At 71.8% G+C, this 55,695-nt stretch carries 56 protein-coding genes (1 of these 56 only partly in view); 10 read left to right on the forward strand and 46 right to left on the reverse strand.

What is annotated here, in order from left to right; translation table 11 throughout:
* Positions 1-243: 243 nt before the first annotated feature.
* Positions 244-924 carry a peptide-methionine (S)-S-oxide reductase MsrA gene (gene msrA, locus IEZ07_RS21485; protein ID WP_191896389.1) on the reverse strand — a complete coding sequence of 227 codons (681 nt, stop codon included), beginning with the start codon at positions 922-924 and terminating at the stop codon, positions 244-246.
* 135 nt (positions 925-1,059) lie between these two features.
* Here msrA and rarD point away from each other — a divergent pair, with 135 nt between their 5' ends.
* Positions 1,060-1,980: an EamA family transporter RarD gene (gene rarD / locus IEZ07_RS21490; protein ID WP_191896390.1), complete on the forward strand. Its 921-nt coding sequence runs from the start codon at positions 1,060-1,062 to the stop codon at positions 1,978-1,980.
* Positions 1,981-2,056: 76 nt separating this feature from the next.
* Here the strand turns inward: rarD and IEZ07_RS21495 are convergent, their stop codons facing one another.
* The 18 genes from IEZ07_RS21495 to IEZ07_RS21580 form a co-directional block, all read right to left on the reverse strand.
* A complete protein-coding gene (locus IEZ07_RS21495; RefSeq protein ID WP_191896391.1) occupies positions 2,057-2,476 on the reverse strand; it encodes a MarR family winged helix-turn-helix transcriptional regulator in 420 nt (139 codons plus the stop codon).
* A 110-nt stretch (positions 2,477-2,586) separates the two neighbouring features.
* A complete protein-coding gene (locus tag IEZ07_RS21500; protein ID WP_191896392.1) occupies positions 2,587-3,582 on the reverse strand; it encodes a polyprenyl synthetase family protein in 996 nt (331 codons plus the stop codon).
* Between the two features lie 15 nt (positions 3,583-3,597).
* Positions 3,598-5,154, reverse strand: a complete 1,557-nt coding sequence (gene nuoN, locus IEZ07_RS21505) for an NADH-quinone oxidoreductase subunit NuoN (RefSeq protein WP_068898220.1) — start codon at positions 5,152-5,154, stop codon at positions 3,598-3,600.
* Positions 5,151-6,704, reverse strand: coding sequence for an NADH-quinone oxidoreductase subunit M (locus IEZ07_RS21510; protein WP_191896393.1), 1,554 nt, complete (start codon positions 6,702-6,704; stop codon positions 5,151-5,153). The genes nuoN and IEZ07_RS21510 overlap by 4 nt, the downstream gene beginning before the upstream one ends.
* On the reverse strand, positions 6,704-8,554 hold the full coding sequence (nuoL, locus tag IEZ07_RS21515) for an NADH-quinone oxidoreductase subunit L (protein WP_191896536.1): 1,851 nt from the start codon (positions 8,552-8,554) through the stop codon (positions 6,704-6,706). Before nuoL ends, IEZ07_RS21510 begins: the two co-directional genes overlap by 1 nt.
* A 70-nt stretch (positions 8,555-8,624) precedes the next feature.
* On the reverse strand, positions 8,625-8,921 hold the full coding sequence (gene nuoK / locus IEZ07_RS21520) for an NADH-quinone oxidoreductase subunit NuoK (RefSeq protein ID WP_068898216.1): 297 nt from the start codon (positions 8,919-8,921) through the stop codon (positions 8,625-8,627).
* Positions 8,918-9,754, reverse strand: a complete 837-nt coding sequence (locus IEZ07_RS21525; protein WP_191896394.1) for an NADH-quinone oxidoreductase subunit J — start codon at positions 9,752-9,754, stop codon at positions 8,918-8,920. The genes nuoK and IEZ07_RS21525 overlap by 4 nt, the downstream gene beginning before the upstream one ends.
* On the reverse strand, positions 9,747-10,262 hold the full coding sequence (nuoI, locus tag IEZ07_RS21530) for an NADH-quinone oxidoreductase subunit NuoI (protein WP_084008490.1): 516 nt from the start codon (positions 10,260-10,262) through the stop codon (positions 9,747-9,749). The genes IEZ07_RS21525 and nuoI overlap by 8 nt, the downstream gene beginning before the upstream one ends.
* Positions 10,249-11,646 (reverse strand): NADH-quinone oxidoreductase subunit NuoH, encoded by a 1,398-nt coding sequence (gene nuoH, locus IEZ07_RS21535; protein WP_191896395.1) that lies wholly within the window; start codon positions 11,644-11,646, stop codon positions 10,249-10,251. The genes nuoI and nuoH overlap by 14 nt, the downstream gene beginning before the upstream one ends.
* 84 nt (positions 11,647-11,730) lie before the next feature.
* The gene (locus IEZ07_RS21540) at positions 11,731-14,166 is read right to left on the reverse strand and encodes an NADH-quinone oxidoreductase subunit G (protein ID WP_191896396.1); all 2,436 of its coding nucleotides are present in this window, start codon (positions 14,164-14,166) and stop codon (positions 11,731-11,733) included.
* A 52-nt stretch (positions 14,167-14,218) separates the two neighbouring features.
* Positions 14,219-15,508 (reverse strand): NADH-quinone oxidoreductase subunit NuoF, encoded by a 1,290-nt coding sequence (nuoF, locus tag IEZ07_RS21545; RefSeq protein ID WP_068898209.1) that lies wholly within the window; start codon positions 15,506-15,508, stop codon positions 14,219-14,221.
* Positions 15,505-16,161, reverse strand: a complete 657-nt coding sequence (nuoE, locus tag IEZ07_RS21550) for an NADH-quinone oxidoreductase subunit NuoE (RefSeq protein WP_068898207.1) — start codon at positions 16,159-16,161, stop codon at positions 15,505-15,507. Before nuoE ends, nuoF begins: the two co-directional genes overlap by 4 nt.
* Positions 16,158-17,483, reverse strand: a complete 1,326-nt coding sequence (locus IEZ07_RS21555) for an NADH-quinone oxidoreductase subunit D (RefSeq protein ID WP_191896397.1) — start codon at positions 17,481-17,483, stop codon at positions 16,158-16,160. The genes nuoE and IEZ07_RS21555 overlap by 4 nt, the downstream gene beginning before the upstream one ends.
* Positions 17,484-17,538: 55 nt before the next feature.
* A complete protein-coding gene (locus IEZ07_RS21560; RefSeq protein WP_068898205.1) occupies positions 17,539-18,216 on the reverse strand; it encodes an NADH-quinone oxidoreductase subunit C in 678 nt (225 codons plus the stop codon).
* An 83-nt stretch (positions 18,217-18,299) separates the two neighbouring features.
* Positions 18,300-18,851 (reverse strand): NuoB/complex I 20 kDa subunit family protein, encoded by a 552-nt coding sequence (locus IEZ07_RS21565; RefSeq protein WP_191896398.1) that lies wholly within the window; start codon positions 18,849-18,851, stop codon positions 18,300-18,302.
* Between the two features lie 4 nt (positions 18,852-18,855).
* The gene (locus IEZ07_RS21570) at positions 18,856-19,215 is read right to left on the reverse strand and encodes an NADH-quinone oxidoreductase subunit A (RefSeq protein WP_068898202.1); all 360 of its coding nucleotides are present in this window, start codon (positions 19,213-19,215) and stop codon (positions 18,856-18,858) included.
* A 118-nt stretch (positions 19,216-19,333) separates the two neighbouring features.
* On the reverse strand, positions 19,334-20,611 hold the full coding sequence (locus IEZ07_RS21575) for a geranylgeranyl reductase family protein (protein ID WP_191896399.1): 1,278 nt from the start codon (positions 20,609-20,611) through the stop codon (positions 19,334-19,336).
* A 117-nt stretch (positions 20,612-20,728) separates the two neighbouring features.
* Positions 20,729-21,487, reverse strand: a complete 759-nt coding sequence (locus tag IEZ07_RS21580; RefSeq protein ID WP_191896400.1) for a demethylmenaquinone methyltransferase — start codon at positions 21,485-21,487, stop codon at positions 20,729-20,731.
* A 78-nt stretch (positions 21,488-21,565) separates the two neighbouring features.
* Between IEZ07_RS21580 and IEZ07_RS21585 the strand changes: the two genes are divergently transcribed.
* Positions 21,566-22,858 (forward strand): delta-60 repeat domain-containing protein, encoded by a 1,293-nt coding sequence (locus IEZ07_RS21585; protein ID WP_191896401.1) that lies wholly within the window; start codon positions 21,566-21,568, stop codon positions 22,856-22,858.
* A 12-nt stretch (positions 22,859-22,870) separates the two neighbouring features.
* Here IEZ07_RS21585 and IEZ07_RS21590 read toward each other — a convergent pair whose 3' ends face one another.
* Positions 22,871-23,065, reverse strand: a complete 195-nt coding sequence (locus tag IEZ07_RS21590; RefSeq protein WP_068898196.1) for a DUF4229 domain-containing protein — start codon at positions 23,063-23,065, stop codon at positions 22,871-22,873.
* Between the two features lie 303 nt (positions 23,066-23,368).
* Between IEZ07_RS21590 and IEZ07_RS21595 the strand changes: the two genes are divergently transcribed.
* A complete protein-coding gene (locus IEZ07_RS21595; RefSeq protein ID WP_012887349.1) occupies positions 23,369-23,608 on the forward strand; it encodes a BldC family transcriptional regulator in 240 nt (79 codons plus the stop codon).
* A gap of 105 nt (positions 23,609-23,713) precedes the next feature.
* On the opposite strand, the gene IEZ07_RS21600 is transcribed toward IEZ07_RS21595, so the two are convergent.
* Positions 23,714-23,953 carry a hypothetical protein gene (locus IEZ07_RS21600; protein WP_068898194.1) on the reverse strand — a complete coding sequence of 80 codons (240 nt, stop codon included), beginning with the start codon at positions 23,951-23,953 and terminating at the stop codon, positions 23,714-23,716.
* 10 nt (positions 23,954-23,963) lie between these two features.
* Positions 23,964-24,791: a hypothetical protein gene (locus IEZ07_RS21605; protein ID WP_191896402.1), complete on the reverse strand. Its 828-nt coding sequence runs from the start codon at positions 24,789-24,791 to the stop codon at positions 23,964-23,966.
* 185 nt (positions 24,792-24,976) lie between these two features.
* Here IEZ07_RS21605 and IEZ07_RS21610 point away from each other — a divergent pair, with 185 nt between their 5' ends.
* Positions 24,977-25,285, forward strand: a complete 309-nt coding sequence (locus IEZ07_RS21610; RefSeq protein WP_230880753.1) for a PLDc N-terminal domain-containing protein — start codon at positions 24,977-24,979, stop codon at positions 25,283-25,285.
* A gap of 68 nt (positions 25,286-25,353) precedes the next feature.
* Here IEZ07_RS21610 and ccsA read toward each other — a convergent pair whose 3' ends face one another.
* The 6 genes from ccsA to IEZ07_RS21640 all read right to left on the reverse strand — a co-directional run bounded on the left by ccsA (position 25,354) and on the right by IEZ07_RS21640 (position 31,212).
* Positions 25,354-26,460, reverse strand: a complete 1,107-nt coding sequence (gene ccsA, locus IEZ07_RS21615) for a cytochrome c biogenesis protein CcsA (RefSeq protein ID WP_191896403.1) — start codon at positions 26,458-26,460, stop codon at positions 25,354-25,356.
* Positions 26,450-28,015 carry a cytochrome c biogenesis protein ResB gene (gene resB / locus IEZ07_RS21620; RefSeq protein ID WP_191896404.1) on the reverse strand — a complete coding sequence of 522 codons (1,566 nt, stop codon included), beginning with the start codon at positions 28,013-28,015 and terminating at the stop codon, positions 26,450-26,452. The genes ccsA and resB overlap by 11 nt, the downstream gene beginning before the upstream one ends.
* Entirely contained in the window at positions 28,015-28,749 is a 735-nt protein-coding gene (locus IEZ07_RS21625) for a cytochrome c biogenesis CcdA family protein (RefSeq protein WP_068898184.1), read from the reverse strand. Before IEZ07_RS21625 ends, resB begins: the two co-directional genes overlap by 1 nt.
* A 15-nt stretch (positions 28,750-28,764) precedes the next feature.
* Positions 28,765-29,337, reverse strand: a complete 573-nt coding sequence (locus IEZ07_RS21630) for a TlpA family protein disulfide reductase (RefSeq protein ID WP_191896405.1) — start codon at positions 29,335-29,337, stop codon at positions 28,765-28,767.
* A 58-nt stretch (positions 29,338-29,395) separates the two neighbouring features.
* Complete coding sequence (locus IEZ07_RS21635) at positions 29,396-30,034, reverse strand: histidine phosphatase family protein (protein WP_068898180.1); 639 nt, start codon at positions 30,032-30,034, stop codon at positions 29,396-29,398.
* A gap of 266 nt (positions 30,035-30,300) precedes the next feature.
* Positions 30,301-31,212 (reverse strand): LysR family transcriptional regulator, encoded by a 912-nt coding sequence (locus IEZ07_RS21640; RefSeq protein ID WP_191896406.1) that lies wholly within the window; start codon positions 31,210-31,212, stop codon positions 30,301-30,303.
* A gap of 318 nt (positions 31,213-31,530) precedes the next feature.
* Here IEZ07_RS21640 and IEZ07_RS21645 point away from each other — a divergent pair, with 318 nt between their 5' ends.
* Both IEZ07_RS21645 and IEZ07_RS21650 read left to right on the forward strand, forming a co-directional pair.
* Positions 31,531-33,453 (forward strand): S8 family serine peptidase, encoded by a 1,923-nt coding sequence (locus IEZ07_RS21645; RefSeq protein ID WP_191896407.1) that lies wholly within the window; start codon positions 31,531-31,533, stop codon positions 33,451-33,453.
* A 105-nt stretch (positions 33,454-33,558) separates the two neighbouring features.
* A complete protein-coding gene (locus IEZ07_RS21650; protein ID WP_239320581.1) occupies positions 33,559-34,164 on the forward strand; it encodes a Uma2 family endonuclease in 606 nt (201 codons plus the stop codon).
* A gap of 22 nt (positions 34,165-34,186) precedes the next feature.
* Here the strand turns inward: IEZ07_RS21650 and hemL are convergent, their stop codons facing one another.
* The 8 genes from hemL to IEZ07_RS21690 all read right to left on the reverse strand — a co-directional run bounded on the left by hemL (position 34,187) and on the right by IEZ07_RS21690 (position 42,560).
* Positions 34,187-35,482, reverse strand: a complete 1,296-nt coding sequence (hemL, locus tag IEZ07_RS21655) for a glutamate-1-semialdehyde 2,1-aminomutase (RefSeq protein WP_191896409.1) — start codon at positions 35,480-35,482, stop codon at positions 34,187-34,189.
* A 112-nt stretch (positions 35,483-35,594) separates the two neighbouring features.
* Positions 35,595-36,239, reverse strand: coding sequence for a bifunctional DNA primase/polymerase (locus IEZ07_RS21660; RefSeq protein WP_068898175.1), 645 nt, complete (start codon positions 36,237-36,239; stop codon positions 35,595-35,597).
* A gap of 215 nt (positions 36,240-36,454) precedes the next feature.
* Positions 36,455-37,441 carry a porphobilinogen synthase gene (hemB, locus tag IEZ07_RS21665; protein WP_068898173.1) on the reverse strand — a complete coding sequence of 329 codons (987 nt, stop codon included), beginning with the start codon at positions 37,439-37,441 and terminating at the stop codon, positions 36,455-36,457.
* A gap of 179 nt (positions 37,442-37,620) precedes the next feature.
* A complete protein-coding gene (locus IEZ07_RS21670) occupies positions 37,621-39,198 on the reverse strand; it encodes a bifunctional uroporphyrinogen-III C-methyltransferase/uroporphyrinogen-III synthase (protein ID WP_191896410.1) in 1,578 nt (525 codons plus the stop codon).
* Entirely contained in the window at positions 39,195-40,106 is a 912-nt protein-coding gene (hemC, locus tag IEZ07_RS21675) for a hydroxymethylbilane synthase (protein ID WP_068898169.1), read from the reverse strand. Before hemC ends, IEZ07_RS21670 begins: the two co-directional genes overlap by 4 nt.
* Complete coding sequence (locus IEZ07_RS21680) at positions 40,103-41,407, reverse strand: glutamyl-tRNA reductase (protein ID WP_191896411.1); 1,305 nt, start codon at positions 41,405-41,407, stop codon at positions 40,103-40,105. Before IEZ07_RS21680 ends, hemC begins: the two co-directional genes overlap by 4 nt.
* A gap of 100 nt (positions 41,408-41,507) precedes the next feature.
* Complete coding sequence (locus IEZ07_RS21685; RefSeq protein ID WP_068898165.1) at positions 41,508-42,215, reverse strand: redox-sensing transcriptional repressor Rex; 708 nt, start codon at positions 42,213-42,215, stop codon at positions 41,508-41,510.
* A 78-nt stretch (positions 42,216-42,293) separates the two neighbouring features.
* A complete protein-coding gene (locus IEZ07_RS21690; protein ID WP_191896412.1) occupies positions 42,294-42,560 on the reverse strand; it encodes a hypothetical protein in 267 nt (88 codons plus the stop codon).
* On the opposite strand from IEZ07_RS21690, the gene IEZ07_RS21695 reads away from it, so the two are divergent.
* Complete coding sequence (locus IEZ07_RS21695) at positions 42,543-42,791, forward strand: glutaredoxin family protein (protein ID WP_191896413.1); 249 nt, start codon at positions 42,543-42,545, stop codon at positions 42,789-42,791. The genes IEZ07_RS21690 and IEZ07_RS21695 overlap by 18 nt on opposite strands.
* Here the strand turns inward: IEZ07_RS21695 and IEZ07_RS21700 are convergent.
* Positions 42,781-44,451, reverse strand: coding sequence for a putative quinol monooxygenase (locus tag IEZ07_RS21700; protein ID WP_191896414.1), 1,671 nt, complete (start codon positions 44,449-44,451; stop codon positions 42,781-42,783). The genes IEZ07_RS21695 and IEZ07_RS21700 overlap by 11 nt on opposite strands.
* A 254-nt stretch (positions 44,452-44,705) precedes the next feature.
* Between IEZ07_RS21700 and IEZ07_RS21705 the strand changes: the two genes are divergently transcribed.
* The 3 genes from IEZ07_RS21705 to IEZ07_RS21715 all read left to right on the forward strand — a co-directional run bounded on the left by IEZ07_RS21705 (position 44,706) and on the right by IEZ07_RS21715 (position 47,048).
* Entirely contained in the window at positions 44,706-45,302 is a 597-nt protein-coding gene (locus IEZ07_RS21705) for a sigma-70 family RNA polymerase sigma factor (protein ID WP_229798462.1), read from the forward strand.
* Positions 45,303-45,422: 120 nt separating this feature from the next.
* Positions 45,423-46,106, forward strand: coding sequence for a DUF5667 domain-containing protein (locus IEZ07_RS21710; protein WP_191896416.1), 684 nt, complete (start codon positions 45,423-45,425; stop codon positions 46,104-46,106).
* A 75-nt stretch (positions 46,107-46,181) separates the two neighbouring features.
* On the forward strand, positions 46,182-47,048 hold the full coding sequence (locus IEZ07_RS21715) for an HAD family hydrolase (protein ID WP_191896417.1): 867 nt from the start codon (positions 46,182-46,184) through the stop codon (positions 47,046-47,048).
* A 115-nt stretch (positions 47,049-47,163) separates the two neighbouring features.
* On the opposite strand, the gene IEZ07_RS21720 is transcribed toward IEZ07_RS21715, so the two are convergent.
* The 9 genes from IEZ07_RS21720 to IEZ07_RS21760 all read right to left on the reverse strand — a co-directional run.
* Positions 47,164-48,216 (reverse strand): alpha/beta fold hydrolase, encoded by a 1,053-nt coding sequence (locus tag IEZ07_RS21720; protein ID WP_191896419.1) that lies wholly within the window; start codon positions 48,214-48,216, stop codon positions 47,164-47,166.
* Positions 48,217-48,376: 160 nt separating this feature from the next.
* On the reverse strand, positions 48,377-49,447 hold the full coding sequence (locus IEZ07_RS21725; protein WP_239320583.1) for a lysophospholipid acyltransferase family protein: 1,071 nt from the start codon (positions 49,445-49,447) through the stop codon (positions 48,377-48,379).
* Positions 49,444-50,469, reverse strand: a complete 1,026-nt coding sequence (locus IEZ07_RS21730) for an NAD-dependent epimerase/dehydratase family protein (protein ID WP_191896420.1) — start codon at positions 50,467-50,469, stop codon at positions 49,444-49,446. Before IEZ07_RS21730 ends, IEZ07_RS21725 begins: the two co-directional genes overlap by 4 nt.
* 23 nt (positions 50,470-50,492) lie before the next feature.
* The gene (locus IEZ07_RS21735; RefSeq protein WP_018654693.1) at positions 50,493-50,591 is read right to left on the reverse strand and encodes a 30S ribosomal protein bS22; all 99 of its coding nucleotides are present in this window, start codon (positions 50,589-50,591) and stop codon (positions 50,493-50,495) included.
* A gap of 287 nt (positions 50,592-50,878) precedes the next feature.
* On the reverse strand, positions 50,879-51,082 hold the full coding sequence (locus tag IEZ07_RS21740) for a helix-turn-helix domain-containing protein (protein WP_012887307.1): 204 nt from the start codon (positions 51,080-51,082) through the stop codon (positions 50,879-50,881).
* Between the two features lie 323 nt (positions 51,083-51,405).
* Entirely contained in the window at positions 51,406-52,218 is an 813-nt protein-coding gene (locus IEZ07_RS21745) for a phosphatase (protein ID WP_191896421.1), read from the reverse strand.
* Entirely contained in the window at positions 52,215-53,378 is a 1,164-nt protein-coding gene (locus IEZ07_RS21750; protein WP_191896422.1) for an acetoin utilization protein AcuC, read from the reverse strand. Before IEZ07_RS21750 ends, IEZ07_RS21745 begins: the two co-directional genes overlap by 4 nt.
* 133 nt (positions 53,379-53,511) lie before the next feature.
* Complete coding sequence (gene proC / locus IEZ07_RS21755; protein WP_068898144.1) at positions 53,512-54,306, reverse strand: pyrroline-5-carboxylate reductase; 795 nt, start codon at positions 54,304-54,306, stop codon at positions 53,512-53,514.
* A gap of 248 nt (positions 54,307-54,554) precedes the next feature.
* On the reverse strand, positions 54,555-55,695 hold the 3' portion of the coding sequence (locus IEZ07_RS21760) for a neutral/alkaline ceramidase (RefSeq protein WP_191896423.1). It continues 932 nt past the right edge of the window; only the last 1,141 of its 2,073 coding nucleotides appear in the window; its start codon lies beyond the right edge, outside the window — the gene reads right to left on this strand; its stop codon occupies positions 54,555-54,557.

Below are 55,695 nucleotides of genomic sequence, written 5' to 3' on the forward strand. Positions count from 1 at the left end.
TGATCCACTCTGCCACCCCGCGGACGCTACCAGCACAAACCCCTACCTAAACGGCATTGGGTTCAGAGGCGCGGGCGGCGCGGGCCGGGACCGGCTCCCAGGCTGCACGCCCGGCCCGCTGGCCACCCGGCGCGCCGCGAGTCGCCACAGGGGGCTCGCCTCGCCCCTGTAGTGAAGGTTCTCGCCGAAAACGGCTCTGGCCCTCGATCGGCACCGGGCTAGCCGGGCGACCAAGGGCCAGGATCAGTCAGCTACCGCAGGTCGGACCTCACCGGAGGTCAGGCCCACCGGGCACGCGACCCCGGTGCCGCCGATGCCGCAGTAGCCGCCGGGATTCTTGAAAAGGTACTGCTGGTGATATTCCTCCGCGAAGTAGTACTCACCGGCCGGGGCGATCTCCGTGGTGATCGGGCCGTGGCCGGCCTCGGTGAGGACCTTCTGGTAGGCGTCGCGGGAGGCGAGGGCGGACTTCTCCTGCTCCGGGGAGTGGAAGTAGACCGCCGAGCGGTACTGCGTGCCGACGTCGTTGCCCTGGCGCATGCCCTGGGTGGGGTCGTGGTTCTCCCAGAAGACCCGCAGCAGCTCCTCGTACGACACCTCGGCCGGGTCGAAGACGACCCGGACCACCTCGGTGTGGCCGGTGAGCCCGCTGCAGACCTCCTCGTAGGTCGGGTTGGGGGTGTGGCCGCCCGCGTAGCCGACCGAGGTGGACACGACGCCGGGCGTCTGCCAGAACTTGCGCTCGGCCCCCCAGAAGCAGCCGAGGCCGAAGTCGGCGATCTCGACGTCGCCGGGGTACGGCGGGGCCAGCGGGGCGTCGAGGACCATGTGCCGCGCGGGCACCGGCATGCGCTCGTCCCGTCCGGGAAGCGCGTTCTCCGGGGACACCATGGAAGTCTTCTCCCTGCCGAAGAGCCAGCCCATCGGAACCTCCTCCTGTCGCCTTACTCGCTCTGCTCAACCCCGCCCGGCCATCCGGTGTTCCCATAAGTGATGCTTAACGATCGGATCAGAATCACTAATTTGTGTTAAATAAGGTAAGCAGCCAAAATGAGTGACATGCCTGAATCACGCCGCGGAGTCCTGTACGGCATCGCCGCCTACAGCATGTGGGGCCTGTTCCCGCTCTACTGGCCGCTGCTCAAGCCCTCCAGCGCCCTGGAGATCCTGGCCCACCGCATGGCGTGGTCGCTCGTCGCGGTCGTCGCCATCCTCGCGGTGCGGCGGCACTGGTCATGGATCCGGGAGATCGCCCGCACCCCCCGCAAGATCGGCCTCCTGGCCCTCGCCGCACTGATCATCACGGTCAACTGGGGCGTCTACATCTACGCGGTAAACACCGGGCACGTCGTCGAGAGCGCCCTGGGCTACTTCATCAACCCGCTGGTCAGCGTGCTCTTCGGCGTATTCCTGCTCAAGGAGCGGCTGCGCCCGCTGCAGTGGGCCGCGGTCGGGCTCGGCGCCGCGGCCGTCGTCGTGCTCACCCTGGACTACGGCCGACTGCCGTGGATCGCGATGGTCCTGGCCGCCAGCTTCGGCACCTATGGCCTGGTCAAGAAGACCGCCCAGGTCGGCGCGGCGGAGAGCATGGCGGTCGAGACGCTCGTCCTGCTGCTGCCCGCCCTGGGCTACCTGGGCTATCTCACGCAGCAGGGCACCGGCACCTTCGGGAGCGCGGGCGCGGGGCACGCGCTGCTGCTCGCCGGGGCGGGCGTGATCACCGCCGTCCCGCTCATCTGCTTCTCCGCGGCCGCGATCCGCGTCCCGCTCACCACGATCGGCCTGCTGCAGTACATCGCGCCGGTCCTGCAGTTCCTCTGCGGCGTGTTCGTCGCCCACGAGGTGATGCCGCCGAGCCGCTGGGCCGGGTTCGCCATCGTCTGGCTGGCCCTGTCTGTCTTCACCTACGACAGCCTCCGCACCGCCCGCGCCGCCCAGGCGGCCCGCCGCGCCGAGCGGCTGGAACCCGCCGCCGCCTGATCCGGCCGCCCCGGCCCCGCGCAGCCGCCATCTGATCCGGCCGCCCCGGCCTCGCACGCCCGCCGTACGGCCCGCCCTAACGCCCCGGTACGGCCTTGATGCCCCGGACGGCGGCCACCAGCGGCTGCAGTTCCGGGTCGGTGCCGGCGCGGTCCAGGGCGGTCTCCAGGGAGCGCTCGTAGGTGGGCGAGGCCTCGCCCAGCCGGGCCCGCCCCTCACCGGTGATCACCGAGTAGACGCCGCGGCGGTCGGCCGCGCACAGGTCGCGGCGGGTCAGCCCCGCCTCCTCCAGCCGGGCGATGAGGCGGGTCACCGAGCTCTGGTTCAGCCCGACCGCCTCGGCCAGCTCCTGCATCCGCAGCTCGCCGTCCGGAGCGGCGGCGAGCCGCTTGAGCGCGCGGTACTCCGACAGGCCCAGGCCGTGGCCGCGCTGGAGCGCCTTGGCCAGTTCGGTCTCCACGCGCGCGTACAGCAGGGCGAAACGGTCCCACGTCATTGTGAGCCCTCCTTACCTCTGAGCACCTGGCAGCGAGCCTACCTGCTCATGCAACAGATGCACACGCAAGGAAATGCCGCCGAACAGAGCCGGACGGGGCCGGCCGGATATCAGCCGGAGCGCTCGACGACGTAGTCGCAGAGGGCGAGGTAGGCGGCGCGGGCCGGGATGTCGGGCAGGCCCGCCAGGTCCGCGCGGGCGCGGTCGGCCCAGGCGACCAGCTCGGCGCGGGCCCGGTCCATGGCCGGGTTGGCCCGCAGCAGCGCCAGGGTCTCCTCGACGTCGTCCTCGGCCACCGGTCCGGACAGCAGCTCCCGCAGCCGGGCGTCGGCGGGGTCGCCGCCGGACAGGACGTAGAGCACCGGGAGCGTCCGGATGCCCTCGCGCAGGTCGGTGCCGGGCGTCTTGCCGGACTCGGTGGACTCGGAGGCGACGTCCAGCAGGTCGTCGCTGAGCTGCCAGGCGACGCCGATGGCCTCGCAGGCGCTCGCCAGGCGCTCGACCACGTCGGGCGAGGCGCCGCTCAGCAGGGCGCCGAAGCGGCCGGAGGTGGCGATCAGCGAGCCGGTCTTGTCGGCCAGCACCTCGATGTAGTGCCGGACCGGGTCGTCCCCGTCGCGGGGGCCGATGGTCTCGCGGATCTGGCCGCGGACCAGCCGGGAGAAGGTCTGGGCCTGGATGCGGATGATGTCCGGGCCGAGGTCGGCGAGGATCTCCGAGGCCTGGGCGAACAGGTAGTCGCCGGTCAGGATGGCCACGGTGTTGTTCCACCGGGCGTTGGCCGACTCCGAGCCCCGGCGGACCGGGGCCTCGTCCATGACGTCGTCGTGGTAGAGCGTGGCCAGGTGGGTCAGCTCGATGACCACGGCCCCGGAGATCACCTCGGGGGCGGCCGGTGTGCCGAACTGCGCGGCGAGGAGCACGAGCATGGCCCGGAACCGCTTGCCGCCGGCCTCGATGAGGTGCCTGGACGCCTCCGTGACGAAGGCGTCCTCGCTCTCCACCGAGGACCGCAGCAGCTTCTCCACCTCGGCCAGGCCCGCGGCCAGGTCCTGCGCCAGCCGCTCGTCGGCGAGCGGGAGATCGACAACCGGTGGCGCAGCCATGGGTTCCTACACTTCCTAGCGAATGAACAGGGCCGAAGCCGCCTCGCCGGCCAGGTCCAGGACCGGCTGCGGGAAGACTCCGAGGACTACGGTAGCCGCTGCCGCGAGGGCGACCACAGCCGAGGTGCCGATGGTGGGCGTCGCGATGGTCGGCCCGTCGGCCGCCGGCTCGCTGAAGAACATCAGCACGATCACGCGGACGTAGAAGAACGCCGCGATGGCCGAGGTCACCACGCCCACGACGACCAGGGGCAGCGCGTCACCCGCGACCGCGGCGGAGAACACCGCGTACTTCCCGAAGAACCCGCTGGTCAGCGGGATGCCGGCGAAGGCCAGCAGGAAGAACGCGAAGATGCCCGCCAGGATCGGGGCCCGCTTGCCGAGGCCGGCCCACCGGGACAGGTGCCCGGCCTCGCCGCCCGCGTCGCGGACCATCGTCACCACGGCGAAGGCGCCGACCGTGGTGAAGCCGTACGCCGCCAGGTAGAACAGGATCGCCGAGAGCGCGCCCTGGTTCTGCTCGAAGGCGCCCGTCGCGATCACGCCGGTCAGGATGAAGCCCGAGTGCGCGATCGACGAGTAGGCCAGCATGCGCTTGATGTCGGTCTGGGTGATGGCCAGGATCGCACCGACGACCATGGTCAGGATCGCGACGCCCCACATCACCGGGCGCCAGTCCCAGTCCAGGTTGCCCAGGGCGACCCAGAAGACCCGCAGCAGCGCGCCGAAGGCCGACACCAGGACGGTGGAGGCCATCAGGGCGGTGACCGCGGTGGGCGCGCCCTGGTAGACGTCGGGCTTCCAGGCCTGGAACGGCGCCGCGCCGAGCTTGAAGAGCAGGCCGACGCCGAGCATCGCGGTGCCGGCCAGCAGCAGCGTGTTCTGGCCGCTGACCGTGCCCAGCGCGGCGCTGATGGCCTTCAGGTCGAGCGAACCGGCGTAGCCGTACATCAGGGCCATGCCGTACAGGAAGAAGGCCGAGGAGAACGCGCCGAGCAGGAAGTACTTGACCGAGGCCTCCTGCGAGAGCAGGCGGCGCCGGCGGGCCAGGCCGCAGAGCAGGTACAGCGGCAGGGAGAGCACTTCCAGGGCGACGAACATGATCAGCAGATCGTTGGAGGCCGGGAAGAGCATCATGCCGCCGACGGAGAACAGCAGCAGCGGGTAGACCTCGGTCTGGGCGTACCCGCTGCGGACCGCCTCCTCCTCGTCGGCGCTGCCCGGTACGGCCGCGGCCTGCGCGACGAACTGGTCCTCGTCGTTGATGAGGAGCGTGCTGACGATCGCCAGGACCAGGATGAGGCCCCAGATGAACAGGGCGGGCCCGTCCACCGCGACCGCGCCCATGGCGGACGGCGTGGTCGGCACGCCCTCCCTGACCACCTGGAGGACCGTCATCAGGAAGGCCCCCGCCAGCGCCAGCAGCGTCAGCGGCACGTGGACCGACTTGCGCAGGTAGCGCGGGAAGAACGCCTCGACCAGCACGCCGACGATCGCCGCGCCGAAGACGATCAGCATCGGCGCGAGCAGGGCGTATTCGATCGTCGGCGCCGGAATGGTGGTGCCGTTCACTGGCCGGCCCCCTTCTTCTCAGCGGCGGTGGAGGCCGGCTGCTTGTCCAGCACCTGGGCGCTGTCCAGCGTCTTGTCCACCGCGGGGTTGATCACGTCGAGCACCGGCTTGGGGAAGAAGCCGAGCGCGATGATCGCCGCGATCAGCGGGGCCACCACCCACTTCTCCCGGCCGTTGAGGTCGGTGAAGCCCTTGACCGAGTCGGCCGTGGGCCCGTTCATCATGCGCTGGTACATCCACAGGATGTAGATGGCCGCCAGGATCACGCCGAGCGCGCCGATGATCGCCGGGACCGCGTAGCGCTCGTAGGTGCCGATGAGGACCATGAACTCGCTGACGAACGAGGACAGGCCCGGCAGGGCGAGACCGGACAGGCCGGCGATCAGGAAGGCGCCCGCGAGCAGCGGGGCGACCTTCTGCACGCCGCCGTAGTCGGCGATCTGGGCAGAGCCGCGGCGGTGGATCAGGAACCCGGCGATCAGGAACAGCGCGCCGGTGGAGAAGCCGTGGTTGACCATGTAGAGCGTGGCGCCGGCCTGCGCGTTCTGCGTCATCGCGAAGACGCCCAGCGCGATGAAGCCGAAGTGCGAGATCGAGGTGTAGGCGATCAGGCGCTTCATGTCGGTCTGGCCGATGGCCACGATGGCGCCGTAGATGATGCCGACCACCGAGAGCACGATCACCAGCGGGGTGAAGAACTTCGACGCGTCGGGGAACAGCTCCAGGCAGAAGCGGAGCATGCCGTACGTGCCGACCTTGTCCAGCACGCCGACCAGCAGCACGGCCGCGCCGGCCGGGGCCTGCGCGGCGGCGTCGGGCAGCCAGGTGTGGAACGGCCAGAGCGGCGCCTTGACCGCGAACGCGATGAAGAAGCCGGCGAACAGCCACTTCTGCGTGGTCGGGTCCTGGACGACGCCGATCAGCTCGGGGAACATGAAGGTGTTCTTCTCGGCGACCACGTACAGCGCGATCACCGCGACCAGCATGAGCAGGCCGCCGAAGAGCGAGTAGAGCAGGAACTTCACGGCCGCGTAGGACCGCTGCACCCCGCCGTACGACCCGATCATGAAGTACATCGGGATCAGCATGGCCTCGAAGAACACGTAGAACAGGAAGATGTCGGTCGCCGCGAAGACGCCGATCATCATCGCCTCCAGCACCAGCAGCAGCGCGAAGTAGGTCTTCGCGGAGCGCTTGGGCGCCGGGGCGTCGTCCCTGCCGTCGGGCGCGGGCCCGTCGGTGTCGTGCCAGGAGGCCAGGATCACGATCGGCACGAGGACCGCCGACAGCGCGATCAGCACCAGGGCGATGCCGTCCACGCCGAGGCCGTAGTTCACCCCGAAGGCCGGGATCCAGCTGTGGGTCTCGGTGAACTGGAAGCGCTGCCCGTTCGGGCTGAACTGGACCGCCATCGCGACGGTCAGGCCGAGCACCACCAGCGAGACCAGCAGCGCGAGCTGCTTGGCGGGCTTGTGGCTGCCCTTGGGGAGGCACGCCACCCCGACCGCGCCCAGTACGGGCACGGCCATCAGTATCGAGAGCCAGGGCATCACATGTTCCCTACGTAGAGCAGCGCTCCGACGACCACTGCGGCACCGAAGAAGATGGACAACGCGTACGAGCGGACGTAACCGGTCTGCACGCGGCGCAGCCGCCCGGAGGTCCCGCCGATGCCCGCGGCCAGGCCGTTGACCAGGCCGTCGATGCCCCGGTTGTCGAAGAACACCGACAGGCGGGTCAGCCACTGGCCGGGCCGCATGAACAGCGACTCGTTGAGGGCGTCGCCGTACAGGTCGCGGCGGGCGAAGGTGGTGAGGAAGGAGCCGCGCGGGGCGGTGACGGGCACCTCGGCGGCGCCGTACCGCATCCACGCGAAGGCGGCGCCGGCCGCGACCAGCGCGAGCGTGGCCAGGGCCGCGGGGCCGACCCCGAAGACGTGCGGCTCGGGCATCTCCGCCGGCGTGCCGACGGCCGGGGCGAGGAAGGTCGCGAACCGGTTGCCCAGGACCAGGAAGGCGCCCAGGCCGATCGAGCCGATCGACAGGATGATCAGCGGCACGGTCATCACCGCGGGCGACTCGTGCGGGTGCGCGTCGTCGGCCCAGCGCTTCTTGCCGAAGAAGGTCATGAAGACCATCCGCGACATGTAGAAGCCGGTCAGTCCGGCGCCCAGCACGGCGAGCCAGCCGAGGACCGGGTTGTGGTGCATCGCCGTCTCGATGATGCCCTCCTTGGTGTAGTAACCGGAGAGCAGCGGGAAGCCGATGATGGCCAGGTAGCCGATGACGAACGTGACCGCGGTGACCTTCATGACCGGGAACAGCGCGCCGTAGCGGCGCATGTCGACCTCGTCGTTCATGGCGTGCATCACGGAGCCGGCGCCGAGGAACATGTTGGCCTTGAAGAAGCCGTGCGTGATCAGGTGGCCGATCGCGAAGGCGTAGCCGGCCGGGCCGAGGCCCGCGCCGAGCATCATGTAGCCGATCTGCGACATCGTCGAACCGGCCAGGCCCTTCTTGATGTCGTCCTTCGCGCAACCGATGATCGCACCGGCGAGCAGCGTGGCGACGCCGACGATGGTGACGACCAGCTGCGCGGTCGGGGCGGCCTCGAAGAAGGCGCCGGAGCGCACGACGAGGTAGACGCCGGCGGTGACCATGGTCGCGGCGTGGATGAGGGCCGAGACCGGGGTCGGGCCCTCCATCGCGTCCAGCAGCCAGGCCTGCAGCGGCAGCTGGGCCGACTTTCCGCAGGCGCCGACGAGCAGCAGCAGGCCGATCGCGGTCAGCGTGCCCTCGGAGGCCTGGGTGGCCACGTCGGCGCCGAGGTCGCGGAAGGCCAGCGAGCCGAAGGTCGTCCAGATCGTGAAGATGCCGATCAGCAGGCCGAAGTCGCCGACGCGGTTGATGACGAAGGCCTTCTTGGCCGCGGTGGCCGCGCTGGGCTTGAACTGCCAGAAGCCGATCAGCAGGTAGGAGGCCAGGCCCACGCCCTCCCAGCCGACGAACAGGCCGAGGTAGTTGTCCGACAGCACCAGCAGGAGCATGGCGGCGACGAACAGGTTCAGGTAGGCGAAGAAGCGGCGGCGGTCGTGGTCGTGCGACATGTAGCCGATCGAGTAGATGTGGATCAGCGATCCCACACCGGTGATCAGCAGCGCGAAGCTGATCGACAGCGGGTCGATCAGCACGCCCAGGTCCGCCATGCCGGGGATGAACTCGAACAGCTCGATGCCGCGGCGGCGCTCGCCCGGGTTCAGGGCGAGCAGCTGGACGAAGGAGGCGACGGCCACCGCGAAGGCGCCCAGCGACATCGCGACGCCGAGGAGGTGGCCCCACCGGTCGGTACGGCGTCCGCCCAGCAGGAGGATCGCGGCGCCGAGCAGCGGCAGCGCGATCATCAGCCAGGAGTAGCCGATCGCCCCACCGGTGTGCTGGACGATCTCAACAGGAGATTCCACCGGCCACCTCTTAGTACTTCAGCAGGTTGGCGTCGTCCACGGACGCCGACCTGCGGGTTCGGAAGATCATCACAATGATGGCGAGGCCGATCACGACCTCCGCCGCGGCCACCACCATCACGAAGAACGCGATGAGCTGGCCGTCCAGGTTGCCGTGCTGCCGGGCGAAGGTGACGAACGCCAGGTTGCAGGCGTTGAGCATGAGCTCCACGCACATGAACACCACGATCGCGTTGCGCCGCAGCAGCACGCCGACGGCCCCGATCGCGAACAGCAGCGCGGAGAGCACCAGGTAGTGGGTGGTCACTGGCCGTCCTCCTTGATGACCGCGTCCTTGGCCTGGATCGGCTGCTCGGCCTCGACGCCGTGCTCCCGCTCCTCGGCCTCGCCCTTGGCCAGGGCCTCCCTGATCATGGCGGCCTTCTCCGGGTCGGTCGGCGTGAAGTCGTCTTCCAGCTCGTGCCGGGCGAGGACCCGGTTGATCGACTTGGCCGAGACCGAGCCGTCCGGCAGCAGGGCCGGCATGTCGATGGCGTTGTGCAGGGCGTAGGTGCCCGGGCCGGGCAGCGGCGAGGGCTGCGGGCCGGAGAAGCGGGCGCGGGCCAGGTCGCGCTGGGTGGCCTTGGGCCGGACCCGCTCGCGGTGGGCCAGCACCATCGCGCCGAGCGCCGCGGTGATCAGCAGCGCCGAGGTGACCTCGAAGGCGAAGACGTGCCTGGTGAAGATCATCTCTGCCAGGGCGGGGATGTTGCCGCCCTTGGCCTGCGTCACCTGGCCGACGCCCACCGCCGGGGTGAACACCACGTTGCCGATCGCGAGGGCCAGCAGCGCGGCGAAGCCCAGGCCCGCGACGATCGCCCAGAAGCGCTGGCCCCTGATCGTCTCCACCAGGGAGTCGGAGGAGTCCACGCCGACGAGCATCAGCACGAACAGGAAGAGCATCATGACCGCGCCGGTGTAGACGATGATCTGCACCGCGGCGAGGAAGGGCGCGTCCTGGACGGCGTAGAGCACGGCCAGCGAGAGCATGACCACGCCCAGCATGAGCGCCGAGTAGACCGCCTTGCGGCTGAAGACGAGCCCGAGCGCGGCGGCCACGGAAACGACCGCCAGCACCCAGAACGTGATGGTCTCACCCATTGGTACGTCCCAGCCGGTAGTAGTCCTCTTCGGTCTCGCCGAGGCGCATGGCGTGGGGCGGGGCCTCCATGCCGGGGCCGAGCGGCGCCAGGAGCATCTCCTTGGTGTAGATGAGCCCCTCGCGCGTCGAGTCGGCGAGCTCGTACTCGTTGGTCATCGTCAGGGCGCGCGTCGGGCACGCCTCGATGCACAGACCGCAGAGGATGCACCGCAGGTAGTTGATCTGGTAAGTGCGCCCGTAGCGCTCCCCCGGGGAGAAGCGCTCGGACTCGGTGTTGTCGGCACCCTCCACGAAGATCGCGTCGGCCGGGCACGCCCAGGCGCACAGCTCGCAGCCGACGCACTTCTCCAGGCCGTCGGGCCAGCGGTTGAGCTGGTGCCGGCCGTGGAAGCGCGGAGCCGTGGGCCGCTTCTCCTCGGGGTAGTTGACCGTCTCAACCTTCTTGAACATCGTGTGGAAGGTCACGCCGAACCCCTTGATGGGGTTCAGCCAATCAGTTGCTCCCACTGGGAACCTCCGCAGTCTTGTCAGCGCGTGTCTCCAGCGCGGCCGCTGCCCCGTGGTAGTGCGGCAGGTCGAGCGGCGGTACGGGGAACCCGCCGGCGTGCGGGTCCTCCTGGAGCTGCCGGTACTCCGCCTCGACCTGGGCCGCCCTGGCCTCCTTGCGCTTCTGCAGGACGTTGTCGAAGCGCAGCCAGATGGCGAAGCCGCCGACGACCACGACCGAGGCGATGATCATGACGACGGTCCGGTCGGTGCCCTGCAGCTGCATGGCGCGGACGGTGGCGACCAGCATGATCCAGCCGAGGTTGATCGGGATGAGGACCTTCCAGCCCAGCGCCATCAGCTGGTCGTAGCGGACCCGCGGCAGCGAGGCGCGGCACCAGATGAAGAAGGCGAACAGCAGCACCATCTTCAGGAAGAACCAGAGCAGCGGCCACCAGCCGGTGTTGGCCTCCGGCCAGAACGTGCTGATCGGGAACGGGGCCCGCCAGCCGCCCATGAACAGGGTGATCGACACGGCCGAGACCACGAAGACGTTGACGTACTCGGCGAGCATGATGACGGCGAACTTCAGCGAGTTGGAGTACTCGGTCTGGAAGCCGCCGACCAGCTCGCCCTCGCCCTCGGGCAGGTCGAAGGGGACCCGGTTGGTCTCGCCCAGCATGGTGACGATGTAGATCAGGAAGGACGGGATGAGCAGGATCATGTACCACGAGGGCATCGGGATCGACAGCCCGCCCAGCGTGACCGTGTTGCCCTCCGCCTGCGCGGCGACGATCTCCGAGGTGGAGAGCGTGCCCGCGTAGAGGAAGACGCCGACGAACGACAGGCCCATCGCGATCTCGTAGGAGACCACCTGGGCGCTGGCCCGCAGGCCGCCCAGCATCGCGTACGGCGAGCGGGAGCCCCACCCGGCGAGCACGATGCCGTAGACGCCGATGGAGGCCATGGCCAGCACCAGCAGCACCGCGACCGGCAGGTCGGTCAGCTGCAGCGGGGTGACCGTGCCGAAGATCGAGACCTTCGGGCCCATCGGGATGACCGAGAAGGCGATGAAGGCCGGGGTGGCCAGCACGACCGGGGCGATGAAGTAGATCACCTTGTCCACGGTGCGCGGCATCAGGTCTTCCTTCAGACCCATCTTCAGGCCGTCGGCCACCGACTGGAGCAGGCCGAACTTGCCCGCCCGGTTGGGGCCGTACCGGTTCTGCATGCGGGAGATGAGCTTGCGCTCGAACCACACGCCGAACAGCACGCCCAGCATCAGGACGACGAAGATGACCGCGCCCTTGAGGATCATGATCCCGACCGGGTCCTTGCCGAAGTCGGCGAGGCCCGGCATGTTCGGGTCGGCAGCCGGTGCCGCGAGAAGAAGAGATGTGTTCACAGGTAGCTCACCGCTCCTCGTTCGCTACGCGGACCGCTCGCACCTCGCGGACCGCTTCGCTCACTGCGTCGGGCCGTATCCCGCTCATGAGGCACTTCCGATCTTGACGATGTCGCCGGCCGCGGCGCGCAGGTCGCGGATCACCGAGCGGCCGCCCGAGTTGGCCGGCAGCCACACCACCCGGTCGGGCAGGCCGGCGATCCGCACCGGCAGGCTCAGCGAGCCCTTCCCGGTGGTGACGGTGATCTTGTCACCGTCGGCGACGCCCGCCTCGGCCGCGGTGGCCGCCGACAGCAGCGCCTCGGCCACCGGAGCGGTACCCGCCAGGAACGGCTCCCCAACCTGGAGGCGGCCGTCGTCGAGCAGCTGGTGCCAGGTGGCCAGGACGGCCTCGCCGGCCTGCGGGACGGCGGCGGCCGTGCCCGCGGACACGGCCGGGGCCGCGGCCCGCGCGCCCCGCCACGCGCCGAGCGAGGCGAGCTCGCGCCGGGCGGCGGCCGGGTCCGGCAGGCCCAGGTGCACGTCCATGTGGTCGGCGATCGCGGAGATGATCCGCAGGTCGCTCATCACCCCGGGTACCGGCAGGGCCTCGGCGAAGGTACGGCCGCGGCCCTCCCAGTTGACGAACGTGCCCGACTTCTCGACCACCGCGGCGACCGGCAGCACCACGTCGGCGCGGTCGGTGACCGCGCTGGCGCGCTGCTCCAGGCTCACGATGAACGGGGTGTTCTCCAGGGCCGCCAGGGCGGTCTCCGGGTCGGGCAGGTCGTAGGGGTCGACACCGGCGACGACGAGGGCGTCGAGCTCCTCGCCGAGCGCCGCCGCCAGCATGGCGGAGGTGTCGCGGCCCGGGGTGTCGGGCAGCGAGGCGACGTCCCAGGCCCTGGCCACCTCGGCGCGGGCCTCGGCGTCGTCGGCCGGGCGGCCGATCGGGAGCAGGCCGGGCAGCGCCCCGGCCTCCAGCGCGCCGCGCTCGCCGGCGCGGCGCGGGACCCAGGCCAGCCGGGCGCCGCTCGCCTCGGTGAGCTTCAGCAGGGCCGTCAGCGCGCCGGGGACGGTCGCCAGACGCTCACCGGCCAGGATGACCGCGCCGGGCTTCCGGACCGCCTCGGCGGCCTCGGCGAGCGCCGGGGCGGACGAGGCCAGGTCCGCGAGGACCTTCGCCTCGGTGCCGGGGACGGCCTCCACGAGCGTGCCGCTCATCTTGGCCAGGCCGGGGGTGGCGAACGGCGCGACGGAGAAGACCTTCAGGCCCTTCTTCCGCCAGGCCTTGCGCAGCCGCAGGAAGACGATCGGCGACTCCTCGTCGGGCTCGAAGCCCACCAGGAACACCGCCGGGGCGTTCTCCAGGTCGCGGTAGCGGATCTCGATGCCCTTGCCCGCGACGGCGTGCGCCAGGAAGCGCGCCTCCTCCTCGGAGTGCGGCCGGGCCCGGAAGTCGACGTCGTTGGTGCCGAGGGCGATCCGGGCGAACTTCGCGTAGCCGTACGCCTCCTCGACGGTGGCGCGGCCGCCGACCAGCACGCCCGCGCGCCCGCGGGCGGCGGCCAGGCCCTTGGCCGCGGCGGCGAACGCCTCGGGCCAGGAGGCCGGGACCAGGTGGCCCTCCTCGTCACGGACGAGGGGGGTCTTCAGCCGGTCGGGCTGGTTGGCGTAGGCGAAGGCGAAGCGGCCCTTGTCGCAGTTCCACTCCTCGTTGACCTCCGGGTCGTTGCCGGCCAGGCGCCGGGTGACCTTGCCGCGGCGGTGGTCGGTCCGCAGCGAGCAGCCGCTGGCGCAGTGCTCGCACGCGGTGGGGGTGGAGACCAGGTCGAAGGGGCGGGCCTGGAAGCGGTAGGCGGCGCTGGTCAGCGCGCCCACCGGGCAGATCTGGATGGTGTTGCCGGAGAAGGAGGACTGGAACGGCCTGCCGTCGGCCGTGCCGACCTGCTCCTTGGCCCCGCGCTCGAAGAACTCGATGAGCGGGTCGCCGGCGATCTCGTCGGAGAAGCGCAGGCAGCGCGCGCACTGCACACAGCGCTCGCGGTCCAGCAGCACCTGGGTGGAGAGCGGGACGGGCTTCTCGAACACGCGCTTGTGCTCGTGGAAGCGGGACTCGCCCTGGCCGTTGGACATGGCCTGGTTCTGCAGCGGGCACTCGCCGCCCTTGTCGCAGACCGGGCAGTCCAGCGGGTGGTTCATGAGCAGCAGCTCCATGACACCGCGCTGCGCCTTCTCCGCGACCGGGGAGGTGAGCTGGGTCTGCACGACCATGTTCGGCGCGACCTCGATGGCGCAGGAGGGCTGCGGCTTGGGGAAGCCGCGGCCGTTGCCCGCGTCCGTGATCTCCACCAGGCACTGGCGGCAGTTGGCCGCCGGGTCCAGCAGCGGGTGGTCGCAGAAGCGCGGGATCTGGATGCCGATCAACTCGGCCGCCCGGATGATCATCGTCCCCTTCGGGACGCTCACCTGGAACCCGTCGATCGTCAGGGTCACCAGCTCCGCCGGCTGCTGCGCCGGGGTGGTGGGTTCGACGCTCATGGTGCCTCCTCCGTCGGCCCCATGACCGAAACGGTGCCGCGGCTGCAGTCGCTCACTTGGCCCCCCACACCGTGGACGGGGCGTGGTCGAACGGGCAGCCGCCGATCTCGAAGTGCTTGAGGTACTCGTCGCGGAAGTGCTTCACCGACGAGTGGATGGGGCTGGTCGCGCCGTCCCCCAGGGCGCAGAAGGAGCGGCCCAGGATGTTGTCGGCGATGTCCGTGATCGTGGTCAGGTCCTCCTCGGTGCCCTGACCCTTCTCCAGCCGCTTGAGCACCTGCTTGAGCCAGTAGGTGCCCTCCCGGCAGGGGGTGCACTTGCCGCAGGACTCGTGCGCGTAGAACTCGGTCCACCGCATGACGGCGCGGACCACGCAGGTCGTCTCGTCGAAGATCTGCAGGGCCCGGGTGCCGAGCATGGAGCCCTTGGCGCCGACCGACTCGAAGTCGAGCGGCACGTCCAGGTGCTCGTCGGTGAAGATCGGGGTGCTCGACCCGCCGGGCGTCCAGAACTTCAGCCGGTGCCCCGCGCGGATGCCGCCCGCCATGTCGAGGAGCTCGCGCAGCGTGATGCCGAGCGGCGCCTCGTACTGGCCGGGCCGGGTGACGTGGCCGGACAGCGAGAAGATGCCGAAGCCGGCCGACTTCTCGGTGCCCATGCCGGCGAACCACTCGGCGCCGTTGGCGATGATCGAGGGAACACTCGCGATGGACTCGACGTTGTTGATCACAGTGGGGCAGGCGTACAGGCCCGCCACCGCCGGGAACGGAGGCTTGAGACGGGGTTGGCCGCGATATCCCTCGAGCGAGTCGAGCAGCGCCGTCTCCTCGCCGCAGATGTAGGCGCCCGCGCCGGAGTGCACGACCAGCTCCAGGTCGTAGCCGGAGCCGAGGATGTCCTTGCCGAGGAAGCCGGCCTCGTAGGCCTCGCGCACGGCCGCGTGCAGGCGGCGGATGACGTGCAGGACCTCGCCGCGCACGTAGATGAAGGCCTGGTTGGCGCGGATGGCGTAGGACGCGATGATCACGCCTTCCACCAGCGCGTGCGGGTTGGCCATCATCGTCGGGATGTCCTTGCACGTGCCCGGCTCGGACTCGTCGGCGTTGACCACCAGGTAGTGCGGCTTGCCGTCGCCCTGCGGGATGAAGCCCCACTTCATGCCGGTGGGGAAGCCCGCGCCGCCGCGGCCGCGCAGACCGGAGTCCTTGACCGCCTGGATGACGGCGTCGGGCTCCATGCCCAGCGCCTTCCTGGCCGCCTTGTAGTCCCCGCCGTAGCCGGGCAGGGTGAAGGAGTCGGGCCGGTCCCAGTTCGCGGTGAGGACCGGGGTGAGAGTCGTCATGCCTCGGGGGCCTTCCATCCGTTGGCCTTGGCGACCTTCAGGCCCTCCAGGGAGGGGCCCGCCGCCGAGGGGCCGTCGCCGGCCAGGTCGTCGGGGAGTCCCGACAGGACCCGCGACGCCTCCTTGAAGGTGCAGAGCTTCTTCGGGCCGCGGGTCGGGGAGACGTCCTTGCCGTCCCGCAGGTCGTCGACGAGCTGCTTGGCCGAACCGGGCGTCTGGTTGTCGAAGAACTCCCAGTTGACCATCATCACCGGGGCGAAGTCGCAGGCGGCGTTGCACTCCAGCCGCTCCAGCGAGATCTTCCCGTCCGGGGTCGCCTCGTCGTGCCCGACGCCGACGTGCTCGGAGAGCTCGTCCCAGATCTGGTCGCCGCCCATGACGGCGCAGAGCGTGTTGACGCACACGCCGACGTGGTAGTCGCCCATCGGCTTGCGCTTGTACATCGTGTAGAACGTGGACACGCCCACGACCTCGGCCTTGCTCAGGCCGAGCATCTCGGCGCAGAACTCGTGGCCGTCGTCGGAGACGTAGCCGTCCACCGACTGCACCAGGTGCAGCAGCGGCAGCAGGGCCGACCGCGTCCTGGGATAGCGGCCGATGATCTCCTTGGCGTCCCGTTCCAGACGCTCGCGGACTTCCGGCGAATACGTCACCGGTCCACACCCCCCATAACCGGGTCGATCGAGGCCACCGCCGAGATGACGTCGGCGACCATGCCGCCCTCGCACGTCGCCGGTACGGCCTGCAGGTTCGTGAACGACGGGTCGCGGAAGTGCACCCGGTAGGGCCGGGTCCCGCCGTCGCTGACCACGTGGGCGCCGAGCTCCCCGCGGGGGCCCTCCACGCTCGCGTAGGCCTGGCCCGCGGGGACCCGGAAGCCCTCGGTCACCAGCTTGAAGTGGTGGATCAGGGCCTCCATCGAGCCGCCCATGATGTGCGCGATGTGGTCGGGCGAGTTGCCGTAGCCGTCGGGGCCCAGCGCGAGCTGCGAGGGCCAGCCGATCTTCTTGTCGTCCACCATCACGCGCTGGCCCTTGAGCGGGCCGCCCAGCCGGTCGAGGGCCTGCTCGACGAGCTTGAGCGACTCCTCCATCTCGGCCACCCGGACGAGGTAGCGCCCGTAGACGTCGGCGCTCCTCTCCACCGGGACCTCGAAGTCGTAGGTCTCGTAGCCGCAGTAGGGCTGCGACTTGCGCAGGTCCCACGGCAGGCCCGCGGCCTTGAGCATCGGGCCGGTGATGCCCAGCGCCATGCAGCCGGTGAGGTCGAGGTAGGCGACGTCCTTGGTCCGCGCGAGGTAGACCGGGTTGGCGTCCAGCAGCTTGCGCAGGTCCTTGATGCGCTTCGGCATGATCTTGAGGAACTCGCCGATCTTGTCCACCGCGCCGGCCGGCAGGTCGACGGAGACGCCGCCCGGCCGGACGTAGGCCATGTTCATCCGCAGGCCCGTGATGTACTCCATCAGGTCGAGCACCATCTCGCGCTCGCGGGTCCCGAAGAGGAACGGCGTGGTCGCGCCCAGCTCCATGCCGAAGGTGCCGATGGCCACCATGTGCGAGGAGATGCGGGTGAGCTCCATCGTCAGCACCCGGAGGGCCTGGGCCCGCTCCGGGATCTGCTCGGTGATGCCCAGCAGCTTCTCGACGGCCATGCAGTACGCCGTCTCGTTGAAGATCGGCGACAGGTAGTCCATCCGGGTGACGAGCGTGACCCCCTGGGTCCACGTCCGGTACTCGGCGGTCTTCTCGATGCCGGTGTGCAGGTAGCCGATGGCCGTGCGGGCCTCGGTGACCGTCTCGCCGTCGAGGTTGAGGATGAGGCGGAGCACGCCGTGCGTGGACGGGTGCTGGGGGCCCATGTTGATGACGAGCTGCTCGTCCTGCTGGCCGCTGAGCGTGCTGACCAGCTCGGTCCAGTCGTTGCCCGAGACCGTGTAGACCTTGCCCTCGGTCGCCTCTTCGTAGGAAGCGCTCACGAGTCCTCCTCCGTCGCGCTCGTCCGCGAACTGCTGCGCTCCATGGCTCGCTCGCTCACTTGTAGGACCTCCTCTGGTCCGGCGGCGGGATCTGCGCACCGCGGTAGTCGACCGGGATGCCGCCGAGCGGGTAGTCCTTCCGCTGGGGGTGGCCGTCCCAGTCGTCGGGCATCATGATGCGGGTCAGCGCCGGGTGCCCGTCGAAGACGATCCCGAAGAAGTCCCAGGTCTCCCGCTCGTGCCAGTCGTGCGTCGGGTAGATCGACACGCTGGACGGGATGTGCGGGTCGGCGTCGGGGCAGGACACCTCGACGCGCAGGCGCCGGTTGTGCGTGATCGAGCACAGGTGGATGACCGCGTGCAGCTCCTCACCCTCCAGGTGGGGGTAGTGCACGCCGGAGACGCCCAGCGAGAGCTCGAAGCGGAGCGCGGGGTCGTCGCGCAGGTGCCGCAGGACGTCCAGCAGCCGCTCGCGCCTGACGTGGAAGGTCAGCTCGCCCCGGTCCACGACCACGCGCTCGACCGCGTCGGCCAGGTCTCCGCCGAGCGCGCGCTCCAGCTCGTCGGCGACCGCGTCGAAGTATCCGCCGTAGGGGCGGGGGGTCGACAGCCGGGGCGCCCGGCGCACGACGAGACCGCCGAAGCCGGAGGTGTCACCGGCGTCCCGGGCCCCGAACATGCCCAGGTGGGCGACCGGCTCCTCCGGCACGCCGGGGAGGTTGTCAGTGCTCATGGTCGTTCACCGCTCCTCGTTCGCGGCACGGGCCGCTCGTACCTCGCGGACCACGCCGCGGACTCCGGGGCGCTCGCTCCGAGTCATTTGCCCGTCCCCTGATCGATCAGCGGCAGCGTCCGGAGTGCCCGCAGCTCGAGCTCGTCGATCTGCTTGGCGCGGTGGGCACCGAACTTCATGTTCTGGATCTTGTCGTGCAGCTTCACGATCGAGTCGATGAGCATCTCCGGCCGCGGCGGGCAGCCGGGCAGGTAGATGTCGACGGGGACGACGTGGTCCACGCCCTGCACGATGGCGTAGTTGTTGAACATGCCCCCGCTGGAGGCGCAGACACCCATGGCGATGACCCACTTGGGCTCGGCCATCTGGTCGTAGATCTGGCGCAGGACCGGGGCCATCTTCTGGGACAGCCGGCCCGCGACGATCATCAGGTCGGCCTGGCGGGGAGACGCCGAGGCGCGCTCCATGCCGAAGCGCGCCAGGTCGTGCTTGGGACCGCCGGTCGACATCAGCTCGATCGCGCAGCAGGCCAGGCCGAAGGTGGCCGGCCAGACGGAGTTCTTGCGCGCCCAGCCGGCCACCTGCTCGACCGTGCTCAGCAGGAAGCCGCTGGGGAGTTTCTCTTCAAGTCCCATAGTCCTAATCCCAGTCCAGACCCTTGCGGCGCCACACGTACGCGTAGGCGACGAGCACGGTGACGATGAACAGCAGCATCTCGACCAGTCCGAACAGCCCGAGCTGGTCGAACGCGACCGCCCACGGGTAGAGGAAGATGATCTCGATGTCGAAGACGATGAAGAGCATCGCCGTGATCATGTACTTCAGCGGGAAGCGGCCGCCGCCGACCGGCTGGGGGGTGGGCTCGATGCCGCACTCGTAAGCGTCGAGCTTCGCGCGGTTCCAGCGTTTGGGACCGGTGAAGGGCGCGATCGTCACCGAAAAGATCGCGAAGCCCGCTCCCAGAACGGCGAGCACCAGGATGGGTGCGTACAGCTCCATCGCTACGCCTCCTCTCCCATCTCCACGCGCGCCGGCGCGTAGCTCACGTTGTCATGACGCATAAGTCTAGGCGGGGGCATGATTACCATTCGTCCCGGCTTCCGGATGTTTTGTGAGGTCATGCCGGTGGTGCGACCTTCGACAGGGCATTGATGATCCGGTCTGACGCGTCGCCTCGCCGGTCGGTGAGATTAGCAAGGAGTTTGAGCGCGAAGCGCATCAGGCGGGGGTGCGGGAGCGCGTGCCGGGTCGCGAAGTTCATCACGCCGCGCCGGCTGATCAGCTCGACGAAGCCCCTGCCGAGCGTGAAGTAGCCGCCGTAGGCGTCCTTCAGCACCTGCGGGTAGGCCCGCAGGACCCGCTCGCGCTGGGCTGCGGTGCCGCGGCCCAGCGCCTGGACGACGGTCTCGGCCGCGATCCGGCCGGTCTCCATCGCGTAGGCGATGCCCTCGCCGTTGAACGGGTTGATCATCCCGCCCGCGTCGCCCACCAGCACCAGGCCCCGCGTGTAGTGCGGCTGGCGGTTGAACGCCATCGGCAGCGCGGCGCCCCTGATCGGGGTGGTCATGTTCTCTTCGGTGAAGCCCCACTCACCGGGCATGTTCTGGGTCCAACGCCGCAGCAGGTCGCGGTAATCCGCGCCCTTGAAGGCCGCGCTGGTGTTCAGCAGCCCCAGGCCCACGTTGGCGGTGCCGTCCCCCACCCCGAAGATCCAGCCGTAGCCGGGCAGCAGCTGGTCGCCGGCCCACAGCTCCAGCCACGTCTCCAGGTAGTCGTCGTCGTGGCGGGGGCTGGTGAAGTACGTCCGCACCGCGACGCCCATCGGGCGGTCCTCGCGCTTGTGCAGCCCCATCGCCAGGGAGATGCGGGTCGAGTTGCCGTCGGCCGCGACCACGAGCCGGGAGCGGTACGCGACCTCCTCGCCGTCCTTCTTCGCGGTCACGCCCACGATGTGGCCGCTGCGGTCGTCGAGGATCGGGCCGGTGACGTTGACGCCCTGGAGCAGGCGCGCCCCGCCGCGCACCGCGTTGGCGGCCAGGATCTCGTCGAAGTCCTGCCGAGTGCGGACCAGGCCGAAGTCGGGGTAGCTGGACAGCTCGGGCCAGTCGAGCTCGAAGCGCAAACCGCCGCCGACGACGCGCAGCCCCTTGTTCCTGACCCAGCCGGGGGCGTCGATGTCGATCCCCATGGCGATGAGCTGCTTCACGGCGCGGGGTGTCAGCCCGTCGCCGCAGACCTTCTCGCGGGGGAACGCGGTCTTCTCCAGCAGCAGGACGTCCAGTCCGGCCTGGGCGAGATGGAATGCGGTTGTCGAACCGGCGGGCCCGGCGCCGACGACGATGACGTCGGCGTCGGCCTCAGCGACACTCCGATGTGGGGCGGCTGGCACGGTCACGGGACCTGTCCTGTCCTACACGCTTAGACGGCCTCGGGGTGAGGGGCCTTTCGTTCCTTTGTGAAGGTCTTCACAAACTTGTCGGGCGGCAGTCTAACGCTTTCCCGGGTAGAAGTGTCAGGCGGGTACGGCGGGCGATTCACCATTTTCCGGACCCGGCTTGTAACCCCGGTGCAGAGCGACGATGCCGAGCGAGAGGTTGCGCCAGGCGACCCGCTCCCAGCCGGCCCGCCGGATGGTCCGCGCGAACTCCGCCTGGTCCGGCCAGGCCCTGATCGACTCGGCGAGGTACTCGTAGGAATCGGGGTTGGAGCTGACCGCCCTGGCCACGATCGGCAGCATCCGGATGAGGTACTGCGTGTAGACCAGGTCGAAGGACCTGGCCGTCGGCCGGGAGAACTCGCAGACCACCAGGCGGGCGCCGGGCCTGGCCACCCGGAGCATCTCGCGCAGCGCCTGCTCGGTGTCCGCGACGTTGCGGATGGCGAAGGAGATCGTCACCGCGTCGAAGCTGTCGTCGGCGAACGGCAGGCTGAGCGCGTCGCCGGCCACGAACGTCACCCCGCGCACCCCGCCGCCGGAGATGCCGGACCCGCCGCGCCGAGCGACGCCGGTGCGGAGCATGCCGAAGGAGAAGTCGGAGGCGATGGCCCGAGCCCCGAGGGAGGTGAAGGCGTCGGTCGAGGTGCCGGTCCCGGCGCCCAGGTCGAGCACGAGCTCACCGGGGCCCGCGTCCACCGCGGCCGCGGTGGCCCTGCGCCACAGCCGGTCCTGCCCGAGGGAGAGGACGTCGTTCATCAGGTCGTAGCGCCGGGCCGTGCGATCGAACATCGAGGCGACCTCGTGCGGTTGCTTGTCCAGCGAAGCGCGCGTCATGACAGCAAGCCTAGGGCCGCGCGCGCAATCCACGGAAAGTAGCGACATCATGACCAAGGGTCTGTTAGAACTTGGCGAATGCTTGCCAGAACCGCCAGAACCACCAGAACCGCCTCTGTCCTGACGGCCGCCCTGGCCCTGACCACCGCGGGGGTCAACGGGGGGATCACCGGGGGGACCGCCTCCGCCGGCACCGTGGAGCACCGCGGGATCGTCTCCGCCGACCCCGTGGACACCACCCCGCACGTGCTCGACGGGATCGTCAACGCCATCGCCCTGGTGGGCGGCACGGTGGTGGTCGGCGGCTCGTTCAGCGAGGTGCGCGACGCGGGGAGCACGCGGATCCTGGAGCGCGCCAACATCTTCGCCTACGACCTGGCCAGCGGGCGGATCCTGCCGGACTTCGCGCCCGACCTCGACGGCCCGGTCAACGCCCTGGCCGCCGGGACCTCCGGCACCGTCTACGCCGGAGGCGCGTTCGCCGAGACCGGCGATGTCGCCACCCCCAGGCTGGCCCGGCTCCGGCTCTCGGACGGCGCCCCGGTGACGTCCTTCCGCGCCCGGGCCTCCGGCGGCAAGGTCACCAGCCTCCTGCGGCACGGCTCCCGGCTCTACGTCGGCGGGGACTTCACCCACGTCACCGGCGTCCGCCGTACGGCCCTGGCCCGGGTGCACGCCGCCACCGGCGCCGTCGACCCCGCCTTCACGATCACGCCGGGCGCGCCCCGGGGGCCGCGGGTCAAGGTGTACGCCATGGCCCTGGCCAAGGACCGGCTCGCGGTCGACGGCAGCTTCGGCACCCTCGACGGGCTCTCCCGTCCCCAGCTCGGCCTCATCGACGTCGGGGCCTCCCCGGCGAAGGTCGCCCCCTGGCGGACGGACGCCTACGCCGCCGAGTGCAAGCCGACCTTCCCCAGCTACGTCAGGGGGCTGGACTTCGCCCCCGACGGCAGCTACTTCGTGGTCGTCACGAGCGGCGGTTCGGGCGGGCCCCGGAAGCTGTGCGACAGCGCCGCCCGCTTCGAGACCCGCGCGCGCGGCGAGACGGACCCGACCTGGGTGAACCACACCGGCGGCGACACGCTCTACTCGGTGGCGGTGACCGGGGCCGCGGTCTACGTGGGCGGCCACCAGCGCTGGCTCGACAACCCGCACGGCCGGGATTCGGCGGGCCCGGGGGCCGTCGCCCGGCCGGGGATCGGGGCGATCCATCCGGTCACGGGCAAGGCGCTGCGCTGGAATCCCACCCGGACCCTCGGAATCGGCGTCAAGGCGTTTCTCGCCCACCGGGGAGGGCTACTCGTCGGTAGTGACACGACCCGACTCGGCCGCGAGTACCATGCCCGGATCGGCATGTTCCCGCTGCCGTGACATTCCCCGTTTTCAGCGATTCTTGGTGATTCGCGCGCTGAGCGCGTCGCGCTGCTTGGACAGCAGGACGTAGCTGGCCACGCCGCTGACGAGGAATGACGCGACCAGCAGCAGGAAAGGATCGCGAAGCCCGAGAAGGTAGAGCACGCCGGCGGTCACGGCCAGCACTCCGATCCGGGACGCGGTGTAGGCGAAAGCGGGATGCACGGCATCGAGGCTACGTCACTCCTGACATGCCGGTGCGAGCGGGCGCGCGGACGGCGCGGCAAAGGCCTTCCCGGCCATGTCGCAGGCACGAAGCGAACGCTCTTCGCATCTGACGCGACCACTGCTAGTGTTCCCAACAGATCAGTTACGTAAAGAAACACCCACGAGAGTCCCAAAGAGGCTCTATCATATAACAATCGGGCAGTCAGTCGATAACAACCCGTGATCTTTGTCCGAAAGCACGGATAAATCAGGCTTCGCTCGGCACACTGGTTACCTGTCCGCCCGCTGGCAGGAAGCGGGATGCGAGGGGGAGAGATTGTGGAGAGTAGCAGCGAGCGTCTGCTGACGCCCGGAGAGGTTGCCGCCCTCTTCCGGGTCGACCCAAAGACGGTTACGCGCTGGGCCGCGGCAGGCCGCATCAGCAGCATCCGTACCCCCGGAGGGCACCGGCGGTTCCGCGAGTCGGAAGTGCACGCCCTTCTGCGCGGTGAGGACGTCCTGACGGCCGAACGGCCGGCGGGTGAGTCCCCCCGCGTCTGACGCCGTATGACGTCGCACCATCGGTGATCCTGCGCGCCTTACCCGGAAGCCGCAGGGTCACCGTGGAGTCACTCCGCGGTCACCGGATCGTTCCCCCGCCGGACCTCACCCGTCCTGCTCGGCCTTGAAGGCCAGGAACTCCTTCTCCAGCTCGTCGTTCTCCGCGAGCCACCGTCTCCGCCGCTCCGCCACCTCCTCCTCGGTGAGCGACTCGGGCAGCCAGCGGTCGTACTCCGGATCCCCCGGTGAGAGCTCCACGTACGCGTTGCCGATCAGACGCCCGTCATCGCTGGACAGGCTCTGCGGCACGCGCAGGGTCCCGTCAGCGAGCCGGATGACGTACATCCCAGACCACCTAGATTCCGTAGCGCCGGTTGAAGAACAACATGACATTGAGCGCCATCCGCGTGTCCCCGCCCAGCATGTCCACCAGGGCGGGGCGCTGCCGGGACGCGATGGCGGCGAAGGCGTCGGCGAAGAACTCCCTGCGGCCCAGGGTCCCCGGCTGCAGGTGGAACCCCGAGGCCAGGACCGGGACGCACTGCTCGTAGAGGGCGGCGAACTCGGGGGAGTCCGACACCCAGTCTCCATGGGGCGCGTCCACGTCGTCCAGGGCGTGCCCGATCTCGTGCATCATCACGTCGGGGGTGGGCGAGGGCCTGTCCCCCACCACCACCTTGCGGTCGCCGTACGCGCCGGCGCAGATGTCCCACGTGGCCCTGCCCGACGGCAGCGGCGCGCCCCGCAGGTAGCCCATGTCGTCCAGGTCGGGCACGCCGCCCGCGCCGACGTAGATGCCCTCCAGCCCTTCGGCCAGCTTGGCCTTGAGGCCGTCGGGCAGCCGCGCGAGGCTCTCCACCGCGCCCACGACCTCCGGGGGCGGCGGCCCCTCGCGGATGTCCCACTGCCGGTGCAGCACGCGCTCCAGGGCCCCGCAGTGCCGCAGGCCGTCGCCCAGGCCGGGGGCGTCGGGGGTGTTGGGCCGGGCCCGGGGACGCTCGTCCTCCAGCTCGAAGTCCCGCCAGGTGTACTGCGGGCGGTCGGCGGGGGCCGGCTGCGCGATCCGCGCCTCCGGCTCGCGTGGGACCTCCCTGGGCGCCTCGCGGACGGCGGCCTCACCGCCCCGGCGGGACGTCTCACGCTGCCACCACCGCCGCCGATGACGGCCCCTGTCCGTGTTCACCCTGCCCGCCCGCTTGAATGCGCCACCACGCGCTCCCGTCGGAGAACGGCAACAGGTCCCACCGTACGGCGTGGATCTTCCCTCGTCACCCCGAACCGGAACCCCGTCCCGCCCGGTTCCCGGTCCGTCCCCGTTCCGTTCCCGGCCTGGCCCCACCCGCCTGCGGGATGGCTTACAGTTCGGGCATGTCCGTGCTTCTCGGTCTGGCGCTGCTCGCCTTCTGGCTCTACTGCCTGTTCGACGTCATCACCACGCCGGACGAGGAGGTCAGGAACCTCCCCAAGATCCTGTGGGTGCTCATCGTGGTGCTGCTGGCCCTGGTCGGCGGCCTGTTCTGGCTGCTGCTCGGCCGCCCTCTCGGCCCCCGCCCCCCGCGGATCCTCCTGCCCCCCGAGGGCACGCCCCGCGAGCCCCGCCCGCAGGCCCCCCGCGGCCCGGACGACGACCCCGACTTCCTGCGCGACCTCGACCGGCGCCTGCGCGACGAGGACTGACCGTACGGCCGACGCCCGCACGGCGGACGCCGGCCGCCCGGTCCGCCCCCGTACGGCGGACGCCGGCGTCAGGGCACTTCGGCGTAGGAGTGCAGGCCGTCGATGAAGATGTTCACCCCGATGAGGTTGAAGAGCAGGCAGGCGAAGGCGACCAGCTGCACGATCATCGCCGCCCTGCCCTTCCAGCCGGCGGTCGCCCGGGCGTGCAGGTAGCCGGCGTAGACGATCCAGGTGATGAACGCCCAGATCTCCTTGGGGTCCCAGCCCCAGTAGCGGCCCCAGGCCTTGTCCGCCCAGAGCGCGCCGGCGACGACGGCGAAGGTCCAGATCGGGAAGCCGATCACGATGGCCCGGTGCGCGACCCGCTCCAGCTCCTGCCGGGACGGCAGGTGGTCGGCGGCCTCGTGCCGGATCAGGAAGATGACGCCGCAGGCCCCGGCCACGATGAACAGGCCGCTGGCGATGATCGCGGCCGAGACGTGGATGGCGATCCAGTAGGAGTTCAGCGCGACCATCGCGGGAGCGGCGTCCACGTGCAGGGAGTGCACGGCGAAGCCCAGCCCGAGGGCCGAGGCCGCGGTGACGAAGGCGCCCAGGAAGCGGACCGGGTAGCGCAGCTGCATCAGCAGGAACGCGCCCATGGCCGCCAGGCACATGGCGACCACGAACTCGTACATGTTGCCCCAGGGCCACCGGTCCGCGGCCAGTCCCCGGGTGAGCAGCGACCCGAGGTTCAGGGCGAAGCCGAGCCAGCTCAGCACGACCGCGGCCGGACCGGCCCGCAGCACCCAGCCGGACGGGGCCCCGTCCGCGCCGCTCGCCGCCTCGAAGCCCGCAGCGGCGTCCCCCGTCGCCGTCTCGGAGCCCGCGGTGCCCTCCCCCGTCGCCGTCGCGGCCGCGATGCCGTCCCGCACGTCCTCCGGGGCGGCCCCTGAGGCGGCCGCAGCCGCCTTCCCGGTGTCCGCGGGACCGCCGACCGCGGCGAGCGCGGGTTCCGTCTCAGCCCTCGTCTCAGCCCTCGTCTCCGCCCCCGCCTCCGCCGGGGAGGCCTCCGCGGTGCGGGCGAAGGCGAGATCCAGCGCGTAGCCGATCATCGCGACCGCGTAGCACAGCACCGCCACCAGGACGAGCTGATCGCTCAGCGCGGCGAGACCGGGGTGGACCTCAGCGGGCATCCTTCACTCCAGGGGTAGAGCCTTGATTCAGGACGGCGACGATGTCGGCGAACTCCTCGCCGAAGTCACCGCCTTCGGTGCGGGTGAGGCCGCCCGCCTCGGCGGGCCCGTCCCCGGCCCCGGTCCGCACCCACACGCGCCGGCGGCGGACGGTCAGGGAGAACACCAGCGCCGCGGTGGCCAGGGCCGCCGAGAGCAGCGCGGGCAGCCGGCCCGGGTCGTGGGTGATCTGGAGGGCGACCCACTCCCTGACGCCGGTGAACTCGATCGTGCCGGCCCCGCCCGGCAGTTCGAGCTTCTCGCCCTTCGCCAGCGGGTCGGCCTTCATGACCAGCGGCTTCATCTTCTTCAGGATCTCCGGCGGGATCTCGTAGACCGACTGGGGACGGCCGTTCCCCATGCCGAGGTCGCCGGCGAAGGCACCGTACACCTGCGCGGTCGGGTTCGCGGCGCCGGGGAAGACCGACACCCACTCACCGCCCTCGGCCGGGACCGCGGTGGGCAGGAAGGCCACCATGAGGCCGAGCTGCTCGGGCAGGGCGTCGGGCACCTTGATGACGCACTCGGAGGTGAACGTCGCCGGCTGCACGACCAGGCACGGCACCGATCCCTCGAAGGCGACCTGCCCCTGGCCGTCGGTGATCCTGAAGGTGGGCGCGTAGCCGTGGTCGATCAGGTAGGTCAGGGTGCCGTTCACGTCGAGCGGCTCGTTGACCTTCAGCTCGTAGTCCCGCTCCGGCGCCCCCGGCGCGTCGCTCACCGCGAGCCTCGCCGCGTAGTCCAGCGCCTGGCCCCGTTTGGGACCCTGCGCGATGTAGGTGGCCTGGAAGTCCTCCAGCGTGAACGAGAACGGCTCCAGCGACTCGGCGTTCACCTGCTGGCCGGGCATGTAGCGGTCGTAGGCCGCGACGGTGTTGGCGAACCCGTCGCCCTCCACGACCAGCACGTTGCCGCGGTAACCGTACAGCGCGCCGGCGCCGACCGCGAGCAGCAGGCCGAGCAGCGCGACGTGGAACAGCAGGTTGCCGGTCTCCTTGAGGTAGCCCTTCTCCGCCGCGACCCAGCCGGGCCCGGTGGTCACCCGGAACCGGAGCCTGCGCAGCCGCCGCGCCGCCTCCTCCACGGTCAGGTCGCCGCCGAGTACGGCGTGCTGGGGCAGCCGGGCCAGGTTGCGCGGCGCCGCGGGCGGCTTGCGGCGCAGTTCGCGCAGGTGGGCCGCTGTGCGCGGGAGCACGCAGCCGATCAGCGAGACGAACAGCAGCAGGTAGATCGCCGCGAACCACGGCGCCTTGAACACGTCGAAGAGCCAGAACCGGTCCAGCCACTCGGCCAGCGCGGGGCTGTCGTCGTAGTACTGCGCGACCTTGGCGTCCGAGACGCCGCGCTGCGGCCAGACCGATCCCGGGATCGAGGCCAGCGCGAACAGGAACAGCAGGATCAGCGCGGTCCGCATCGAGGTGAGGGTGCGCCAGAACCAGCGCGCCCAGCCTGCCGCGCCCAGCCCCACGGGGCGGGACTCGGCCTTCTCCTCGGGCCTGCCGTCGGTAAGGGTCATCAGATCACCGGCTGGAATCCGCCGATCCACACCTGCATCGCCGCGACGAGCTCCCCCCAGAGCCCGGTGACGAGCAGCAGGCCGACGGTGACCAGCATGGCCCCGCCCACCCGTGTGATCAGCTGCGAGTGGCGGCGGACCGCCTTGAACGTGTGCAGCGCCCTGCGGTAGGCCAGCCCGGCCGCCACGAACGGCAGTCCGAGGCCGAGCGCGTAGCCGAAGGCGAGGAGCGCGCCGCGCCCCGCACTGCCCTCGGTCACGCCGAGGGTGAGCACGACCCCGAGCGTGGGGCCGATGCAGGGGGTCCAGCCGAGGCCGAACACCACCCCGAGCAGCGGCGCGCCGGCGAGCCCGGCGGCCGGGAGCCGGTGGACGCGGACCTCGCGCTGCAGGCCCGGGACGAATCCCATGAAGGCGAGCCCGAGCACGATCGTCAGGGCCCCGAGCACCCGGGTGATGCCGTCGGCGTTGCCGAACAGCGCCGCTCCCAGGCCGCCGAGGAGCGCGCCCTGCGCCACGAACACGACGGCGAAGCCGAGCACGAACAGCACGATGCCCAACGTCATCCGGCCCCGCCGCGGGTCGGCGCTCATCCCGGTCACATAGGACAGGTAGCCGGGGACCAGCGGCAGCACGCACGGCGACAGGAAGGACACCAGCCCCGCGGCGACCGCGATCGGCAGGGCCAGCGCGAGGGAGCCGCTCGCCACCGTGCTCGCCAGGTCGGCGTTCACCGGGGGCGTCCCGGGTTACTTCTCATCGGCGATCCCGGTGACGGCGGCGAGGAGGTCGCTGTACTTGACCGCGCCCAGGGCCCGGGCGGCGATCCGGCCCTGCCGGTCGATGATCAGCGTCGACGGGATGGCCGCCGGGGGGACCGTGCCCTGGAAGGCGAGCGCGACCCTGCCGGGCTGGTCGAAGATGCTCGGGTAGCCGGGCTGCTCGGTGCGTTCGAAGGCGAGCGCCCTGGCCTTGTCGTCCTTGAAGTCGACGCCGAGGAACTCCACGCCGTCGGTTCTGGTCTTGGCCGCGATGTCCTTGAGCACCGGGGCCTCGGCGCGGCAGGGCGCACACCAGGAGGCCCAGAAGTTGAGCACCACGACCTTGCCCCGGTGCGCGGCGAGCGAGGCGGTGCCGTCCTGCAGGGTCGTCCCCTCGACCGCGGGGGCCGCCTTGCGGCCGTCCGCCTCGAAGACGGTGACCTTGCCGTCTCCGGCGATGAACCGGGTGTCCCCCGCCTGCGGCTGGGACGCCTGGCTTCCGGCGCATCCGGCCGCCGCGACGGCGAGCAGCAGGGCGGCGGCGAGCGGTCTGGCGCGCATCGAAGGACGGTCTCCCTGTACTACTACAAGCGGTAGAGCAATCACTCTACCGGCGGGGTCACGCGCCCGGCACAGTGGGGCGCCGGACGAGCGCGGCCGCCGGCTCGGCGTATCCCACGCTGGCGAGCCGGTCGCCCTCGAAGCAGAAACTGGTGACGCTGGCGAGCCCGCACTGCCTGCGGCGCGGGTCGTGCGGGAGCGGCCTGCGCTCGGCCGCGAGCCGGATGACCCAGATGGGGAGCTGGTGGCTGACCAGCACCGCCTCGTGGCCCCGCGCCGCCCTGCGGGCGGCCAGGATCGCCTCCCGCATCCGGCCGACCACCTCGCTGTAGCGCTCCCCCCAGGAGGGACGGAGCGGGTTCCACAGGTGGCGGTAGTAGCGGGGGTTGCGGAAGACGCCGTCGCCGTTGCCGACGGAGACGCCCTCGAAGGCGTTCGCCGCCTCGATCAGCCGGTCGTCGAGCCCGACCTCCAGGCCGAAGGTCTCGGCGAGCGGGACGGCGGTCTCCTGGGCCCGCTCCATCGGAGAGGAGAACAGGGCGACGACGTCGCGCCCGGCCAGCGACTTGGCCGCCGTCTCGGCCATCAGCCTGCCGTTCTCCGACAGGTGGTAGCCCGGCAGCCGGCCGTACAGGACGTTGGCGGGGTTGTGCACCTCGCCGTGGCGCAGGAGGTGGATGACGGTGGTCTCAGCCATGGTGCCGTCAGCCTACCCACTGGTAGGGGCGGATGGCACGGACGGGTCCGCCCGCGCCGCCCGGCGCCGGACGTACGGCCCGCCGTCCGCGCAGACCGGCTCCGGGGCGTACGGCCCGCCACCCGGCCGTCCCACGGCGGAGGCCCGGCTCACACCGTCGCTCCGAGGACCTCAGGGGGCGCGGCTCACGCCACGACCTCAGGAGGCGCGGCTCACGCCACGACCTCAGGAGGAGCGGCTCACGCCACGACCTCAGGAGGAGCGGCTCACACCACCGCGCCGAGGCCTTCGGAGGCGGCCCGGAGCGCGTCAACGGCGGCGCGGATGGCCGGACGGCGGGCCGCGTCGCTCCGCCAGACCGCGTAGATCCGGCGGATGGGACGCGGCCGGATCGGGACGGCCCGGACACCCGGCGGCAGGAGGTCGCGGCCGAGCCGGGGGACGATCGCACAGCCCTGCCCGACGGCGGTGAGCGCCAGCTGGGTCGGGTACTCGTCGGCCATGCAGGTGATCTCCGGTTCCAGCTCGGCCGCGCGGAGCGTGTAGACCAGCCAGTCGTGGCAGACCGTCCCGGGCGAGCCGCTGATCCACCGCTCTCCGGACAGCTCGGACAGCTCGATCTCGGCACGCCCGGCCAGCGGATGGCCGACGGGCAGGACCACGTCGGCGATGTCGTCGAAGAGCGTGGCCCGCGACAACCCTTCGGGCACGGCCAGCGGCCGGTTCATCCAGTCCTGGATCACCGCCAGGTCGAGCTCGCCCCGGGACACCTCGCGGACCATCCGCTCGGGCTCGCGCTCGTGCAGCCGGAGCGTGAGGTCGGGGTGGCGCTCGCGCAGGCGGACCAGCGCCTGCGGGAGCAGCCCCCGGGCCGCCGTGGGGAAGGCGCCGATGCCCAGCCGCCCCACGACCTCGCCGCGCAGCGCCTCGAAGTCGGCCTCGGCGGTCTCCACCAGGGCGAGGATGCGCTCGGCGTGGTCGGCCAGGAGCCCGGCCGCGTCGGTGAGCCGCACCCCGCGCCCGCTCCGCTCCAGCAGGGTCGCGCCGGTCTCCCGCTCCAGCTTGGCGAGCTGCTGCGAGACCGCCGACGGGGTCACCATGAGCGCCTCGGCCGCCGCACCCACCGACCCGTACACGGAGACCGCGTGCAGCGCCTTCAAGCGGTTGAGATCCAACATGTAAGCAACCCTAAACCATGAATTCCCTTAGGTCTCGCTTGGACTGAACGATCCGTTCGTGCCCGTTCCCCGTCCGTCCGTGGACGTTCCCGCTCGTGAACGTTTCCCTCCGCGGGCGCCCCGTTCCGACCCGGATGCGCGGGCGCGACGTCACTCCCCCGCCGGGATCCTTCGCCTGCCTGACTGACGGAATCACCACCCATCAGAACTTTGCCCGGAAATTTCGCAGGACTTCCGGACCACGGCCGAGGAGGTGGACACGCCCGTCGACCGATCCGGCGTGACCGCGCACCGCACCGACGGACCCGGAGGCCCGCCATGCCAGTCACCACCCAGGCCCTGGGCACGATCACCGTGCTCGCCCTGGCCGTCGGCCTCACCACGTCCCCCGTCGCGGCGGACGCCCGGCCGGCCGCCGTACCGGCGCCCGCCGCGAGCGCCGTGCCCGTGGACGCCGCACCCGCCGAAAGCCCCGTGCCCGACCCCGAGGACTGGAAGCCGAGCGAGCCCGTCGGCCTGACCGGCCCGGTCTCCGAGGTCCTCGACGACGCCCCCGAACGCGGACCGGTCCGCGTCGTCACCCTGACCGCCGACTCCACAGGGCGGCCGGAGATCAGCGTCACCGTCGCCGAGGACCGGGGAGAGGCCGCCGACGCGGTGGAGGACGCCCGCGCCGTCCCCGACACGCTCGCCGTCGTCGTCGACGCGAAGGTCTCCCTCTCGGACACCCCCCGCCCGGTCACCGCCGGGGATCCGGCGGCCGCCGCCTCGGACGCCGGTCCGGTCTCGGGCACGGCCGCCCTGTCCAACGACGCGTACCGCAGGCTGCAGTGGCCGCTGAACCGGTTGTACGGGGAGAGCGTGTGGGCGTCGGGGACCGGCACGGGGCAGGTCGTCGCCGTCGTCGACAGCGGCGTGGACGGCTCCCACCCGGACCTGGCCGGAGCGGTCCTGCCCGGCACCGACCTGGTCGTGGGCACCGGTGACGGGCGCTCCGATCCGGAGGGGCACGGCACCCACGTCGCCGGCGTCATCGCCGCGCAGGCGGGCGACGGCCTCGGAATCGCCGGTCTCGCGCACGGAGCGAAGATCCTGCCGGTCCGCGTGCTGGACGCGAACGGGGAGGGCTGGGACTCCGACATCGCCGCCGGCATCGTCTACGCCGCCGACCACGGCGCGACCGTCATCAATCTGTCCCTGGGCGGCCCGGAGCACAGTCCGGTGCTCCAGTCCGCGGTCGACTACGCCCTCGCCAAGGACGTCGTCGTGGTCGCCGCCGCCGGCAACGCCGGTCAGAGCTGCGCGAAGATGCGTTATCCGAAGCCGGACGTGAACTGCGGCAACCCGGCGAGCTACCCGGCCGCCCTCCCCGGCGTCATCGGGGTCGCGGCCACCGACAGCACCGACGTGCGCGCGGCGTTCTCCCAGTACGGGTCCTACGTCGACGTGGCGGCCCCCGGCGTGTCCGTCTACTCCACCTACCCCTCGGGGAGGTACGTCTACATGGACGGCACCTCGATGGCCTCGCCGTACGCCGCCGCCGCCGTGGCGCTGATCCGGGCGAAGTTCCCCGCGATGTCGGGACCCGAGGCGACCGCCCGGCTCACCGGCACCGCCTACGACCTCGGCGCGGCCGGCCGGGACTCCCTCTACGGCGCCGGCCTGGTCCAGCCGCTCGCCGCGGTCTCCGGCAGCGCGCCGCCCCCGGCGGCGAGCACCGTCACCGGGCTGGGCGTCTCCTTCACCGCCGTGACCGCCGGGCAGTCCGTCCTGGCCACCACGACCGTACGGACGTCCTACGGTACGAAGGTCACCGGAACCGCCCGGCTGTGCAGCCGGAGGATCACCGTCCGCGCCTACACGTGCGCGAACGTGGCCGTCCGCGACGGTGTCGCCGCCAAGGCGCTGCGCGTGGACGCCGGGACCTACGTGTACGCGCAGTTCACCGGAACCGCCGCCGCGAAGGCCGGCACCAGCCGGACGGTGCGGATCTACGCGCGGCCGAGGGTGACGGTGGCGGGCGGGAGCGGGAAGCTGACCTTCCGGGTCTACCAGCCGCGCGGGCAGCGGGTCTCGGTGCAGCGATACCACCGCGGCGCGTGGCGGACGGTGAAGACCTCGGCCGCCTCCTCCACGGCCTCCCGCACCGTCAGCGGGCTCTCCCGCGGCACCTACCGGGTCGTGGTGGCCGCCTCCGCCGACCTGCTCACGGTGACCTCCGGTAAGACCGCCGTGCGCTGACCCTCCGGCGTGCGCCTCTTCCCCCACAATGGGCGGAGGAGGAGCATGGAGAGGGCGACGGAAGCGGGCCGAATGAACACACACGGTGACGGAGACGATGTTACGGTGACCGACGTGACCAGCGCGCTCGACTACTGGCCGGCTCCGCCTCCGTGGGGATGGACCGCCGACGACCTCGATCGTCTGCCGCCGGAGGGACCGAACGGCGAGCCCGACTTCTTCAAGCACGTCGAACTGATCGATGGAGCCCTCGTCTTCATGTCCCCCCAGAAGCGCTTCCACGAGCGCGTCCTGTTCGGTCTCCGTGTCGCCCTGAACGCCCAGGCACCCGACTCCGTCACCGCCATGATGCAGATGGACGTCAAACTCGGCCACCGGATGCGGCCCTGCCCGGACGTGCTCGTCGTCGACACGGCCGCCGCCGCCGACGACGACCGGACGTACTACACGCCCGACGAGGTGCACCTCGTGGTCGAGGTCGTCTCGCCCGAGTCGGAGGAGCGCGACCGCAAGACCAAGCAGGCACGCTACGCCGAGGCCGGGATCGCCCACCTGTGGCGGGTCGAGAACAACGACGGCAAGCCCGTCGTCTACACCTACGAACTCGACCCGGCCACCCGCGCCTACGCCCTCACCGGCATCCACCACGGCCGGTTGACCGTCCCGGTCCCCTTCCCCGTCGACGTCGACCTGGACGGGCTGCCCCGGTAGGGGACCGCGCGGGTGTTCCCCGTCAGGACGCCTGGGCGGCGGCCTTCGCGGCGACGGGCAGGGCCTCGGCGATGCGGGTGAGGGCCTCGTCGTCGTGGGCGGCCGACAGGAACCACGCCTCGTACGCCGACGGCGGCAGGTAGACGCCCCGGTCGAGCATCGCGTGGAAGAAGGCCCGGTAGGCGGCGGTGTTCTGCCGCTGTGCCCCGGCGAAGTCGGCGACCCGCTCGTCGGTGAAGAAGATCGAGAACAGGTTGCCCGCCCGCTGGAGGCGGTGCGGCACGCCGGCGGCGGCCAGCGCGTCGGCGGCGGCGCGTCCGACGACCAGCGCGGCGGCGTCGACCCGGTCGTAGACGTCGTCGTCGCAGGCCCGCAGCGTGGCCAGGCCCGCGGCGCAGGCCAGCGGGTTACCGGACAGCGTGCCGGCCTGGTAGACCGGGCCCTCCGGGGCGAGATGGGCCATCACGTCGGCGCTGCCGCCGAACGCCGCCGCGGGCAGGCCGCCGCCCATGACCTTGCCGAAGGTCATCAGGTCGGCGTCCACCGGGTCGAGGCCGTACCACCCGGCCCCCGACACGCGGAAGCCGGTGAGCACCTCGTCCACGATGAGCAGCGCGCCGTGCGCGGTGCACAGCTCGCGGAGCCGGGCGTTGAACCCGTCCAGCGGCGGGACGACCCCCATGTTCGCCGGGCAGGCCTCGGTGATCACACAGGCGATCTCGTCGCCGAACGCGGCGAACGCCTCGGCCACCGCCTCGGCGGAGTTGTACGGCAGCACCACGGTGTCGGCGGCCGAGGCCCCGGTCACGCCGGGGGTGTCGGGCAGTCCGAAGGTGACCAGGCCGGAACCGGCAGAGGCGAGCAGGGCGTCCACGTGGCCGTGGTAGCAGCCGGCGAACTTCACGATCTTGGAGCGGCCGGTGAAGCCGCGCGCCAGCCGTACGGCCGACATCGTGGCCTCGGTGCCCGAGCTGACCAGCCGGACCTTCTCCACGGGCGCGATCCGGGCGACGATCTCCTCGGCGAGCTCGACCTCGCCGGGGGTGGCCGTGCCGAACGAGGTGCCGGCCGCGAGAGCCTTCTGCAGGGCCTCGACCACGGCCGGGTGGCGGTGCCCGAGGATCATCGGGCCCCAGGAGCAGACCAGGTCGACGTAGCGGTTGCCGTCGACGTCGGTGATGTACGGCCCCTGGCCGGAGGCCATGAAGCGCGGCGTGCCGCCGACGGCGCCGAAGGCGCGGACCGGGGAGTTGACACCTCCCGGGACGATCTCGCGGGCGCGGGCGAACAGGTCCTCGGAGTTCTCAGTACGGCTCACCGTCCCAGCCTAAGGGCCCGTGGAGCCGGGTCCCGAGCCGAACCTGGTCCCGAGCCGAACCGGACCGGAGGCGGCGCCCCGCCCGGTTTCCGCGCCGGGGCGCGGCCGGGCGCTACTCGCAGGCGTCGGCGAGCCGGTCGAGGACGCGGAGCGGGTCGGGCAGCGGTCCGCCGTCCGGGGCGCGCAGCCAGGACGCGCAGCCGCCGGAGGGCAGGGTGGAGGGCGGGGCGACGACGTAGCTGTCGCGGCAGTGCCAGCGCAGGCCGGGCATCTCCTCGATGGTCGAGGGCCCGTAGTCGAGGGGGCAGGACCACCACTCGTCCTCGTCCTCGGAGAGGTTGCGGGTGGCCACATAGAACAGCACCCGGTCGCCGTTCTCGGCGACCGGGCCCGGTACGGATCCTGCGGCGTCCATGGCGGCGAGGGTGGTCAGGCCCGCTTCGCGCGGCACGTCGAACACGTCGAAGACGCGGCCCGTGGGCAGGATGATGTTGGCCTCGGGGTCGGCGCTCCACCAGTGGGTCAGCAACGCGGGATCGGTGGTGGCCTGCATCTGCCAGGCGCGCGAGAGCGGGTGGCTACCGGGGTCCGGGCAGCCGATGCGGTCGCAGGAACAGGCACGCGACCCGCCCTGGAGCGGGCGGGCGCCCGTACAGCTCGCCCAGCCCAGCGCGGCGTACTCCAGCGCGGATTTGACCATCTGCTGCTTCGGATGACTCCGCCGCTTGCCGCGCCGCGCCAGTGATACCCCCACCATGGTGTCCTCCGTTGTCCGCGAGCCCCGCGCCATACCCGGATGCGACGACATATCCACATTCTGGTTTACAAGAAAGGCATTCAGCAGGGTCTACGCCACCTGGGACACATCCGCACCGGTTCTCGAACTCTAACGCACGGTTCTCACCGCTCAGCGGCAAACCCCCAGTTCTGGGCATGTGCGAAGCATCTCAACACAATGCGCAGCGTCACCGTTCAACGCAGCCGGCGGGCCGCCTCGGTCGCCCAGTAGGTGAGGATCATGTCGGCCCCGGCCCGGCGGATCGCGACCAGCGACTCCATGATCGCCCGGTCCCGGTCGATCCAGCCGTTCGCCGCCGCGGCCTCGATCATGGCGTACTCACCGCTGATCTGGTAGGCCGCCACCGGCACGTCCACCTCGTCGCGCACCTGGCGCAGGATGTCGAGGTAGAGCAGGGCGGGCTTGACCATCACCGCGTCGGCGCCCTCGGCCAGGTCCAGCCGGACCTCCCGCAGCGCCTCGCCGACCGGGCCCGCGGGGTCCTGCTGGTAGGCGTTGCGGTCGCCGAACTGCGGCGCGCACTCGGCCGCCTCCCGGAACGGGCCGTAGAACGCCGAGGCGTACTTCGCGGAGTAGGCCAGGATCGGGACCTGCTCGAAGCCCTCGGCGTCCAGCGCGGCGCGGATGGCGGCGACCTGGCCGTCCATCATCCCGCTCGGCGCGATGACCTGCGAGCCGGCCCGCGCCTGGGCCACCGCGACCGCCGCGTAGCGCTCCAGGGTCGCGTCGTTGTCGACCTCGCCGCCGGCCGTCAGCACGCCGCAGTGCCCGTGGTCGGTGAACTCGTCCAGGCAGGTGTCCGTCATCACGACCATCGCGTCGCCGACCTCGGCGACCAGGTCGGCCACCCCCTGCTGGACGATCCCGTCCGGGTCGTCGCCCGCCGAGCCGCGGGCGTCCTTCACCGCGGGGATGCCGAACAGGATCAGCCCGCCGACCCCCGCCTCGGCCGCCTCGTGGGCGGCCTTGCGCAGCGAGTCGCGGGTGTGCTGGAACACCCCGGGCATCGAGCCGATCGGGTTCGGCTCGTCGATGCCCTCCTTCACGAACATCGGCAGGACCAGCTCGGCCGGGTGCAGCCTGGTCCCGGCCACCATCCGGCGCATCGGCGACGTACGGCGGAGCCTGCGCGGACGCGCGGCGGGGAACTGGGCGGTCATGGTCTCTCCCTCCCCCGGCCGGGGGGTGTCATCGGCCGGAGGACCGTTTCGGGTCTGCTCACTGTTCGGTCGTCCCGCCGGGACGGCGGCCGCGCCGCGGACGCCACACCTCCGGCGCCCACGGCGTTTCCTTCAGGCTACGCGGTCGGTCCGGGGCTCGCCCGGGACTCACCCGGGACTCACTTTGGACGCCGCCGGGCTCCCCGCCGGGTCTGGGAGGGCCTGCGCGGGACCTCCCCGGCCGCGAGAGCGGCCTGGCGGAGCTTCGCACCGTACTCCGCCAGCCCCGACGCCAGGGCCGAGGCCGAAGCCGTGTCGGCCATGACGTCGACCCGGAGACCGAACTCCTCCGCCGTCTTGGCGGTCTGCGGACCGATCGCGGCGATCACCGTGACGTTGTGCGGCTTGCCGGCGATGCCCACCAGGTTGCGCACCGTGCTGGAGGAGGTGAACAGCACCGCGTCGAACCCGCCGCCCTTGATGGCCTCCCGGATCGGGGCGGGCGGCGGCGCCGCCCGCACGGTCCGGTAGGCGGTGACGTCGTCGCACTCCCAGCCCAGCTCGGTCAGGCCCGCGACCAGCGTCTCGGTGGCGATGTCGGCCCGCGGCAGCAGGACCCGGTTGATCGGGTCGAGCATCGAGTCGTACGGCGGCCACTCGTCCACCAGGCCCTCCGAGGACTGCTCGCCGGTCGGCGTCAGGTCGGGCTTCACCCCGAACTCCACCAGGGCCCGCGCGGTGGCCTCGCCCACCGCGGCGACCTTCAGTCCGGCGAAGGCGCGGGCGTCCAGGCCGTACTCCTCGAATTTCTCGCGCACCGCCTTGACCGCGTTCGCGCTGGTGAACGCCACCCACTCGTAGCGTCCGGTGACCAGGCCCTTGATCGCCCGGTCCATCTGCTGCGGGGTGCGGGGCGGCTCGACGGAGATCGTGGGCACCTCCTCGGGCACCGCGCCGTAGGAGCGCAGCTGCTCGACCAGGCCGGCGGACTGCTCCTTGGTCCGGGGGACGAGCACCCGCCAGCCGAACAGCGGCTTGGTCTCGAACCACGAGAGCCGGTCGCGCATGCCGACCGCCTCGCCGACCACGATCAGCGCGGGCTCGGTCATCCCGGCGTGCTTGAGGTCCGGCCCGATCCGCCCCAGGCTGGTCACCACGGTGTACTGCTCGGTGGTGGTGCCCGCGCTGCTGATCGCGACCGGCGTCGAGTCCGGGCGGCCGGCGGCGATCAGCGCCTTGCCGATCGCCACGGCCTCGGAGATCCCGTTGTAGATCACCAGCGTGCCGGCGCCCGCCGCGTGCACGGCCCAGTCGCCGACCATGGTCGCGTCCACGACGCGGAACTCGGGCACCGACACCGCGGCGGGGATGCCCGCGTAGGCGAGCACCGCCGTCGCCGGGGGGACGCCCGGCACGATCTCGAAGTCCACCTCCGCCGCCGCGCAGGCCGCGACCTCGTCGGTGATCGAGGAGAAGAACATCGGGTCGCCCGCGCAGAGCCGGACGACGCCCCGTCCGGCCTTGGCCGCGGCGACGGCCTTGGCGGGCGCGCCCTCCTCGGCGGCGTCGACGACCTCGACGCCCTCCCGGCAGTGGCGCAGGAGCGGGCCGTACGCCTCCTGGTCGAGCACGACGGCGTCGGCCCGGGAGAGCAGGTCCGCCCCGCGCAACGTGAGCAGGCCCTCGTCGCCGGGCCCGGCGCCCACGAAGGCGACGAAACCGGCCGGGTGCTCGAAGGTGGTGCTTCCGGAGCTCACTGCTGCTGCTCCCCCATCAACGTGCCGGCCCCTTCGGCGATCATCTCGGTCGCGAGGGCGCGACCGAGATCCATGGCCGTCGAAGAGGAACCGGCGGTGGACTTGCGGACCGCGCGGCCGCCATCGATGGCGATGACGGCCGCGGTCAGGTTCAGATCCTGCCCGGTGACGACCGAATGCGCACCCACCGGAGCGGCGCACCCCGCCTCCAGGGCGTTCAGCACGGCCCGCTCGGCGGTCACGGCGGCGCGCGTGGCGGCGTCGTCGAGCACGCCCAGCAGCTCGACCAGGTCGGCCCGGTCGGCCCGGGCCTCCACGGCCAGCGCGCCCTGCCCGGGGGCGGGGAGCATCTCGTCGACCTCGAAGATCTGCGCGATCTCGGCCTCCCGGCCCAGCCTGCGGAGTCCCGCCGCGGCCAGCACGACGCCCTGCAGCTCACCGGAGGCGACCTTGCCGATCCGGGTGTCGGCGTTGCCGCGGATCGAGACGTACTCCAGGTCGGGGCGGAGCGCCCGGAGCTGGGCGATCCGGCGCGGCGAGCCGGTCCCGACCTTCGAGCCCGGCGGCAGGTCCGCCAGCTTCGCCCCGGCGACCAGCGCGTCGCGGTGGTCGTCGCGCGGCGGGATCGCGGCCAGGGCGATGCGCGGGTCGGGGGTCGTGGGCAGGTCCTTCAGCGAGTGCACCGCGAAGTCGACCTCGCCGTCGATCAGCTTGTCGCGCAGCGCGCTGACGAAGACCCCGGTCCCGCCCATCTGGGCCAGGTCGCCCTTGGTCACGTCGCCGTAGGTGGTCACGCCGACGAGCTCCACGGCGCGGCCGGTCAACTCGGTCAGCCGTGCGGCCACCAGTCCGGACTGCGTCGTCGCCATGAGGCTCCGACGCGTCCCCAGTCTCAGGGGGCCCGTCATCGGTCCACCTCCATGTCGATCGTCTCGACGCGTCTCACCGCGTCGGGCACCTTCGGGTCCAGGTTGAACAGCTCGCGCAACGCTTCCGCATAATGATCGCCCGCCGACGACGCCGCGAGCTGTTTGACACGCACGGTGGGCTCGTGGAGCAGTTTGTCGACCACGCGCCTGACCGTCTGCGCGACCTCGTCGCGGACCCGGCCCTCGATCTCCGGCACCCGGGAGGCGAGCCGCCCGAGCTCCGCCTCGACCACGTCGGCCGCCTTGCTCCGCAGCGCGACCACGGTCGGGGTCACGCGCGCGGCCCGCTCGGCGCTCAGGTAGGCCGCGACCTCCTCGGCGACGATCGCGCGCACCGCGGCGACCGTCTCGGTCCGGCCGTCGTCGTCGACGCCGGCGATCTCGCCGTTCTGCATGGACTCCAGGTCGACGAGCGTGACGCCGGGCAGCCGCCGCACGGCGGGGTCCACGTCGTGCGGGAGCGCGAGGTCCAGCAGGAACATCCGCCGGGGGGTCACCATGTCCGCGGTGACGACCACGTCGGTGGCCCCGGTGCAGGAGACGACCAGGTCGGCCGCGGCGAGCTCGGCGGCCAGGCCGCCGAACTCCGCGGCCCGGCCGCCGACCGTCTGCGCCAGCCGTACGGCGCGCTCGTGGGTCCGGTTGACCACCACGATGTCGGTGACGCCCGCCCGCTGGAGGGTCGCGGCGGACAGGGCGCTCATCGAGCCGGCGCCGACCACCAGGGCGCGCAGGCCCTGGATCGGGCCGAGCGCGCGCTCGGCGAGGCGCAGTCCCACGCCGACGAGGGACGCGCCCGCGCGGTCGATGCCCGTCTCCGCGTGCGACCGCTTGCCCACCCGCAGCGCCTGCTGGACGAGCTCGTTGAGCGTCGGGCCGAGCGTCCCCTCGTCCTGGGCGAGCCTGAGCGCCTGGCGGACCTGGCCGAGGATCTGCCCCTCGCCGACCACCATCGAGTCCAGACCCGCGGCGACCGAGAACAGGTGCTCGACGGCCCGGTCCTCGTAGTGCACGTACAGATGGGGGACGAGCTGCTCCACGGGCACGCCGGAGTGCACGGCCAGCAGCGCGGTGACCTCGCTCACCACCGCGTGGAACCGGTCCACGACGGCGTAGACCTCGACCCGGTTGCAGGTCGAGACGATCATGGCCTCCGCGACGCAGTCGCTCCGCTGGACGTCGTGGAGCAGCTTGGCCAGCGCGTCCCCCGAGACGGAGACCCGCTCCAGGAGCGCCACGGGCGCCGTCCGGTGGCTCAGGCCGACGACGAGGATGCTCATGGGCGCCTCCCCCGCGGCGACGGACGGTCCGCGTCCGCGGGCAGGCCGTACCGGCCGGTCAGGTCCCGCCCGCGGCGGCACTCTCTCGTCCTCTGTGAAGTCACAGGTCCACCGCCTCGGGCCATTCGTCGGCCATCGCGGGCCCCCCAGTCATCCGATCCATCTTGCGCTGCTCGTGGAACGCGAGGATCTGCAGTTCGATCGACAGGTCGACCTTACGGATATCGACCCCTTCAGGCACGGAAAGCACGACGGGGGCGAAGTTCAAGATGCTGGTCACCCCCGCGGCGACGACCCTGTCGGCCACCTGCTGGGCCGCCGCGGCAGGCGTCGCGAGCACCACGATCGACACTCCCCGCAGCCTTATCACGGTTTCCAGCTCGTCGATGTGCTCCACATTCAACCCCGCGATGTGGTCGCCCACCACTTCGGGGTCGGCGTCCAGGAGCGCGGCGACCCGGAATCCGCGGGAGACGAAACCCCCGTAGTTGGCGAGCGCCCGGCCGAGGTTGCCGACCCCGACGATGGCGACGGCCCAGTCCTGGGTCAGGCCCAGCTCTCGGGAGATCTGGTAGATGAGGTATTCGACGTCGTAGCCGACCCCGCGCGTGCCGTAGGAGCCCAGGTGCGACAGGTCCTTGCGGAGCTTCGCCGAGTTCACCCCGGCGGCGGCGGCCAGGTCCTCCGAGCTCACGGTCGCCAGCCCCCGCTCGGCCATGCCGTTGAGCGCCCGCAGATAGAGCGGCAGCCGGGCGACGGTCGCCTCGGGTATGCCACGCTCACGAGGTTGGGACGGACGGCGGATCACGTGCCGGAGCTCCAGGGGACAGGCGGCCGGCGCGGCCCGGACGCGACGGATGACGAGGTGAGGCCACTGTCATCCAGGTTAGTCCCTTTGTGAACCGATGCACAAAGTGAGAGCGTCCGGTGTGGCCAAGCCGACAGTGTTGATGGCGACGTTTACGGCGACGCTGACGGCGACGCTGACGGCGACGCTGACGGCGACGCTGACGGCGACGCTGACGGCGACGCTGACGGCGACGCTGACGGCGACGCTGACGGCGACGCTGACGGCGACGCTGACGGCGACGCTGCGCGTCGCGGCTCGGGGGCCGCGATCGGTTAGCGTGATCGCATGGCACCGCAGGATCACCGCATCACGCTGCTCGGCAAGCCCGGATGTCACCTGTGCGACGACGCGCGGGCCGTCATCGAGCGGGTCGCCGGGGAGCTGGGCGTTCCCTGGGAGGAGCGCGACATCACGGCCTCCGCGGAGGACCACGCGAAATACTGGGAGATGATCCCGGTCACCCTGGTCGACGGCGTCCAGCACGATTTCTGGCGCGTCGACGAGAACCGCCTGCGCGCCGCGCTCAGATCCTGAAGGCGGTCGGGAGCGGGATCACCTTCGCGGCGTTCACGTTGAGCTCGATGACGTTGGTGGCGAGCACCATGCCCTGCCGCTCGGCGACGAACCGCTCCACGTGGGGCTGGCTCTGGTGCTCCCGGTAGGCCACCTCGTCGCGGTAGAGCTCGTAGACGATGCGCTGGAGCGGGGCGGACTTCACCGAGTGGCAGGCGTAGATCAGGGTGTCGGGCTCGCTCCCGCGCACGATCTCCACGGTCTCCTCGGCCAGCCGGTCGAACGCCTCGCCGGTGCCGTCGATCAGCGTGAACACGGTGAGCAGGCCGAAGATGCTCGGTGAGACGCGGACGCGGTCGTCCGGCAGCGGGGGCGTCCCCGGAGCCGCACTCGAGCGGGCCGGGCCGGGCGGGCCGGCCGGGGCGCCGAACGCCTCCTCCGCGGACATCGGGCTGCGGGCGCCGAACGCCTCCTCCGCGGGCATCGGGCGCGAGGCCCTGTCCTGCACCCCGGGGGAGGGCGCGTGCCCGCCGAACTCGTTGAGGGGGATGCTGTACTCGCCCGTCACCGGACCGGTGGCCGGCGGCATGACGAACTGGCCGGTCCTGGGGGGCGGCTGGGTGTAGTCGTGGTCGGCCGGCGGCTGGCCTGTGAGCGGCATGCCGTACTCGCCGGCCATGAAGGTGCCGGTGGCGGGGCCGCCGAACGGATCGTCGTGGGCCTGGCCGGGCTGGCCGGGCTGACGCATCCGGGCCGCGTAGTCCACGTCCTGCTCGCCCGCGCGGTACTCCGCGACGAGGTCGCCGAGACCCGACCGGCGCGAGGGCTGACCGGACGCGGCGCCGGGAGCGGCCTCGGGAGCGGCGCCGGGCATCTGGACAGGCGCCGCGCCGGTCGGCTGCCCGGGGACCGTACGTCGGCCCGCGACCTGGACGTCCCGGGGAGGCGCGAGTCTCGGGCGCCGGTCCTCCCAGTCGTCCTCCTCGAAGTCGTCGTCGTCCTCGTCGTCGTACGGCGCGAGCGGGCGGAGCACGGCGTACCAGACGGCCGCGGCGGCCAGCAGGTGCAGCAGCACGATGAGCGTCCCCGGGGCCCCGAAGGCGCATGCCCCGACGAGGGCCAGCCCGGTGGGGGCGAGGACGCCGAGCGCGTGCATGTTGTCGGTGTCGTAGTCGTCGCCGTTGCGCCAGCGCAGGACCGCGACCACCAGACCGGCCAGCAGCACCACCGCCACGAAGGCCTGGAGGGCCATGAGCAGGTAGGAGGGCGGGGGGTTCCAGTGGGCGGCCGTGACCGGGAGGGTCTTGGCGAAGTCCTTCTCGTTCCGGACGGGGTCCACCAGCAGGATCACCAGCCCGACGGCGGTCAGCCCGGCTCCCGGCAGCCAGGAGCCGAACTTCGCGGCGGGCTTGCGGGCCAGGAGCTGGATGACGCCGACGGCCAGCCACAGCGGCGCCAGCAGCGACCCCGTCAGCTGGTAGACGCGGAACGTGAGCGCCCCGAACCCCAGGAGGTGACCTGCGGCCATCACTCCCAGTGACACGCACAGCGCCGCCGTGGCGACGCTCCAGGCGATCAGCCATCCGGCGGGCTCGGTGCGGAGCCGGTTGGCGAGGGCGCCCGTGGCGATGGCGGCGAGCAGGGCTCCGGCGAGCGCGATGACAGCGACGAGGACTTCCATGGTGTCTCCAATGCTGCCGGACATTACCCTTCGACCGGTAGCCGGGCCCGTGCCCGACTACCTGGACCGGTCCTGCGAGGAAGACCGGCCCCACACCGTATACGGCGATTACCGCCAGTCACGACGGTACGAAGTGGATTGTGGAATTTCCTGATGATTCCTAGAGTGGGCGGGCACGCCGCACCCTTCCTCCCCAGGGATACCGGATGCCAGACACGTGGTCATTAGCCGGGCCCCTCCCGACCGTCACCGGGGTGGCCCAGCCTGTCCGCAACAACGATCCCGCCGTACGCGAGGACGCCTCCGAGGAACTGAGAAGACTCGTCCTGCGCGCCAAGACAGGAGACACGGAGGCGTTCGGCACGCTCTACGACCGCTATCTTGACCTGGTCTACCGCTATATCTATCTCCGGGTCGGATCCCACCCGCTCGCCGAGGATCTCACGAGCGAGACCTTCCTCCGCGCGCTTCGCCGAATCGCCGACTTCACTTGGCAAGGACGTGACTTCGGGGCCTGGCTCGTGACCATCGCCAGAAACCTCGTCACCGATCATTTCAAGTCGGGCCGCTACCGGCTCGAGGTCACCACGGCCGACGTGTTCGAGACCCCGCTCGACGGCCCGCACATCCCGGAGAACGCCGTCGTCACCGCGATGGTCAACGACCGGGTGCTCCGCGCCGTCCGCGCGCTCCGGCCCGAGCAGCAGGAATGCGTGGTCCTGCGGTTCCTGCACGGCATGTCCCTGGCCGAGACCGCCCTGATCATGGGTAAGAAGAGCGGCGCCATCAAGGCCCTGCAGTTCCGTGCGATCCGGGCGCTCGCCCGGGCGCTCCCCGCGGACCTCGGCTGAGGACGCCCGTGACGGCGGACCCGTCGACACCCGTCCCGGGACGCCGCGTAACCCGCCCCGCCGGGCCGTCGTTAGGCAGATGAGCGATGGGTCATCTTCCGGGGGCGGCAGGGAGCGTTCATGGGTAAGTGGCTGCCCGGGATCTCACGGAGATCCCGGGCGCGCGCCCGGCACCGCGTGTCGGGGCTCGGCACCCGGATGGGGGGCGCCTCCCCCCGGCCGGAGTTCAGGGCCGAGCTCCGCGACCGGCTCGTGCACGCCTCCCCCGGCCGGGATCCCCTCCCCGAGCCGGTCCCGGTACGGCGCGCCCGGCGGGCGCCGCGCGTCCGGCTGCTCCCGCAGCTGCTGAGCGCCGCGCTGGCCGTGGGCATGGTGACCACCGGCCTGACCACCTACGGGTCGGTGCCCGGCGACACGCTCTACCCGCTCAAGCGCGCCGCCGAGAACACCCTCCTCCGACTGAGCACCGACGACGCCGAACGGGCCGACCGCGGTCTGCAGTCCGCCTCGACCCGCGCCGACGAGGTCGAGGCGCTGCTCGGCTCCGCGGCCCAGGGAGGGGAGAACCTGGTCGGGCAGACCCTCCAGGCGATGGAGGACACCACCCGCTCGGCGGTCACCTCCCTGACCCGGGTACGGCGCCGCGACGCGGAGGACGCCGAGGAGGTCACCGGCGACCTCGAACGCTTCGTCCGCAAGCAGCGCGACCAGATCGAGGGGATGCTCCCCAAGATGGACGAGGAGGACCAGCGCAGGGCTAACGGCTACCTGAACTACATCGAAGGCCTGGCACCGCCCGGGTGACCGGCGGGTGAAACGCCGCCGTCCGGCCCGGCGTAGCCGGGCCGGACCGGTGTGCTGCGGTTAAGCTGAGTTGCTATGAAGCGGCTGATACGACGGCGGAGCGCGGCGGAGACGGCCGGAGAGGTGGCGGCCGCGGCGGCCGTCGCCCTGCCGATGGCCGAGCCGGATCCGACCGCCGCCGCCTTCTTCGACGTCGACAACACCATGATGCGCGGCGCCTCGATCTACCACTTCGCCCGGGGCCTGGCCTCGCGCGGGCTGTTCACGACCAAGGACCTGGTGAGGTTCGCGCTCGGGCAGGCCGTGTTCCGCGTCCGCGGCGACGAGAACCCCGAGCACATCGCCGAGGCCCGGGAGACCGCGCTGGCCTTCGTGGCGGGCAGCAGGGTGGAGGACATCGTCCGCCTCGGCGAGGAGATCTACGACGAGGCGATGGCCGACCGCATCTGGCCCGGCACCCGCGCCCTCGCGCAGAGCCACCTGGACGCCGGCCAGCGCGTCTGGCTGGTGACCGCCACCCCGATCGAGCTCGCCCGGGTCATCGCCCAGCGCCTCGGCCTCACCGGCGCCCTCGGCACCGTCTCCGAGACCGTGGACGGCGTCTACACCGGCCGGCTGGTCGGCGACCTGCTGCACGGTCCCGCCAAGGCGGAGGCCGTGCGGGCCCTGGCCCGCCGGGAGGGCCTCGATCTGAACCGCTGTTTCGCCTACAGCGACTCGGCCAACGACCTGCCGCTGCTCTCCCTGGTCGGCAACGCCGTCGCGATCAACCCCGACGGGGAGCTCCGTGACCACGCCCGGGAGAACGAATGGGACATCAAGGACTTCCGTACCGGGCGTAGGGCCACGATGATCGGCCTGCCCATCGCCGCCGGGGCCGGTGCGGTGGCGGGCGGCGTGGCCGCCGCCATCGCCCTGCGCCGCCACTACCGCTCGTCCTGACGCCCTCCCGCGCTCGCGGAGCGTCGCGTCGGCCCAAGGCCTCAGGACGCATGTCAACCCACAGCCCCACAGGACTCGCGTCGGCCCGTGACCCCGGACCGCACCGCGCCCGGGGTCAGCCCGTACCCGCCTCGTCCCGGGCCCGGTCCGACGCGCGGCGCAGGGCCCGGTCGAACAGACCCGACAGGGCCGCGTTCACGACCTCGGGCCGCTCCAGCCCGATCATGTGGCCGGCGCCGGGGACGATCTGGAGCCGGGCCCCCGGCACGGCCTCGGCGATGCGGTGGCTGTGCACCTTCGGCGTCAGGCGGTCGCGCGCGCCGACCATGACGAGGGTCTCCACCGAGCCGAGCGGGGCCAGCGCCCCGCTCTTGTCGTGGACGAGGAAGTCGTTGAAGAAGCCGACCATGACCTCGGTCGGCGTGGTGGCGACCATCTCGGTGACGAACCGCACGTGGTCGCGGCGCGCACCGGGGCCGAACGCGACGTAGCGGGTCACCGGCAGATTGGTGCGCGTCCTGAGGGCGACGCTGCGGTCGATGAGCTCTGCGCGGGCGCGCAGGCGGTCGAACACGATCGGGGTGACGACGGGGGCGAGCCGGCCGACCGGGCCGGGCAGCCCGAACGTGCTCTCCCGCAGCCGCCCCGACGAGGTGCTGAGCAGTGCCACCCCCGCCACCCGCGAGGCGAGCAGCCCGGGGTGCCGCTCCGCGAAGGCCATGATCGTCATACCGCCCATGGAGTGCCCGACCAGCACCACCGGCAGCCCCTCGGGGACGGCCCGCTCGATCACCGCGGCCAGGTCGTCGCCGAGCCGGTCGATCGTGCAGGCGTCGGGCGCCCCGGCCGCGGAGCCGCCGTGGCCCCGCTGGTCGTAGAAGACCAGGGCGCCCCGGCCCTTGAAGGCCTCCCGCTGGAAGTGCCAGCAGTGCCGGTTCATGGTCCAGCCGTGCGCGAACACCACGGCGAACTCCGGGGACCCGGCCTCCTCGATGTCGACCGCGAGCTGGACGCCGTCGTCGACGGTGACGGTGACCGGCCGTCCGCGGTGCCCGCCGAGCGCCGCCTTGGACCGTTCCCGGCTCCGGCGCCGTCCGGCCGCGCCCAGCGCCACCCCCACGGCCAGCCCGGCGAGTGCGGCCCTCGTCGCGGTACGGCGTGCGGCCATGGCCCCTCCCAACCTCCAGGGTTCTCTGCTGAGCACACCATATCGGTCGAAAGCACCCATTGTTAGACGCCATGCCTAATAAAAATCACGGCTTGTTCCGCCCGCGGAGGCGCAGGCGGGGGCCGGACGTCCTCCCCGCCGGAGCGCGCGGCCGGACCGGTCAGAGGAAGGGGGGAAAGGCGTGGCCCCGTCGGAGGCGGAGCTCGTTCAGCTGCTGCTGGACGACCTCTCGCACCTGGTCGGTGAGGTTGAAGACCAGCATCGGGTCGTCGGCGTCGCCGGGGGCGTACTCGTCGGTCCGGATGGGCTCACCGAAGCCGATCAGCCACTTGGACGGGAGCGGGACCAGGCCCAGCGGCCCGAACCAGGGGAACAGCGGGGTGATCGGCAGGTACGGCAGGCCGAGCGCCCTGGCCAGGAAGCGCAGGTCGCCGATCTTCGGATAGATCTCCTCGGCCCCCACGATCGCGCAGGGCACGATCGGGACCCCGGCCCGGATCGCCGAGGCGACGAACCCGCCCCGGCCGAAGCGCTGGAGCCGGTAGCGCTCGGAGAACGGCTTGCCGACGCCCTTGAAGCCCTCCGGGAAGACCCCCACGAGCTCGCCCTTGCGCAGGAGCCGGTCGGCGTCCTCGCGGCAGGCCAGCGTGTGACCGGTCTTGCGGGACAGGTGCCCGAGCAGCGGGAGCCGGTAGACCAGGTCCGCACCGAGCAGGCGGATCGCCCGCCGGTCGGGATGGTCGTCGTGCAGGGCCACCTGGAGCATGAGCGCGTCGACCGGGATCGTGCCCGAGTGGTTGGCGACCACGAGCGCGCCCGAGTCGCCGGGAACGTTCTCGGCGCCGACCGTCTCGACGCGGAACCAGTGGCGGTAGAGCGGGCGGATCAGCTCCAGCAGCACCTTGTCGGTCAGCTCGGCGTCGAAGCCGAACTCGTCGACCTCGTACTGCCCGGTGAGGCGGCGCCGCAGGAACGCCAGCAGCTCGGCCAGGCGCCGGTCCCCGTCGTCCCCGCCGTCGCCCCACAGGCCGCGGTCGTCACCGGAGGCGTACGGCCCGCCGCCGGGATCCCGCCGCGGCCCGTGATCGGAGCGGTCCCGAGGCGGCTCGCGATCGGGTTGATCCCGAGGCGGCTCGTGGTCGGAGCGGGAGCGGCCCCGGGAGATGGGGATGACCTGCGCCTCGTGCGGCTCGCCGTGCGGTCCGCCGGTCCTGCCCGCCGTCTCGCTCATCTCGTCACCATACGGGAGAGCACGTCCATGGCGGCGGCGGGGAGCCCGCCGCCCGGGCGCCGGGTGCGCAGGAAGTCCTCGAAGGCGGCGCCGGTGGAGAACTTGGGCCGCCACCCGAGCGTCGCGGCCAGCCTCGCACCGTCCACCGCGCGGCCGTGGCACATGAGCCGGAGCTGTTCGGGGGAGAAGTTCACCAGCCCCGCGCTCCTGGCGAGATCGCCGAGCAGACCGAAGGCCGGGGGCGGGACCGGCACCGAGAGCAGCCCGGCCCGCCGCAGGCACTGCGACAGGAGCAGCACCCCGTCTCCGGCGGCGTTGAACGTGCCGGGGTGGTCCTCCGTCGCCATCCGGCGCAGCACCTCGACCGCGTCGTCCTCGTGGACGAACTGCAGCCGCGGGTCGAAGCCCAGCACGGTCGGCAGCACCGGCTGGGAGAAGTAGCGGGTCAGCGGCGAGTCGACGCCCGGACCCATGAAGTTGGCGAACCTGAGCATCGACACGGTCACGTCCCGGCGCCGCCTGGCGAAGCCGCGGACGTATCCCTCGACCTCGACGGCGTCCTTGGCGTACCCGTGGACGGGCGGCTCGGCCGGCTCGGCGTCCTCGGTGAAGACGGCCGGGTCGCGGGGCGACGAGCCGTACACGGCCGTGGTCGAGCGCACGACGACGCGACGGACCGTCGCGGACCGCTGACAGGCACCGAGCAGTTGCATGGTGCCGATGACGTTGTGCTCCTTCATGAGCGCACGGCCGCCGCTCCTCGGGGGAGAGCTCACCAGGCCCACGTGGACGACGGTGTCGATGTCGGCGGCCGCGATCACCTGGGCGATGTCGGGGCTGCGCAGATCGACGCGGACGAACTCCGTCCGGCCGAGAGGTACGCCGCCATCACGTGAGAGCGAGGGCGGCGGCACCGTGTCTACTCCGATGACCCGGTGGATGTCCGGGTCAGCCGCGAGAACGCTCGCCACTCGGGCGCCGATGTGGCGCGAGACCCCGGTGACAAGCACGGTGTGGGTCATCGACGCCTCGCAGGTCCGCGTTGCTACTTCTTGTTACGCCGCTGGATACGGGTCTTCTTGAGAAGCTTGCGGTGCTTCTTCTTCGCCATGCGCTTACGACGCTTCTTGATGACAGAGCCCACGGGACCCCCAGGTAGCTGGTAGCCGAATTGCAAACCGGCGTGCGGGCGCACACCGGGTCAACAGACTACCGGCGATCGGCGGTGGATCGCCCGCAGGCCCGGGGTCCCGGGCGCGGGAACCCGCGGCGCGGCCCCCGCACCACCGTGTCACGGCCGTCGCCCCGGGGTCGCGGGACCGGGGATCCCGGCCCAGGCCGGCCTTCCGGACCGCGCCCGGGACACACCCGGGGAGGCGCGGGCCCGCCCCTCCACCGGGCTCACCCGGGGGGCACGGGCCCACGGTCGCTTCAACCGGCCTCGATGTACGCGTCCCGGAGATAGTCGTGCACCGCCTGCTCCGGCACTCTGAAGGACCGGCCGACCCGGATGGCCGGCAGCTCACCCGAGTGCACGAGCCGGTACACCGTCATCTTGGACACCCTCATGACCGTGGCCACCTCGGCCACCGTCAGGAACTTCACCTCGCTGAGAGGTCTTTCGCCTGCACCCATCGGACGCCTCTTCCGCACGTGTTTCCGGGTTATCCCCACTGGTGCCATCGCTCACGCACGTCTACTGCCGTCAGCGTAAGTCGGGACTCCGAACACGCAAACCCCCTATTTTCCCAACGTTCGCAGTCCCACGTCAGCGGAATGGAGAAACTCGCTGGCCAGCAGCCGGACCCTGCCCTCAGACCCGATCTTGGAACGGGCCAGCCGTCTCTCATAAGAGTCGCCCACCATCGTCGAAAAGTTGGCAAAGGATCGGCGAGCCCCATGGAATGCAGGCGCGAAAAGCCGGTATAAGGACGGCCGGATCCGGCGCCACGCCCGTCTCAGAGGGCGCTCGTGACCCTCGCGACCAGATGCGCGGTCAGCGGAGCGTAGTGCCTCGGCAGCACGTTGTCATCGAGCGGCACGGTGACCGCGATCTTGCCCTCCGCCTCGCCGACGAAGAGCGCCGGGTCGTTGCTGTCGGCGAATCCCACCGTCGGGATCCCCGCCTCCCCTGCCGCTCCGGCCCACCCGTGGTCGGCGATCACCAGGTCGGGGAGCTCCTGCCCCATCTCCGCGATCATCGCCTCCATCGGCGCCGGATCGTGGGTGTGCACGAAGGCCCCCCTGTCGTCCAGCATGGCGACGTCGTCGAGATAGCGGATCTTGCGCCTGCGCCCGAAGCGGGGGCCGGTGTAGGACCAGTCCTCGGCAGGGCTCAGCAGCGTCGCCCCGCACCCCCGCGCCAGCCTGGCCAGCGCCAGGTGGACGGTGAGCAGACCGGTGGGGTGGCCGGTGGCAACCAGGATCCGCGCCCCGGCGTTCCGGAGCACCCCCGCGATCACGTCGCCCATCGCCTCGACGGCGTCGATCGTGCGGTCCGGGTCGATGGTGTCCCGGCCCTCCCGGTGGGCCGGATCGGCCACGACCCCGGCCGACTTGGCCATCAGGTCCAGGACGTCCCGGTACGACCAGCCCTCGCCCAGGGTGAGCCCGAACATGTGGTGCGGGTCCCGGTTGGCCAGCGACCGGTAGTGGTCGAGGTTGTTCTCCCGGCTGGTCGCCACGTCGCCGGCGATCCGGGTGCGGACGAGGTGCTCGCGGAGGTCGTCCCGCGATCCGGGGCTCGGGGTCGGTTCGGAGTGCAGGGTCACGGGATCGGGTCCAGTCCGTGGAAGGGGAACACGGCGTTCCTGGTCGCCAGGATCGCCCGGTCGACCGGGTCTGCCGGGTCATAACCGGCGGACAGGTCGGTGAATTCCGGTTTCCTGCCGTCGGTCATGGACAGCGGCGGCGTCTCGCCGGTCCGCTCCCGCACCAGTTGCCGCCAGCCCTGGGGGGTGGCGGTGGCCGGGTCGAGCGGGTGGCCGGACACCTCGGCCAGCAGGTGGGTCCACGCCCGGGGCACCACCTGGACCAGTTCGTACCCGCCGCCGCCGGTCACGATCCACCGGCCGCCCGCGGTCTCGTGGGCCAGCTCGTGCAGCGCCGCGTAGGCGGTCCGCTGGCCGTCCAGGCTGAGCATCAGATGGGCCAGCGGGTCCAGCGCGTGGCTGTCGCAGCCGTGCTGGGTGACCAGGACCTCCGGGGCGAACTCCCGCAGCAGCGGCGGGACCACCGCGTGGAAGGCACGCAGCCAGCCGCCGTCGCCGCAGCCGGCCGGCAGCGCCACGTTGACCGCGGTGCCCTCCGCCCCGGTCTCGTGCGGGAAGCCCGTGCCCGGGAAGAGGGTCCGGGGGCTCTCGTGCAGGCTGACGGTGAGCACCCTGGGGTCGTCGTGGAACATCGCCTGGACGCCGTCCCCGTGGTGCACGTCCACGTCCACGTAGGCGACCCTGGAGGCGCCCTGGGACAGCAGCCAGCCGATGGCCACCGCCGGGTCGTTGTAGACGCAGAAGCCGCTCGCCGTGCCCGGCATCGCGTGGTGCAGCCCGCCCGCGACGTTCGCCGCGTGCTCGGCCTCCCCCGTCCACACCGCGCGGGTCGCGGCCAGCGTGGCCCCGGCGATGAGCGCGGAGGCCTCGTGCACCCCGGCGAAGGCGGGGTTGTCCTCGGTGCCCAGCCCGGCGGCGCGGTCGGGCCGCCCGGTCGCCGAGACCCGCCGGACCGCCTCGATGTAGTCGCGCCGGTGGACCAGGGCCAGCTCGTCGTCGGTGGCGGGCGCGCAGCCGGCCAGCTCGACCGCGTCGAGCACGCCCAGCTCCCGGGCCAGCGCCATGGTCAGCTCGACCCGGACGGGCGCGAGCGGGTGCCCGGGACCGAAGTCGTAGGCGGTGAGCGCGTCCTCCCAGACGACCCGCACGGACCGGCTCACTGCGCCTCCCTATCCGCCGCGCCGCCAGGAACCGCGGCCCGTCCGTCGACGGCCTCCCGCGCCCCGGCGCGGTTCGATCTCTTCTCCGGCCGACGTTACCGCACGGGCGCGGACGGCCGCCGGGCCCGGCCGGTCAGCCGGCGGCGAGCTCGCGGCCCCGGTCCCGGGCCGCCTCGATGGCGGCCAGGAAGGCGGCCCGGACGCTGTGGCGCTCCAGCTCGGCGATGGCCGCGATGGTGGTCCCGCCCGGGGAGGTGACGGCCTCGCGCAGGATGACGGGGTGCTCGCCCGAGTCGCGGAGCATGATCGCGGCGCCGACGATCGACTGGGTGACCATGTCGAGCGCGGCGGCCCGGGGCATGCCGAGCAGGATGCCCGCGTCGACCATGGCCTCGACCAGGTAGAAGAAGTAGGCGGGACCGCTGCCGGAGAGCGCGGTCGCGGCGTCCTGCTGGGACTCGGGGATGCGCAGCACCTTGCCGACCGGCCGCAGCAGGTCCTCGGCCCTCCTGAGGTGCTCCTCGGTGGCGTGGGCGCCTCCCGAGATCACGCTCATCGCCTCGTCCACCAGAACCGGCGTGTTGGACATCACCCGGACCACCGGGACCTCCCCGCCGAGCCGGGTCTCCACGAACGCGGTCGTGATGCCCGCCGCCGCCGAGATCACCAGGCGGTCGGCGGGGACGCAGGGCGCGATCTCCGCCAGCAGCGTCCCCATGTCCTGCGGCTTGACCGCCAGGATGAGGGTGTCGGCGTGCTTGGCGGCCTCGGGGTTGGACAGCACCCGCACGCCGTACCGCTCCCGGAGCGCCTCGGCCCGCTCGGCGCGCCGGGCGGTCGCGATCACGTCGCCCGGCTTGAACCCCGCCCGGAGCAGCCCGGACAGCAGCGCCTCGCCCATCTTGCCGGTCCCGAGAATCGCGATCATGCCAGCGCACCTTGCCTAGGGGGTCAGGGACGACCAGCTTACGAGGTGCGGCCCGGCCGGAGTGCGGCGAGCCCGGCCCGAACGCACCCCGCCGGACCCCCGCCCGGGGCGGCGGAGGTACGGGGAACGCGGCCCGCAACCGCCCCTGCCGGGTCCCCGGCCCGGAGGAGGCGCCCCCTGCCGGGTCCCCGCCCGGTGCGGTCGGCGGGGACGCGGAGGGAGGCCGGTACGGGGCGCGGGGGCCTCGGTCAGGACACCGTGAACGCCCGGGAGACGCCGGTGAACGGCGTGACCCTGCCGAGCAGGTTCCGCCGGTCCCCGAAGTGCACGATGCGGTAGGCGCCGGGCGGGGTGTCCGCGGCGACGTCCCAGGTGACGGTGGCCTTGGACGTGCCGGTGACGGCGTTGAGGCGGGTCCAGCGGAACTTCGTGTGCCAGTCGCCGTCGTCCAGATGGCGCCGCCACGTCCCGTCCACCAGGCGCTGCACCTCCAGGTAGGTCCCGTTGCGGTGCAGGTCGTTCTTCGGGTGCCCGGTGACGAACTCGGCCGTCACGGTCTCCCCGCGCCGGTGGGCGGCGGCGGGCTCGGTGAGCACCTGCCCGAACGAGGTGGACGGCGGCGCGCTGTCGAGGACCACGCCCGTCTGGAGGGTGAACTGCGCACCGGACAGGTCGGGCGGAGCCGTGCCCGGGTCGACCGGGGCCCCGTCCCGCAGCGCGGCGGCGAGCCGGGCGAACTCCTGCTGGTAGGCGGGCAGGGTGTGCGGGCCGTACAGCGTCGAACCGCCCTCGTACTGCTGCAGCGCGTACTCCTCCGGCGTGGTCACGTACTGGCTGTAGGCGTTGGCGTAGCCCTGCAGCAGCACGTTCTCCGGCGGCACGCCCAGCTCCGCCGCGACCGACCGCCGGATCCGCAGACCGGAGACGATCGTGTACTCGGCGGGGCCCGCCACCAGGTACAGCTGCCCGATCCTGAGGATCTGCAGCGGCAGGACGTTCGGCGTCGCCCGCACCGGCTCGGTGATCAGGCCGGTCGGCACCAGGTTCGCCTTGGGCGCCTGGCAGGCCAGCAGCGAGGCCGGTGGAGGGACGTCGAACGAGGCGAGGATCCGGCCGATGGGGCCGGTCATGCCCTCCCGGAAGCCCGGGATCGCCGGGCCGTCCTCGGTGCTGCCCGCGAGCGTGGACGCGCCGACCATGGCGGTGCAGGTGCGGCCGGGCCTGCCGTCCGGGGTGTACCTCCCGTCGACGGCGACGTTCTCCATGTCGACGAAGCGCATCCGGGAGTCGACCCCGCCGGTGACCGGGGTCGTCGCGCTGTCGTAGATCTGCCGGGCCTTCGCGAACTGGCGCTCGCCGATGATCCGGGTGTTGGCGAACTCGTCCTCG

Origin of the sequence: Planomonospora parontospora, from assembly GCA_014647935.1 — a bacterium.
GTDB classification, from domain to species: domain Bacteria; phylum Actinomycetota; class Actinomycetes; order Streptosporangiales; family Streptosporangiaceae; genus Planomonospora; species Planomonospora parontospora.

Bases quoted from the DNA above. Each gene is read 5' to 3' on its own strand.
- msrA (WP_191896389.1), bottom strand. From the start codon at position 924: ATGGGCTGGCTCTTCGGCAGGGAGAAGACTTCCATGGTGTCCCCGGAG.
- IEZ07_RS21730 (WP_191896420.1), bottom strand. From the start codon at position 50,469: ATGACCCACACCGTGCTTGTCACCGGGGTCTCGCGCCACATCGGCGCC.
- IEZ07_RS21560 (WP_068898205.1), bottom strand. From the start codon at position 18,216: ATGAGCACTGACAACCTCCCCGGCGTGCCGGAGGAGCCGGTCGCCCAC.
- IEZ07_RS21495 (WP_191896391.1), bottom strand. From the start codon at position 2,476: ATGACGTGGGACCGTTTCGCCCTGCTGTACGCGCGCGTGGAGACCGAA.
- IEZ07_RS21640 (WP_191896406.1), bottom strand. From the start codon at position 31,212: ATGTTGGATCTCAACCGCTTGAAGGCGCTGCACGCGGTCTCCGTGTAC.
- nuoF (WP_068898209.1), bottom strand. From the start codon at position 15,508: ATGACGACTCTCACCCCGGTCCTCACCGCGAACTGGGACCGGCCCGAC.
- IEZ07_RS21740 (WP_012887307.1), bottom strand. From the start codon at position 51,082: ATGGGTGCAGGCGAAAGACCTCTCAGCGAGGTGAAGTTCCTGACGGTG.
- IEZ07_RS21700 (WP_191896414.1), bottom strand. From the start codon at position 44,451: ATGGAAGTCCTCGTCGCTGTCATCGCGCTCGCCGGAGCCCTGCTCGCC.
- IEZ07_RS21630 (WP_191896405.1), bottom strand. From the start codon at position 29,337: ATGCGCGCCAGACCGCTCGCCGCCGCCCTGCTGCTCGCCGTCGCGGCG.
- IEZ07_RS21635 (WP_068898180.1), bottom strand. From the start codon at position 30,034: ATGGCTGAGACCACCGTCATCCACCTCCTGCGCCACGGCGAGGTGCAC.
- IEZ07_RS21725 (WP_239320583.1), bottom strand. From the start codon at position 49,447: ATGAGCGAGACGGCGGGCAGGACCGGCGGACCGCACGGCGAGCCGCAC.
- IEZ07_RS21600 (WP_068898194.1), bottom strand. From the start codon at position 23,953: ATGTACGTCATCCGGCTCGCTGACGGGACCCTGCGCGTGCCGCAGAGC.
- IEZ07_RS21570 (WP_068898202.1), bottom strand. From the start codon at position 19,215: ATGGAGCTGTACGCACCCATCCTGGTGCTCGCCGTTCTGGGAGCGGGC.
- proC (WP_068898144.1), bottom strand. From the start codon at position 54,306: ATGATCGCGATTCTCGGGACCGGCAAGATGGGCGAGGCGCTGCTGTCC.
- IEZ07_RS21645 (WP_191896407.1), top strand. From the start codon at position 31,531: ATGCCAGTCACCACCCAGGCCCTGGGCACGATCACCGTGCTCGCCCTG.
- IEZ07_RS21525 (WP_191896394.1), bottom strand. From the start codon at position 9,754: ATGGGTGAGACCATCACGTTCTGGGTGCTGGCGGTCGTTTCCGTGGCC.
- IEZ07_RS21720 (WP_191896419.1), bottom strand. From the start codon at position 48,216: ATGGCCGCACGCCGTACCGCGACGAGGGCCGCACTCGCCGGGCTGGCC.
- nuoL (WP_191896536.1), bottom strand. From the start codon at position 8,554: ATGATCGCGCTGCCGCTGCTCGGCGCCGCGATCCTCCTGCTGGGCGGA.
- resB (WP_191896404.1), bottom strand. From the start codon at position 28,015: ATGACCCTTACCGACGGCAGGCCCGAGGAGAAGGCCGAGTCCCGCCCC.
- IEZ07_RS21500 (WP_191896392.1), bottom strand. From the start codon at position 3,582: ATGGCTGCGCCACCGGTTGTCGATCTCCCGCTCGCCGACGAGCGGCTG.
- rarD (WP_191896390.1), top strand. From the start codon at position 1,060: ATGCCTGAATCACGCCGCGGAGTCCTGTACGGCATCGCCGCCTACAGC.
- IEZ07_RS21610 (WP_230880753.1), top strand. From the start codon at position 24,977: ATGTCCGTGCTTCTCGGTCTGGCGCTGCTCGCCTTCTGGCTCTACTGC.
- hemB (WP_068898173.1), bottom strand. From the start codon at position 37,441: ATGACCGCCCAGTTCCCCGCCGCGCGTCCGCGCAGGCTCCGCCGTACG.
- IEZ07_RS21715 (WP_191896417.1), top strand. From the start codon at position 46,182: ATGAAGCGGCTGATACGACGGCGGAGCGCGGCGGAGACGGCCGGAGAG.
- IEZ07_RS21580 (WP_191896400.1), bottom strand. From the start codon at position 21,487: ATGACGCGCGCTTCGCTGGACAAGCAACCGCACGAGGTCGCCTCGATG.
- IEZ07_RS21660 (WP_068898175.1), bottom strand. From the start codon at position 36,239: ATGGTGGGGGTATCACTGGCGCGGCGCGGCAAGCGGCGGAGTCATCCG.
- hemC (WP_068898169.1), bottom strand. From the start codon at position 40,106: ATGACGGGCCCCCTGAGACTGGGGACGCGTCGGAGCCTCATGGCGACG.
- IEZ07_RS21510 (WP_191896393.1), bottom strand. From the start codon at position 6,704: ATGCCCTGGCTCTCGATACTGATGGCCGTGCCCGTACTGGGCGCGGTC.
- IEZ07_RS21540 (WP_191896396.1), bottom strand. From the start codon at position 14,166: ATGAGCGTCGAACCCACCACCCCGGCGCAGCAGCCGGCGGAGCTGGTG.
- IEZ07_RS21680 (WP_191896411.1), bottom strand. From the start codon at position 41,407: ATGAGCATCCTCGTCGTCGGCCTGAGCCACCGGACGGCGCCCGTGGCG.
- IEZ07_RS21695 (WP_191896413.1), top strand. From the start codon at position 42,543: ATGGCACCGCAGGATCACCGCATCACGCTGCTCGGCAAGCCCGGATGT.
- IEZ07_RS21595 (WP_012887349.1), top strand. From the start codon at position 23,369: ATGCGAGGGGGAGAGATTGTGGAGAGTAGCAGCGAGCGTCTGCTGACG.
- ccsA (WP_191896403.1), bottom strand. From the start codon at position 26,460: ATGCCCGCTGAGGTCCACCCCGGTCTCGCCGCGCTGAGCGATCAGCTC.
- IEZ07_RS21710 (WP_191896416.1), top strand. From the start codon at position 45,423: ATGGGTAAGTGGCTGCCCGGGATCTCACGGAGATCCCGGGCGCGCGCC.
- IEZ07_RS21565 (WP_191896398.1), bottom strand. From the start codon at position 18,851: ATGGGACTTGAAGAGAAACTCCCCAGCGGCTTCCTGCTGAGCACGGTC.
- IEZ07_RS21585 (WP_191896401.1), top strand. From the start codon at position 21,566: ATGCTTGCCAGAACCGCCAGAACCACCAGAACCGCCTCTGTCCTGACG.